Origin of the sequence: Mesorhizobium sp. M0140 (assembly GCF_040322475.1) — a bacterium.
Taxonomy (GTDB): Bacteria; Pseudomonadota; Alphaproteobacteria; order Rhizobiales; family Rhizobiaceae; genus Mesorhizobium.
The window spans coordinates 1-54,715 of sequence record NZ_JAMYTM010000020.1; the positions used below are offsets into that span (position 1 = coordinate 1).

The 54,715-nt window shown below is 62.8% G+C and carries 56 protein-coding genes, 1 tRNA gene, 1 pseudogene and 1 riboswitch; of the genes and pseudogenes, 28 read left to right on the top strand and 30 right to left on the bottom strand.

Annotation, left to right across the window (positions count from 1 at the left end):
- Positions 1-124: 124 nt before the first annotated feature.
- The 3 genes from NKJ37_RS19955 to NKJ37_RS19965 all read right to left on the bottom strand — a co-directional run bounded on the left by NKJ37_RS19955 (position 125) and on the right by NKJ37_RS19965 (position 2,121).
- Positions 125-685, bottom strand: coding sequence for a cytochrome b (locus tag NKJ37_RS19955; RefSeq protein ID WP_352774771.1), 561 nt, complete (start codon positions 683-685; stop codon positions 125-127).
- Between the two features lie 112 nt (positions 686-797).
- Positions 798-874: transfer RNA gene (locus NKJ37_RS19960), tRNA-Arg, on the bottom strand.
- Between the two features lie 83 nt (positions 875-957).
- Positions 958-2,121, bottom strand: a complete 1,164-nt coding sequence (locus NKJ37_RS19965) for a M20 aminoacylase family protein (RefSeq protein ID WP_352441763.1) — start codon at positions 2,119-2,121, stop codon at positions 958-960.
- A gap of 212 nt (positions 2,122-2,333) precedes the next feature.
- Between NKJ37_RS19965 and NKJ37_RS19970 the strand changes: the two genes are divergently transcribed.
- Together NKJ37_RS19970 and NKJ37_RS19975 are read left to right on the top strand one after the other, a co-directional pair.
- Positions 2,334-3,503, top strand: coding sequence for a D-alanyl-D-alanine carboxypeptidase family protein (locus tag NKJ37_RS19970; protein WP_352774773.1), 1,170 nt, complete (start codon positions 2,334-2,336; stop codon positions 3,501-3,503).
- A 3-nt stretch (positions 3,504-3,506) separates the two neighbouring features.
- Entirely contained in the window at positions 3,507-4,631 is a 1,125-nt protein-coding gene (locus NKJ37_RS19975) for a CobW family GTP-binding protein (RefSeq protein WP_352774775.1), read from the top strand.
- A 10-nt stretch (positions 4,632-4,641) separates the two neighbouring features.
- On the opposite strand, the gene NKJ37_RS19980 is transcribed toward NKJ37_RS19975, so the two are convergent.
- From NKJ37_RS19980 to NKJ37_RS20000, 5 genes are all read right to left on the bottom strand, one after another.
- Positions 4,642-4,875, bottom strand: coding sequence for a sulfurtransferase TusA family protein (locus NKJ37_RS19980; RefSeq protein ID WP_352774777.1), 234 nt, complete (start codon positions 4,873-4,875; stop codon positions 4,642-4,644).
- Positions 4,876-4,883: 8 nt separating this feature from the next.
- Positions 4,884-6,182, bottom strand: coding sequence for a L,D-transpeptidase family protein (locus NKJ37_RS19985; RefSeq protein ID WP_127295953.1), 1,299 nt, complete (start codon positions 6,180-6,182; stop codon positions 4,884-4,886).
- A 217-nt stretch (positions 6,183-6,399) separates the two neighbouring features.
- Positions 6,400-7,350, bottom strand: coding sequence for an acetyl-CoA carboxylase carboxyltransferase subunit alpha (locus NKJ37_RS19990; protein ID WP_023811063.1), 951 nt, complete (start codon positions 7,348-7,350; stop codon positions 6,400-6,402).
- Between the two features lie 99 nt (positions 7,351-7,449).
- Entirely contained in the window at positions 7,450-8,367 is a 918-nt protein-coding gene (locus tag NKJ37_RS19995) for a site-specific tyrosine recombinase XerD (RefSeq protein WP_352723211.1), read from the bottom strand.
- A 16-nt stretch (positions 8,368-8,383) separates the two neighbouring features.
- Positions 8,384-8,536, bottom strand: coding sequence for a hypothetical protein (locus tag NKJ37_RS20000; protein WP_013529356.1), 153 nt, complete (start codon positions 8,534-8,536; stop codon positions 8,384-8,386).
- A gap of 210 nt (positions 8,537-8,746) precedes the next feature.
- Between NKJ37_RS20000 and NKJ37_RS20005 the strand changes: the two genes are divergently transcribed.
- Genes NKJ37_RS20005 through NKJ37_RS20015 form a run of 3 tightly spaced genes read left to right on the top strand, consistent with a single transcriptional unit; the run spans position 8,747 to position 11,387 of the window.
- The gene (locus tag NKJ37_RS20005) at positions 8,747-9,358 is read left to right on the top strand and encodes a shikimate kinase (RefSeq protein WP_352554450.1); all 612 of its coding nucleotides are present in this window, start codon (positions 8,747-8,749) and stop codon (positions 9,356-9,358) included.
- A complete protein-coding gene (gene aroB / locus NKJ37_RS20010) occupies positions 9,355-10,494 on the top strand; it encodes a 3-dehydroquinate synthase (protein ID WP_352774779.1) in 1,140 nt (379 codons plus the stop codon). The genes NKJ37_RS20005 and aroB overlap by 4 nt, the downstream gene beginning before the upstream one ends.
- Positions 10,491-11,387, top strand: coding sequence for an HlyC/CorC family transporter (locus tag NKJ37_RS20015; protein ID WP_128304682.1), 897 nt, complete (start codon positions 10,491-10,493; stop codon positions 11,385-11,387). Before aroB ends, NKJ37_RS20015 begins: the two co-directional genes overlap by 4 nt.
- 24 nt (positions 11,388-11,411) lie before the next feature.
- On the opposite strand, the gene NKJ37_RS20020 is transcribed toward NKJ37_RS20015, so the two are convergent.
- The 3 genes from NKJ37_RS20020 to NKJ37_RS20030 are packed head-to-tail and all read right to left on the bottom strand — an operon-like array spanning position 11,412 to position 16,240.
- Complete coding sequence (locus NKJ37_RS20020; RefSeq protein WP_023811068.1) at positions 11,412-12,953, bottom strand: SpoVR family protein; 1,542 nt, start codon at positions 12,951-12,953, stop codon at positions 11,412-11,414.
- Between the two features lie 9 nt (positions 12,954-12,962).
- Positions 12,963-14,273 carry a YeaH/YhbH family protein gene (locus tag NKJ37_RS20025; protein WP_352441756.1) on the bottom strand — a complete coding sequence of 437 codons (1,311 nt, stop codon included), beginning with the start codon at positions 14,271-14,273 and terminating at the stop codon, positions 12,963-12,965.
- A 17-nt stretch (positions 14,274-14,290) separates the two neighbouring features.
- On the bottom strand, positions 14,291-16,240 hold the full coding sequence (locus NKJ37_RS20030) for a PrkA family serine protein kinase (RefSeq protein ID WP_352774781.1): 1,950 nt from the start codon (positions 16,238-16,240) through the stop codon (positions 14,291-14,293).
- Between the two features lie 241 nt (positions 16,241-16,481).
- Between NKJ37_RS20030 and NKJ37_RS20035 the strand changes: the two genes are divergently transcribed.
- On the top strand, positions 16,482-17,288 hold the full coding sequence (locus tag NKJ37_RS20035) for an alpha/beta hydrolase (protein WP_128304680.1): 807 nt from the start codon (positions 16,482-16,484) through the stop codon (positions 17,286-17,288).
- Between the two features lie 100 nt (positions 17,289-17,388).
- A complete protein-coding gene (locus tag NKJ37_RS20040; RefSeq protein ID WP_352774783.1) occupies positions 17,389-18,942 on the top strand; it encodes an acetolactate synthase large subunit in 1,554 nt (517 codons plus the stop codon).
- A 30-nt stretch (positions 18,943-18,972) separates the two neighbouring features.
- Here the strand turns inward: NKJ37_RS20040 and NKJ37_RS20045 are convergent, their stop codons facing one another.
- The gene (locus tag NKJ37_RS20045) at positions 18,973-19,275 is read right to left on the bottom strand and encodes a BolA family protein (protein ID WP_013529365.1); all 303 of its coding nucleotides are present in this window, start codon (positions 19,273-19,275) and stop codon (positions 18,973-18,975) included.
- A gap of 181 nt (positions 19,276-19,456) precedes the next feature.
- Here NKJ37_RS20045 and NKJ37_RS20050 point away from each other — a divergent pair, with 181 nt between their 5' ends.
- The 4 genes from NKJ37_RS20050 (at position 19,457) to NKJ37_RS20065 (ending at position 24,170) form a co-directional block, all read left to right on the top strand.
- Positions 19,457-20,086, top strand: coding sequence for a J domain-containing protein (locus NKJ37_RS20050; RefSeq protein ID WP_032909134.1), 630 nt, complete (start codon positions 19,457-19,459; stop codon positions 20,084-20,086).
- A gap of 123 nt (positions 20,087-20,209) precedes the next feature.
- Positions 20,210-21,196 carry a cobaltochelatase subunit CobS gene (gene cobS / locus NKJ37_RS20055; RefSeq protein ID WP_023811073.1) on the top strand — a complete coding sequence of 329 codons (987 nt, stop codon included), beginning with the start codon at positions 20,210-20,212 and terminating at the stop codon, positions 21,194-21,196.
- Positions 21,197-21,207: 11 nt separating this feature from the next.
- The gene (gene cobT, locus NKJ37_RS20060; protein ID WP_352441752.1) at positions 21,208-23,109 is read left to right on the top strand and encodes a cobaltochelatase subunit CobT; all 1,902 of its coding nucleotides are present in this window, start codon (positions 21,208-21,210) and stop codon (positions 23,107-23,109) included.
- Positions 23,106-24,170, top strand: coding sequence for an esterase-like activity of phytase family protein (locus tag NKJ37_RS20065; protein WP_352441751.1), 1,065 nt, complete (start codon positions 23,106-23,108; stop codon positions 24,168-24,170). The genes cobT and NKJ37_RS20065 overlap by 4 nt, the downstream gene beginning before the upstream one ends.
- Here the strand turns inward: NKJ37_RS20065 and NKJ37_RS20070 are convergent.
- The 3 genes from NKJ37_RS20070 to rpmB all read right to left on the bottom strand — a co-directional run bounded on the left by NKJ37_RS20070 (position 24,145) and on the right by rpmB (position 26,036).
- Positions 24,145-24,816, bottom strand: coding sequence for a spermidine synthase family protein (locus NKJ37_RS20070; protein WP_352441750.1), 672 nt, complete (start codon positions 24,814-24,816; stop codon positions 24,145-24,147). The two genes, NKJ37_RS20065 and NKJ37_RS20070, sit on opposite strands and share 26 nt — an antisense overlap.
- A gap of 59 nt (positions 24,817-24,875) precedes the next feature.
- Positions 24,876-25,556, bottom strand: a complete 681-nt coding sequence (locus NKJ37_RS20075; protein ID WP_352441749.1) for a queuosine precursor transporter — start codon at positions 25,554-25,556, stop codon at positions 24,876-24,878.
- A 183-nt stretch (positions 25,557-25,739) separates the two neighbouring features.
- A complete protein-coding gene (gene rpmB, locus NKJ37_RS20080; RefSeq protein ID WP_013529373.1) occupies positions 25,740-26,036 on the bottom strand; it encodes a 50S ribosomal protein L28 in 297 nt (98 codons plus the stop codon).
- A 272-nt stretch (positions 26,037-26,308) separates the two neighbouring features.
- Here rpmB and NKJ37_RS20085 point away from each other — a divergent pair, with 272 nt between their 5' ends.
- From NKJ37_RS20085 to NKJ37_RS20095, 3 genes are read left to right on the top strand one after another with little or no spacing between them, the layout of a single operon-like run.
- Positions 26,309-27,097, top strand: a complete 789-nt coding sequence (locus NKJ37_RS20085) for a DUF3108 domain-containing protein (protein ID WP_023811078.1) — start codon at positions 26,309-26,311, stop codon at positions 27,095-27,097.
- Positions 27,098-27,131: 34 nt separating this feature from the next.
- The gene (gene yddG, locus NKJ37_RS20090; RefSeq protein ID WP_352774785.1) at positions 27,132-28,067 is read left to right on the top strand and encodes an aromatic amino acid exporter YddG; all 936 of its coding nucleotides are present in this window, start codon (positions 27,132-27,134) and stop codon (positions 28,065-28,067) included.
- Positions 28,064-28,750, top strand: coding sequence for a lysoplasmalogenase family protein (locus tag NKJ37_RS20095; protein WP_352774787.1), 687 nt, complete (start codon positions 28,064-28,066; stop codon positions 28,748-28,750). Before yddG ends, NKJ37_RS20095 begins: the two co-directional genes overlap by 4 nt.
- Position 28,751: 1 nt before the next feature.
- Here the strand turns inward: NKJ37_RS20095 and NKJ37_RS20100 are convergent, their stop codons facing one another.
- The gene (locus NKJ37_RS20100; RefSeq protein ID WP_023811081.1) at positions 28,752-29,180 is read right to left on the bottom strand and encodes a cupin domain-containing protein; all 429 of its coding nucleotides are present in this window, start codon (positions 29,178-29,180) and stop codon (positions 28,752-28,754) included.
- Positions 29,181-29,199: 19 nt separating this feature from the next.
- The gene (gene gloB, locus NKJ37_RS20105; RefSeq protein WP_352774789.1) at positions 29,200-29,967 is read right to left on the bottom strand and encodes a hydroxyacylglutathione hydrolase; all 768 of its coding nucleotides are present in this window, start codon (positions 29,965-29,967) and stop codon (positions 29,200-29,202) included.
- Between the two features lie 195 nt (positions 29,968-30,162).
- On the opposite strand from gloB, the gene NKJ37_RS20110 reads away from it, so the two are divergent.
- The 3 genes from NKJ37_RS20110 (at position 30,163) to NKJ37_RS20120 (ending at position 33,794) form a co-directional block, all read left to right on the top strand.
- A complete protein-coding gene (locus NKJ37_RS20110; RefSeq protein WP_352441747.1) occupies positions 30,163-30,945 on the top strand; it encodes a class I SAM-dependent methyltransferase in 783 nt (260 codons plus the stop codon).
- 132 nt (positions 30,946-31,077) lie between these two features.
- Positions 31,078-32,904, top strand: coding sequence for an ABC transporter ATP-binding protein/permease (locus NKJ37_RS20115; protein WP_352774791.1), 1,827 nt, complete (start codon positions 31,078-31,080; stop codon positions 32,902-32,904).
- A gap of 86 nt (positions 32,905-32,990) precedes the next feature.
- Positions 32,991-33,794, top strand: coding sequence for a DUF1194 domain-containing protein (locus tag NKJ37_RS20120; RefSeq protein WP_352774793.1), 804 nt, complete (start codon positions 32,991-32,993; stop codon positions 33,792-33,794).
- 70 nt (positions 33,795-33,864) lie between these two features.
- Here NKJ37_RS20120 and NKJ37_RS20125 read toward each other — a convergent pair whose 3' ends face one another.
- Positions 33,865-34,797: a glycosyltransferase family 2 protein gene (locus NKJ37_RS20125; RefSeq protein ID WP_352774794.1), complete on the bottom strand. Its 933-nt coding sequence runs from the start codon at positions 34,795-34,797 to the stop codon at positions 33,865-33,867.
- A 407-nt stretch (positions 34,798-35,204) separates the two neighbouring features.
- Here NKJ37_RS20125 and NKJ37_RS20130 point away from each other — a divergent pair.
- Positions 35,205-35,515: pseudogene (locus tag NKJ37_RS20130) on the top strand (DUF1330 domain-containing protein).
- A gap of 30 nt (positions 35,516-35,545) precedes the next feature.
- Here the strand turns inward: NKJ37_RS20130 and NKJ37_RS20135 are convergent.
- The 4 genes from NKJ37_RS20135 to metX form a co-directional block, all read right to left on the bottom strand.
- The gene (locus NKJ37_RS20135; protein WP_352774796.1) at positions 35,546-36,553 is read right to left on the bottom strand and encodes a glycosyltransferase family 2 protein; all 1,008 of its coding nucleotides are present in this window, start codon (positions 36,551-36,553) and stop codon (positions 35,546-35,548) included.
- A gap of 163 nt (positions 36,554-36,716) precedes the next feature.
- Entirely contained in the window at positions 36,717-37,571 is an 855-nt protein-coding gene (locus tag NKJ37_RS20140; RefSeq protein WP_352774798.1) for a Stf0 family sulfotransferase, read from the bottom strand.
- Entirely contained in the window at positions 37,520-38,134 is a 615-nt protein-coding gene (gene metW, locus NKJ37_RS20145) for a methionine biosynthesis protein MetW (RefSeq protein WP_023811089.1), read from the bottom strand. The genes NKJ37_RS20140 and metW overlap by 52 nt, the downstream gene beginning before the upstream one ends.
- Positions 38,135-38,192: 58 nt before the next feature.
- The gene (gene metX, locus NKJ37_RS20150) at positions 38,193-39,362 is read right to left on the bottom strand and encodes a homoserine O-acetyltransferase MetX (protein ID WP_023811090.1); all 1,170 of its coding nucleotides are present in this window, start codon (positions 39,360-39,362) and stop codon (positions 38,193-38,195) included.
- A gap of 114 nt (positions 39,363-39,476) precedes the next feature.
- Positions 39,477-39,554: riboswitch (SAM riboswitch) on the bottom strand.
- Positions 39,555-39,690: 136 nt separating this feature from the next.
- Here metX and hisC point away from each other — a divergent pair.
- Together hisC and NKJ37_RS20160 are read left to right on the top strand one after the other, a co-directional pair.
- Positions 39,691-40,800 (top strand): histidinol-phosphate transaminase, encoded by a 1,110-nt coding sequence (gene hisC / locus NKJ37_RS20155; protein WP_023811091.1) that lies wholly within the window; start codon positions 39,691-39,693, stop codon positions 40,798-40,800.
- 6 nt (positions 40,801-40,806) lie between these two features.
- Entirely contained in the window at positions 40,807-41,742 is a 936-nt protein-coding gene (locus NKJ37_RS20160; protein ID WP_023811092.1) for a prephenate/arogenate dehydrogenase family protein, read from the top strand.
- 7 nt (positions 41,743-41,749) lie between these two features.
- Here NKJ37_RS20160 and NKJ37_RS20165 read toward each other — a convergent pair whose 3' ends face one another.
- Both NKJ37_RS20165 and NKJ37_RS20170 read right to left on the bottom strand, forming a co-directional pair.
- Positions 41,750-42,673 (bottom strand): sugar kinase, encoded by a 924-nt coding sequence (locus NKJ37_RS20165; RefSeq protein ID WP_023811093.1) that lies wholly within the window; start codon positions 42,671-42,673, stop codon positions 41,750-41,752.
- Positions 42,674-42,680: 7 nt separating this feature from the next.
- Positions 42,681-43,679 carry a DUF2125 domain-containing protein gene (locus NKJ37_RS20170; protein WP_352774800.1) on the bottom strand — a complete coding sequence of 333 codons (999 nt, stop codon included), beginning with the start codon at positions 43,677-43,679 and terminating at the stop codon, positions 42,681-42,683.
- Between the two features lie 141 nt (positions 43,680-43,820).
- On the opposite strand from NKJ37_RS20170, the gene NKJ37_RS20175 reads away from it, so the two are divergent.
- The 3 genes from NKJ37_RS20175 (at position 43,821) to NKJ37_RS20185 (ending at position 46,128) form a co-directional block, all read left to right on the top strand.
- The gene (locus NKJ37_RS20175; protein WP_127295979.1) at positions 43,821-44,342 is read left to right on the top strand and encodes a gamma-glutamylcyclotransferase; all 522 of its coding nucleotides are present in this window, start codon (positions 43,821-43,823) and stop codon (positions 44,340-44,342) included.
- 121 nt (positions 44,343-44,463) lie between these two features.
- A complete protein-coding gene (locus tag NKJ37_RS20180) occupies positions 44,464-45,411 on the top strand; it encodes an aldo/keto reductase (RefSeq protein ID WP_352723186.1) in 948 nt (315 codons plus the stop codon).
- Between the two features lie 90 nt (positions 45,412-45,501).
- Complete coding sequence (locus tag NKJ37_RS20185) at positions 45,502-46,128, top strand: LysE family translocator (RefSeq protein ID WP_128304661.1); 627 nt, start codon at positions 45,502-45,504, stop codon at positions 46,126-46,128.
- A 25-nt stretch (positions 46,129-46,153) separates the two neighbouring features.
- Here the strand turns inward: NKJ37_RS20185 and NKJ37_RS20190 are convergent, their stop codons facing one another.
- Positions 46,154-46,954: a lysophospholipid acyltransferase family protein gene (locus NKJ37_RS20190; protein ID WP_023811098.1), complete on the bottom strand. Its 801-nt coding sequence runs from the start codon at positions 46,952-46,954 to the stop codon at positions 46,154-46,156.
- A gap of 119 nt (positions 46,955-47,073) precedes the next feature.
- Positions 47,074-47,976, bottom strand: coding sequence for a LysR family transcriptional regulator (locus NKJ37_RS20195; protein WP_352723182.1), 903 nt, complete (start codon positions 47,974-47,976; stop codon positions 47,074-47,076).
- A gap of 110 nt (positions 47,977-48,086) precedes the next feature.
- On the opposite strand from NKJ37_RS20195, the gene NKJ37_RS20200 reads away from it, so the two are divergent.
- On the top strand, positions 48,087-48,557 hold the full coding sequence (locus tag NKJ37_RS20200) for a nuclear transport factor 2 family protein (RefSeq protein WP_352631955.1): 471 nt from the start codon (positions 48,087-48,089) through the stop codon (positions 48,555-48,557).
- A 21-nt stretch (positions 48,558-48,578) separates the two neighbouring features.
- Positions 48,579-49,211, top strand: a complete 633-nt coding sequence (locus NKJ37_RS20205; protein ID WP_352612748.1) for a pyridoxamine 5'-phosphate oxidase family protein — start codon at positions 48,579-48,581, stop codon at positions 49,209-49,211.
- On the opposite strand, the gene NKJ37_RS20210 is transcribed toward NKJ37_RS20205, so the two are convergent.
- The 3 genes from NKJ37_RS20210 to ftsE all read right to left on the bottom strand — a co-directional run bounded on the left by NKJ37_RS20210 (position 49,212) and on the right by ftsE (position 51,718).
- Positions 49,212-49,937 carry a YdcF family protein gene (locus NKJ37_RS20210; protein ID WP_128304658.1) on the bottom strand — a complete coding sequence of 242 codons (726 nt, stop codon included), beginning with the start codon at positions 49,935-49,937 and terminating at the stop codon, positions 49,212-49,214.
- A 133-nt stretch (positions 49,938-50,070) separates the two neighbouring features.
- On the bottom strand, positions 50,071-51,066 hold the full coding sequence (locus tag NKJ37_RS20215; RefSeq protein ID WP_027038121.1) for a cell division protein FtsX: 996 nt from the start codon (positions 51,064-51,066) through the stop codon (positions 50,071-50,073).
- Positions 51,059-51,718, bottom strand: a complete 660-nt coding sequence (ftsE, locus tag NKJ37_RS20220; protein WP_010911739.1) for a cell division ATP-binding protein FtsE — start codon at positions 51,716-51,718, stop codon at positions 51,059-51,061. The genes NKJ37_RS20215 and ftsE overlap by 8 nt, the downstream gene beginning before the upstream one ends.
- 192 nt (positions 51,719-51,910) lie before the next feature.
- Here ftsE and NKJ37_RS20225 point away from each other — a divergent pair, with 192 nt between their 5' ends.
- The 3 genes from NKJ37_RS20225 to NKJ37_RS20235 all read left to right on the top strand — a co-directional run bounded on the left by NKJ37_RS20225 (position 51,911) and on the right by NKJ37_RS20235 (position 53,691).
- Positions 51,911-52,555, top strand: coding sequence for a hypothetical protein (locus tag NKJ37_RS20225; RefSeq protein WP_352612750.1), 645 nt, complete (start codon positions 51,911-51,913; stop codon positions 52,553-52,555).
- A gap of 23 nt (positions 52,556-52,578) precedes the next feature.
- Positions 52,579-53,121: a hypoxanthine phosphoribosyltransferase gene (hpt, locus tag NKJ37_RS20230; RefSeq protein WP_352441732.1), complete on the top strand. Its 543-nt coding sequence runs from the start codon at positions 52,579-52,581 to the stop codon at positions 53,119-53,121.
- Between the two features lie 198 nt (positions 53,122-53,319).
- Positions 53,320-53,691: a response regulator gene (locus NKJ37_RS20235; protein WP_352441731.1), complete on the top strand. Its 372-nt coding sequence runs from the start codon at positions 53,320-53,322 to the stop codon at positions 53,689-53,691.
- Here NKJ37_RS20235 and NKJ37_RS20240 read toward each other — a convergent pair whose 3' ends face one another.
- Entirely contained in the window at positions 53,692-54,639 is a 948-nt protein-coding gene (locus NKJ37_RS20240) for a DMT family transporter (RefSeq protein ID WP_352441784.1), read from the bottom strand. It lies immediately after the preceding gene.
- Positions 54,640-54,715 lie beyond the last annotated feature (76 nt).

Here is a 54,715-nt window from a genome sequence, read left to right on the forward strand (position 1 = left end):
CTCGTCGAAACCATCGAGGCAGCCGAATGCAAGAACTACTTCGAAAACGCAGGCTACGCTTCCGTCAAAATATGAAACGCTCTAGGCGGCATGAGCAGCCGTCCTCATGCGCAAGCGGCATTTTCTATTCCCGCGATGCGGTGTTCGACCGGCTGAAGAAAATGCTTCGCATGACGCCATCGCGCAGCAGCACGAAATGCACCAGGGCAGCCAGGATGTGAACACCGGCAAGTCCAAGCAATACCCAGACCAGCTTTGCATGGATGAGTGCGAATCCCCTTGCCGAAAGCGCGCTGACGGACGGCGCCAACGGCACAGGCAAGTTTCCGAAAAGCCGCGCGGGAGGCATGAAAGGCATTGGCCGGTAGCCCAGCCATCCCGTTATCAGGACGGCGAGAATCGCAACGTAGAGAAACATATGGAAGAAAGCCGTCGCAAACCGCATGGGCCGTGAGGCTTGCCTGACAGGGGCGCGGGTAAAGATGCGCCAGCAAAGTCTGAGGACGATGATGGCAAGGATCGTCACGCCGATCGACATGTGAAGCGGAAGCCAGTTCATCGTCGCCATACCCGGCCCGTCCATCGGCCCAAAGGCAATGGCGATTTGCGCCGCGAGCGCGATCACGGTCAGCCAATGCAACAGACGAATGCCGAAATGCCAGTGCAGGCGAGGGTTCTCCTTCACATCCGAAGCTCGATTGTTGTCAAATGCAAGAAGGAGGGCGTGATCGTTTCATCCGCTCCAGCGGGCCAATTTCGCGAAGAAGTATGGCGGCTCACCAAGTCGTTGAAAAGCATGGTGATCCCGACAGGAATCGAACCTGTGACCTACAGATTAGGAATCTGCCGCTCTATCCTACTGAGCTACGGGACCACGCGGCCAGACACATAGCCGCTTCGGATCGTTTCGCCAAGAGGCCGGCCGAAGGCAATTCGGCCGGCTTTGCGCTGCCGCCGTCAGGCGGCCAGCGCGGTTTCCGCCAGTTTCACCCAGTAGCTCATGCCGTGCGGGATGACCTCGTCGTTGAAGTCGTAGGCCGGGTTGTGGAGGCCGGCGGTGTCGCCATTGCCGATGAAGATGAAGGCGCCGGGGCGGGCTTCGAGCATATAGGAGAAATCCTCGCCGCCCATCACGGGCTGGATGCCGCGGTGGACATGGGCGTCGCCGGCGACACTCATCGCGACATCACCGGCAAACACCGTCTCTTCCGCGTGGTTGAAGGTCACGGGGTAATTTGCCTGGTAGTCGACCTCGATCTTTGCCCCGAACGCGGTCGCCAGCCCGTCGCAGATGCTGCGGATGCGCTCTTCGGACTTCTTGGCGATCTCCTTGCGCAAGGTGCGCACGGTGCCGGCGATTTCAGCGGTTTCGGGGATGATGTTGTAGGCGTCACCGGCGTGGAACTTGGTCACCGACACCACCACGGCCTCGACCGGGTCGGTGCTGCGCGAGGCGATCGTCTGCAAGGCGCCGACCAGCTGGCTGGTGATGACGATCGGGTCGATCGTGCCGTGCGGCATCGCCGCGTGGCCGCCCTTTCCCCTAACGGTAATGGTAAACTCGGCGGTCGCCGCCATGATCGGACCCGGGCGAATGGCGAACTGCCCGACAGGCAGGCCCGGCATGTTGTGCATGCCGAACACCCTGGAGATGTCGAAACGCTCCATCATGCCGTCCTTGACCATCTCGTTGCCGCCGCCGCCGCCCTCTTCGGCCGGCTGGAAGATCACCGCCACGGAACCGGTGAAGTTGCGCGTCTCGGCGAGGTATTTGGCCGCGCCCAGCAGCATCGCCGTGTGGCCGTCATGGCCGCAGGCGTGCATCTTGCCGGGGATGGTCGAGGCGTAGGGCTTGCCTGATATCTCGTTGAGCGGCAGCGCGTCCATGTCGGCGCGCAGGCCGATTGTGGGGCCTTCGCCCTGGCGGCCGCGGATGATGCCGACCACGCCGGTCTTGCCGAGGCCGGTGACCACATCGTCGCAACCGAAGGCCTTCAGCTTCTCGGTGACGAAGGCGGCGGTCTTGAAGACGTCGAAGTTCAGTTCTGGCGTCTGGTGCAGATGCTGGCGCCAGCCGGCAACTTCGTCCTGCATTTCGGCGGCACGGTTCAGGATTGGCATGATGGTTCCATCTCGCTGTTGGGACGGCGGGTGTTGGCCGCTGCCTTGCAATTGTGATCGCCAGGCACTTTGCCATCTTGGCGTCACATAGAGTAAATAGCACCGCAACAATGGGTCCGGTTTTTGAGGGTCGGACCATATGCTGGCGATCGCGTAACGAAATCTTACGGAGCCAGGGGCGACTACGGCAAGAGGCGATTTCGGATTTGATCATGCGGTACAGGCATTTCCTCAAACTATTCTCGGCTGGCACAATCGCGCTGTCGGTCCTGGCCGGGCCGGCGCTGGCCAATCCGGTGGTCGTGTTCGATCTCGGCAGCGGCAAGATCCTGCAGCATCAGGACGCGTTCAAGCGCTGGTATCCGGCGTCGCTGAGCAAGCTGATGACCGCTTATGTCACCTTTCGGGCGATCACCGCCGGCGAGGTTCAGCTTGATTCGCCGATCAAGGTGACCAAGCACTCCGCCGGGGAGCCGCCAAGCAAGATGGGCTTCAAGCCGGGCTCGGTGATGCGGCTCGACAACGCACTGAAGATGATGCTGGTCAAATCGGCCAACGACATCGCCATGGCGGTGGGCGAAAATGTCGGCGGTTCGCAGGCGGCCTTTGCCGAACGGATGAATGCGGAGGCCGCCCGGCTCGGCATGAACGGCACGCATTTCGTCAATCCGAATGGGCTTTTTTCGCCTGACCAGTACACGACGGCGCGCGACCTCGCCGTGCTGGTGATGGCGATCCGCCGCGAATTTCCGCAATATGTGCCGTGGTTCTCGATCGAAGGCCTTGCCGTCGGCAAGAAGGCCATTCCCAACTACAATCTCTTGATTGGCCGTTATCCCGGCGCCGATGGCATGAAGACAGGCTTTGTTTGCCCCTCCGGCTTCAACATGATCGGTTCGGCGACCCGCAACGGGCGCACGCTGGTCGCGGTGGTGCTTGGCGAGAAATCGGCCGTCACACGTGCCGAGACCGCGGCAAAACTGCTCGATCAAGGTTTTGACGCGCCTGCCGCCGGCTCGGCCACCGTCACCACGCTGGCGCCCTATGGCGACACCGTCTCGCCCAACGACATGCAGGACGAGGTCTGCAAGAAGAAGAAGAAGACGCCGCAGGAGCAGTCCGAGGCGCCGCCGGTTGCCGCCAAGGACGTGCCGAAATCGCCCTATCAGGAAAAGCTCGACCATGTGCCGACACTGGTTGCCGTCGGCCTTGGCGGCGCCACCGGTCCGGCGCCGAAGGCCATCCTCGACCAGGGCGGCCAGGAATATGCCGACGTGCCGATCCCGAGCTGGCGGCCCGACAGGCCGGCACCGGCCGGCACCGGCCCGAAGATTGCCGGCTCCGCCGCACAGGGCGACCAGCCGGCCAAGGTTGCGAACTAGCCAATGGCGAGCGGCTTCCCGATCCCCGTCTCGGTGCTGACCGGTTTCCTCGGCGCCGGCAAGACGACGCTGCTCAACCGGCTGCTCAAGGATCCGGCGCTGGCCGACACGGCGGTGATCATCAACGAGTTCGGCGAGGTGGCGATCGACCATTTGCTGGTCGAGCAGTCTTCCGACGGCATCATCCAGCTGTCGGACGGCTGCCTGTGCTGCACGGTGCGCGGCGAACTGGTCGATACGCTGGCCGATCTGGTCGACCGGCTGCAGACCGGCCGCATTACCCGGCTTGCCCGCGTCATCGTCGAAACCACCGGCCTTGCCGACCCGGCGCCGGTGCTGCAGTCGATCATGGCGCATCCGGCGCTGATCCAGGCCTTCCGGCTCGACGGCGTCATCACTCTGGTCGATGCCGTCAACGGCAATGCCACGCTCGATGCCCATGTCGAGGCGGTGAAGCAGGCTGCCGTCGCCGATCGCATCGTGCTCAGCAAAGCCGATCTGGTCGCCGATCCCAATGAGTTGGAAATGCTCCGGGCGCGCCTGCGGCAGATCAATCCGGGCGCCGAACTGCTCGATGCCGGCGACACGGAGACAGGCGTGGCGGCGCTGTTCGACTGCGGCCTCTACAACCCTGCAACCAAATCCGCCGATGTGCGGCGCTGGCTTGGCGAGGAAGCCGCGCATGATCACCATCATCATGATCATGATCACCATGATGGGCATGATCACGAACATGGCCGTGACCATGGGCATCGCCACGATTCGCGCGTGCGTTCCTATTCGCTGGTGCATGACGGCCCGGTGCCGTTTTCGGCGATCGAGATGTTCCTCGACCTGCTGCGCTCGACGCATGGCGAGCGCCTGCTGCGCATGAAGGGAATTATCGAGCTCAGGGAAGACCCGTCGCGGCCGCTGGTGATCCATGGCGTGCAGAAGATACTGCATCCGCCGGTGCAATTGCCGTCCTGGCCCGATGGCCAGCGCGGCACGCGGCTGGTGCTGATCACGCTCGATATGCCCGAAGATTATATCCGCAGGCTGTTCGCCGCCTTCACCAACCGGCCGTCGATCGACACGCCCGACCGCGCCGCGCTGGAAAACAACCCGCTGGCGATTGCCGGGCGGTAGCCCCCCACGATTACGGCGCGCCGCGCTCGACCAGGAAGCGATGGCCGCCGGAGACCGCCGCCGTTTCAATCAACTGGTGGCCACTCTCGGAGCAGAATGCCGGAATATCTATGACGGCGAGCGGGTCGGTGGTTTCGAGCCAGAGCCGGCTGCCCGGTTGCATCCCGGCGAAGCGCTTCTTGGCCTTGAGCACGGGCAAGGGGCAGTTCAGCCCCTTGAGGTCATAAATGGCGGCGCGATCCACGGGCGAAATCAACCGCCGAACATGCCGAGCAGCTTGTTCTTCAGCTTCGTCACGCGGCTCTCGTCGGCACTCGCCGCTTGCGTCTCAGCCATCGGTGCCGCTTCCGAAGGGGCCGCGATGGTCGCGGTGGCGACAGGGGCTTCCTTGGCGGCCTTTTCGGCCTCCTTTTCGGCCAGAGCCTGAGCCTTGGCGGCTTCCTTGGCTTGCTTGGCCGCCTCTATGGCAGCGAGCCTCTGCTCCTCGGCCTTCTGCTTGGCCGCCTTTTCGGCGTCGAGGGCCGCCATCTTGCGGCCAGCGGGCGAATCGATGCGGCCCATGCGTGCCGTCTCGGTGACCGAGCCGTCATTGTTGAGCGACGGCGGATCGATCGGCACGCGTTCGCCGCGTGCGCGGCGCTTGGACCAGTCGGAGACGATGCTGGCTTCCTTGATACCGGCGATGGTCGGCTTGGGCGCCGGCACGCTGGCCTTGACCGCGCCGCTGAATGCCGCGTCGTAGGTGCTCATGTAGGAATTGTAGGCGCTCTTCAGCGAATCAGGCTGCGTCGTCGCCGGGCAAGCGCCGGTCGGGTCGAATGTCTGACCGTCGGCGGCAACCTGGTTGAAGACATAACGCTTCTCGCAGACATCGACCTTCGGCGGCACCTTGGTGATCTCGAAATTGTCGTAGCCGACCTTCAGCATCTTCCAGAAGTCGTAATTGGGGTCGTTGCGGTAGCGCGCCATGTTGGCGGCAGTCATGCGGAACGGAAACGCCTGGATCTGGAACTCGGTCTGGCCGCCCTGGAAAGCATCGCGGCCGAAGGCATAGATCTGCTCGATCTGCGCATCGGTCATCGAATAGCAGCCCGACGACGAACAGGCGCCGTGCACCATCAAATTGGAGCCGGTACGGCCATTGGCGCGGTCATAGGCGTTGGGATAGCCGATGTTGAAGGACAAATGGTAGTTCGAGCGCGGATTCATCTGCGCCGGGCGCACCGTGTAGAAGCCTTCCGGCGCCTGGCGGTCGCCTTCTGTGTATTTCGGCCCGAGCTTGCCCGACCATTTGCAGATGTCGTAGCTGGCGACCATGTCGTAGCGGCCGTTGGTCTTGGCCTTCCAGATCTCGAGCTTGCCTTCTTCCTTGAAGATACGAGCCATCACCGACGAGGTGCGGACCATGCCCTTGGCTCTCATGTCGGCGAGGATCTTGTCGGGCAGCGGCTTGTTGGCCTCCGGCGCGAAATCCTTCATCGACGAATTGTTGCAGCCGGCAACGCCGAGGGCGGCGATCAGGATTCCGGTGCGGGCAAGCTTGATAAACATGGCTGCGGATATCGTCTTTTCTCTGGCGCCAGGACGTTTCCTGCCCCGGCTGCTGCACTGCGCATCGACGGACCCTAAGCCCGTTAACCCTAACAAATTCCTTACCGCAAGTGCCGACGCATCCCCCTGCGGCAGTCTCATTGAGCCGAATGCAGCGGCATTTTTGTGGCAAAAATGCTCCGCTCCGCCACATTGTGGCCGCCAAGGCTGCATGCGGTCAGAGACTGCGGCCCATGGCCAGGTATTTTTCGCGGCGCTGCTCGCGGAAATCGGTGTTGGCGCCGGCAAAGTCCTTCATCGTCCTGGCGATGAGGTCTCCGGTCGCGCCGATCACGGTTTCGGCGCCGCGATGCGCGCCGCCGAGCGGCTCGGGGATAATGGCGTCGATGATCTTCAGCTCCAGAAGGTCCTGCGCGGTGATCTTCATGTTGGTTGCCGCATCCTTCGATCGCGTCGTGTCGCGCCACAGGATAGAGGCGGCGCCTTCCGGCGAAATCACCGAATAGATGGCGTGTTCGAGCATGTAGACGCGGTTGGCGGTGGCGATGGCAATGGCTCCGCCCGAACCACCTTCGCCGATAACCACCGAGATCGACGGTACTTTCAGGCCGAGGCAGGTCGAGGTTGAACGGGCGATAGCCTCCGCCTGGCCGCGCTCTTCAGCGTTGACACCGGGATAGGCGCCAGCCGTGTCGACCAGCGTCAGCAGCGGGATCTTGAAGCGGTCGGCCAGTTCCATCAGCCGTACCGCCTTGCGGTAGCCCTCCGGGCGAACCGATCCGAAATTGTGCTTCAGGCGGCTGGCTGTGTCGGAACCTTTTTCCTGGCCGATGATGGCAATGGGTTCGCCGCGGAAACGGGCGAAACCGCCGACGATCGCCTGGTCCTCACCGAAATTGCGGTCGCCGGCCAGCGGCGTGAAATCGGTGAACAGGCCCTTGATATAGTCGACGCAATGCGGCCTGTCGGGATGGCGCGCCACCTGCACCTTCTGCCACGGCGTCAGCGCCTTGTAGGCGTCGCGCAGCGCGTCGCGGGAGCGCTTCTCGAGACGGCTGATCTCGTCGCCGACATCGACCGCCTCGCCGTTCTCGGCAAGCTTCTTCAGCTCGAGGATCTTGCCCTCGAGGTCCTGCACCGGCTTTTCGAAATCGAGGTAGTTGTACATGCGTGAGCGGACCGATACGTCGGAAGGCAATGGCTGACGGAACCCTTGAATCCAAGGCTCCGGGCGGTGAAATGTCGTCCTCACATAGCGATATGAGGCCTAGTCGGCAAGCGGATGATGATCGTTGACCAGCCGCACCAGCCGCTCTTCCAGCACATGGGTGTAAATCTGTGTCGTCGATATGTCGGCATGGCCAAGCAATTGCTGCACGACCCTGAGATCGGCGCCGTTCTGCAGGAGATGGCTGGCGAAAGCATGACGCAGTACATGCGGCGAGATCTTCGCCGAGGCGATGCCGGCCCTTGCCGCCAGCCCCTTCAGGTCACGCGCGAAGACCTGGCGCGAGAGATAGCCGCTGTCGGAGGCGGCCGGAAACAGGAACGGACTGTCGGCAAAGGCGGGCACCCTGGCGCGGGCGGCAAGCCAGGTCTTCATCGCCGTGCGCGCCTTGGCGGAGAGCGGCACCATGCGCTCCTTGTCGCCCTTGCCGCGCACCATGAAGAAACGGTCGTCGCGCTGCGCCACCGTCACCGGCAGGCCGACCAGCTCCGAAACGCGCAGGCCGGTGGCGTAAAGCACCTCGACCAGCGCATGCAGGCGCAGTGACGCCAGACTGTCCCCATCGCCCGACGAGACACCGCCGGCCTCAAGCGCCGCACGGTCGATCAGCCGGCCGGTGTCGGCCTCGCTCATCGTCTTGGGCAGCGGGCGGCCCTTTCTCGGACTGTCCAGCGTGCCGGTCGGGTCATCGCCGCGCAGGCCTTCGGCGTAGAGGAATTTGAAGAACTGGCGGATCGCCGACAGTTTGCGCGCCTGCGAGGTGGCTGCAAAGCCGCGGGCGGCAATGTCGTCGAGATAGGCGCGGATATCGGCGGCGGCGGCACCGGCCAGCCCGCCATCGATCGCGCCAGAAGCGTCCTCGAGGTCGCGGCGGTAGGAGGAAAGCGTGTTTTCGGCCGCGCCCCGCTCGGCGCTCATCATTTCCAGAAAGGCTTCGATGCGGGCGGCGCTGTTCATTCAATTTTCTTCGGGTTCAGCTTTTCTTGGGGTTCAGCTTTTCCGGAGGGATGCGCACGCTCATTTCCCCCTTCTTTGGCTCGACGAACATCACCAGTGCGAACATCGTACCATAGGCAATGCCAGCCAGAATCGCTGTTACCACGACAAAGCGAAACAGTGTCGGCATCAATTTTCGCCCGTCTTCTTGTTCTGCGTTTCCAAACCCTGTCCCCTTATGGGACGCCAATCCGGCCAATTCAAGGAAGAAGCTGGGGCCTGTTAGCAACTTCTGATGCAGACCCTGCCGGTCCATATCGGGTTCAAGGCACTTGCCACGCTTGACGCAAACGGGCTTTTCATGTCGATACGCCGGCAAAGAGGGCCTTCGAAACATCCGATGAACGCGCTGCCAGCAAATCCTCCAGACGAGACCCACGCCGCGTTGCTTGGCCGGCTGGGCAGCCGTTCCGTCGTCTTCGTCGGACTGATGGGCGCCGGCAAGACGGCGATCGGCCGCAAGGTGGCGACGATGCTGGCGCTGCCCTTCATCGACAGCGACCAGGAGATCGAAAGCGTCTCGCGCATGACCGTTCCGGAACTTTTCGAGCGCTATGGCGAGACCGAATTCCGGGCGCTGGAGCAACGCGTCATCCTGCGCGTGCTGGAAAACGGCCCGCAGGTGCTGTCGACCGGCGGCGGCGCCTTCATGAACGCGCAGACGCGCGAGGCGATTGCAGCGCACGGCGTGTCGGTATGGCTGAAGGCCGAGCTCGACCTTCTGATGGACCGCGTCTCCAAGAAGCAGAACCGGCCGCTCCTGAAAAGCGCCGACCCGCGCGCCGTGCTGGAGCGACTGATGGGCGAGCGCTATCCGATCTACGCGACATCGGACGTCACCGTGCCGACCCGCGACGACCGCAAGGAAGTCATCGCGACCGAGGTGGTGGACGCGCTGTGCCGGCATTTCGGCATCGATGAGACGACGGCGGCGGGCGAGGTGGAATCGTGAGCATCGCACCCGTTGTCGTCGAAGTAGGCCTTGGCGATCGGACCTATGACATTCTGATCGGCTCGGGGTTGTTGGCCCGCGCGGGCGCGGAGATTGCGCGCCGGCTGCCGGGCACGCGCGCCGCGGTCGTCACCGACGCCAATGTCGCGGCAGCGCATCTCGCTGCCCTTCAGGCCAGCCTCGAAACGGGCGGCATCCAGGCCGCCGTGATCACGTTGCCGCCCGGCGAGAAGACCAAGAGTTTTGCCCGTCTCGAAGAGGTGGTCGACGGTGTGCTGGCTGCGAAACTGGAGCGCGGCGACATCGTCATCGCCTTCGGCGGCGGCGTTATTGGCGACCTTGCCGGCTTTGCCGCCGGCATCGTGCGGCGCGGCATGAATTTCGTGCAGATCCCGACCTCGCTGCTGGCTCAGGTCGATTCCTCGGTCGGCGGCAAGACCGGCATCAACAGCCCACGCGGCAAGAACCTTGTCGGCGTCTTCCATCAGCCGAAACTGGTGCTGGCCGACACCGGCGTGCTCGACACGCTGCCGATCCGCGAATTCCGCGCCGGCTATGCCGAACTCGCCAAATACGGGCTCATTGACCGGCCGGAATTTTTCGCCTGGCTGGAAAAGAATTGGGTCCAGGTTTTTGCCGGCGGGCCGGAGAGGGCGCAGGCTATTGCCGAAGCCTGCCGCGCCAAGGCCGATGTGGTTGCGCGCGACGAATTCGAGACCGGCGACCGCGCGTTGCTCAATCTCGGCCACACATTCGGCCACGCGCTGGAAGCCGCCACCCAATATGACGGAAGCCGCCTCGTCCATGGCGAAGGCGTCGCAATCGGCATGGCGCTGGCCTACCGGTTCTCGTCACGGCTCAATCTGGCCAGCCCCGACGATGCCGCGCGCGTCGAGTCGCATCTGCGCGCCGTCGGCCTGCCTTGGCGGATAGCCGACATCCCGGGCGAATTGCCTGACGCCGAGGCTCTGCTTGCCTTCATCGCCCAGGACAAGAAGGTGTCACGCGGCGCGCTGACCTTCATCCTGACGCGCGGCATCGGCCAGGCTTTCATTGCCAAAGATGTTCCGGCATCGGAAGTGCTGTCGTTTCTGACAGAAAACCATCCTGACCAGCAGAAGATGCGGCCGAGATGACCAACGAGCCCGGCTGGATCGTCGTCGCCGTCCTCGCCATCCTCATCGTGCTGCTCGTTGCCGTGCGCACGCGCCTGCTTGCCATGTTCGGATACGAGCTTTCGCGCATCGAGCCGCAGCGTTCCAGCCAGGACGAATTGCGCGGTGCGGTCGACGATTTCCGCCGCGACGGCCAGGTGGTGCGCGAGGATCGCGACCGCGTCGGCGGGCTGTTCGATCTCGCCGAGCTGGAAGTCTCCGACGTCATGGTCCACCGCACCAACATGCGCTCGGTCAATGCGGACAATGCGCCGGAAGCGGTGGTGCGCGAGATTTTGCAAAGCCCGCACACCCGCATGCCGCTGTGGAAAGGCTCGCTCGACAACATCGTCGGCGTGCTGCATGCAAAGGATCTGCTGCGCGCCTTGAACGAAGTCGGCAACGATTTCTCCCGGATCGACGTGATGAAGATCGCCTCGAAACCCTGGTTCGTGCCCGACACCACGACCTTGCAGGAACAGCTCAACGCCTTCCTTCGCCGCAAGGCGCATTTCGCCGTCGTGGTCGACGAATATGGCGAGGTCGAAGGGCTGGTGACGCTGGAGGACATTATCGAGGAGATCGTCGGCGAGATCGCCGACGAGCATGATGTCGACATACAGGGCGTCAAGCAGGAGGCCGACGGCTCCGTCGTCGTCGACGGCACGGTGCCCATCCGTGACCTCAACCGGGCTCTCGACTGGAACCTGCCGGATGAGGAGGCCACCACCATTGCCGGCCTCGTCATCCACGAGACGCAATCGATCCCCGAGGAGAAGCAGGCTTTTACGTTCCACGGCAAGCGCTTCGTCGTGATGAAACGCGACAAGAACCGGATCGCAAGGCTGAGGATCAGGCCAGCCGGCGACACCTGATACGCGCAGGGAGGCCGGGGCACGTCATCCGGCGATCTGGCTGGTCGAGCGTTCGTGGATCGTCGCGCCGGTCTCGGCATCTATGGCGGCCAGGCTGACTTCATAGCCCCAAAGCCTGCGAATGTGACGAAGCGTGGCGTCGCGGCTGGCATCCTCGAGAAGGATGCCGTCATTGACCTTGTGCTGCAGCCGCAAATGGCGGTCGCCGAGCAGATCGACATCCACCACCTGAATGTCCGGCCGGTTCGCGCCGAGATCGTAACTGTTGGCGAGCGCGTCGCGTATCTTGCGGTAGCCGCGCTCGTCGTGGATCGAGGTGACCTGACAATGCGGTTGGTCGGCAGCGTCGCCGAGCACAAAAAACCGCCATTTCCGGATCATGGCCGGACTGAGGTACTGGCGGATAAACGATTCGTCGCGATGATCGGCCCATGCGTCAAGCAGGACCTCGCGCCAGTTGCCCTGGCCGGCGATGTCGGGAAACCAATCGCGGTCCTCGGCCGTGGGTTTGGTCGAGATGCGCTGAATGTCCTGCATCATGTCGAGGCCGAGAGCATAGGGGTTGATGCCTGAAAAGCGCGGATCGTCGAAGGCCGGCTGAAAGACCACGTTGGAATGATTGCGCAGGATTTCGAGCATGGCGCCTTCGCTGATCTGGCCGCGGTCGAACAGCATGTTCATCAGCGTATAGTGCACGAAAGTGGCACAGCCTTCGTTCATCACCTGTGTTTGCCGTTGCGGGTAAAAATATTGCGCGATGACGCGGACGATCCTGATGATCTCACGCTGCCAGGGCTCCAGGACCGGGCTGTTCTTTTCCAGGAAATAGAGCAGGTTTTCCTCAGGCAGGTTGAGCGATTTCTTCCGCTCCGGGTCCTGGCCCTTTTCGTTGGTCGCTTGCTGGGAAGGCGGCAGCGTACGCCACAAGTCGTTGTAGGAGCGCTCCTCGTATTCGAGACGCTCGCGAATTCCTTCGCGTTGCCGTTCGGACGACAGCCTCGGCGGCCGGTGATAGCGAAACACGCCCTGATCCATCAGCGCGTGAGCGGAATCGAGAACAGCCTCGACGGCGGCGAGGCCGTGCCGCTCCTCGCAACGGACTATGTAGCCCTTGGCGAAGTCCAGGTAGCCGAGGATCGCACCCGCATCCGTCCACTGTTTGAACAGCTGATTGTTCTTGAAGAAATGATTGTGCCCGAGCGCTGCATGGGCCGTCACCAAGGCCTGCAGGGCCATGGTGTTTTCCTCCATCAGATAGACGATGCAGGGATTGGAATTGATGACCAGTTCATAGGCAAGCCCTCGCCCGCCTTTGCGATAGAGCAGATCCTGGTGGAGGAAATGTTTGCCGAAAGACCAGTGACGGTACATCAATGGCATGCCGATGGACGAATAGGCGTCGAGCATTTGTTGCGACGAGATGATCTCCATCTGAACGGGATAGGTGTCCAGATGAAGCTCTTCGACCGCAAGTGCCTCGATCGCGTCATAGGCCCGCGACAATGTTTTGAAATCCCAGTCTGACCCTGAGAAAAGCAGACTGGATTTGCTCGCTTGTCTGGCCATCGGGAACCCTCACGCTCTCTTGAGGGAGGCCGGCTGCCTGCCGAAGAGCTGGCGAAAGACCGGGTAGATATCGGCGGGTGTGGCGATGCGGCTCATCTGGAAGTTCGGCCACTTCTGGTCGATGGCGTTATAGGCACGCCACAGCGACGTCCCGTTTTCGGTCGAGCCGAAAATATGGGCTTCACGCTCGTCGATGATCTCGACATAGGCAAAATATTGGCACAGCCGCATGAGTTCGCCGTTGAGCAGCGAAATGCATCGCTCTGAATCGCCGGCGAAATTGTCGCCGTCCGAGGCCTGGGCGGCATAGATGTTCCAGTCGTGGGCCGGGTAACGGCTGGCGATAATACGGTGCATTTCCTCCAGCGCGGTGGAAACGACGGTGCCGCCGCTTTGGGTGTTGTAGAAAAATGTCTCCTCGTCGACCTCCTGAGCCAGGTGCGTGTGGCGGATGAAGACAATCTCGATGCGGTCGTAGCGTCGTTTCAAGAACAGGTGCAGCAGCACGAAGAAACGCTTGGCCAGATCCTTCTCGCGCTCGCCCATGGACCCGGACACGTCCATCAGACAGAACATGACGGCATTGGCGTTCGGCACCGGCCGGGAATCGAAGCGGTTGAAGCGGATGTCGACCGGATCGACATAGGCAATCCGGCGGCGGCGTCGTTCCAGCCGGTCAAGCTCTTCGCGCAATGCCGCGATACGCTGGCGCGCGTCGACGCTGGATGGCGCCGACTCGAGCGAGGCGATTTCCTCGAGGAGGACATCCAGTTCGACCTGCTTGGGGCGCCTCAGCGCAATGCGGCGGCCGTGGCTGTTGCGCATCGTGCGGCCGACATTGATGTTGGTCGGCGAACCGGTGGCGGCGAAGCCGGCTCTGCGCGGCTTGAAGGCAAGGATCTCCTTGAGGTTGAGCTTGACCATGTCCGGGAGCTCGAGATCCTCGAAGAACAGATCGAGCACTTCCTCGCGCGACAGTACGAAACGAAAGTCGTCCTCTGATGCCTTGTTTCCCGGGGACGATGCTCCCCCGCCGCCTCCGCCGGGCTTGGGGATCAGGTCTCCGGCGGAGAAATGCCTGTTGCCCGGCAAGATGTGCTGACGCCTGCCGGTGTCGCCGGCGTTGTTGAAGCTCGGCTCGCTTGTGCCTCTTTCGGGCATGCGCACGGCGTGCTCGGAATCCGCGTCGGCAATCCTGCCGGTGCGGATCTGGTCGCGTATGCTCCGCTTCAATTCCTCGCGCGCGCGTCGGAGGAAGCGCTGGCGATTGCCGAGACTCTTGTCTTTCGGGTTCAGGCGGCGGTCGATGAAGATCGGCATGGAACCATCCGGGTTCTCTAACCCGCCCTGTTCACCCGCATGTACCAGTCCACAAGGCGACGAACCTGCCGCTCGGTGTAGCCGCGCTCGACCATCCGCTGCACGAATTCATTGTGCCGCTTTTCCGTGACGCTGTCCTGCTTGGAGCCGAAACTGATCACCGGCAGGAGGTCCTCGACCTGGCCGAACATGCGTTTCTCGATGACTTCCCGCAGCTTTTCGTAACTTGTCCACGCCGGGTTGCGGCCATGGTTTCTTGCACGGGCGCGCAGCGTGAATTTCACCACCTCGTTGCGGAAGTCCTTGGGATTGGCGATGCCGGCCGGTTTTTCGACCTGCGAAAGCTCGTTGTCCAAAACCTCGCGGTTGAGGATCTGGCCGGTGTCGGGATCCTTGTAGTCCTGGTCTTCGATCCAGGCGTCGGCATAGGCGATGTAGCGGTCGAAAAGATTCTGGCCGTACTCGCTGTACGATTCCAGATAGGCTTTCTGGATCTCATGGCCGATGAATTCGGCATACCGCGCGGCCAGCTCGGACTTGATGAACTCCAGATAGGCGGCTTCCGTCTCCTTCGGAAACTGTTCGCGCTTGATTGCCTCCTCCAGGATGTACATGAGATGCACGGGGTCGGCGGCCACCTCTTCGGTGTCATAGTTGAAGGTCTGCGACAGGATCTTGAAGGCAAAGCGCGTGCTGACGCCGGCCATGCCCTCGTCGACGCCCGCGGCGTCCCGATATTCCTGAACCGACTTGGCCTTGGGGTCGACTTCCTTGAGGTTCTCGCCATCATAGGCGCGCATCTTGGTGTAGAGCGGCGAATTGTCGTGCTCGGCCAACCGGGTCGAGACGGTAAACCGGCTGAGGATGTCCAGCACCTCTGGAGCGCAGGGACTGGCGGCCAATTCGCTCTCCCGCAGCAGTTTCTCGTAGATCTGCCGCTCTTCGGTTATCCGCAGGCAATACGGCACCTTGACCACGAGGATGCGATCGAGAAAAGCCTCATTGTTCTTGTTGTTCTTGAACTGCAGCCATTCCGACTCGTTGGAATGAGCCACGATGATCCCCTGATAGGGAAAGGCGCCGAAATTTTCGGTGCCGTTGTAGCTGCCTTCCTGGGTGGCGGTCAGCAGCGGATGCAGGACCTTGATAGGCGCCTTGAACATTTCGACGAATTCAAGCAGGCCCTGGGTGGTCCGGTTCAGTCCGCCACTATAGGAATAGGCGTCCGGATCGGATTGGCTGAAATTTTCCAATTGCCGGATATCTACCTTGCCAACCAGGGCCGAAACGTCCTGATTGTTCTCGTCGCCGGGCTCGGTCTTGGCGATGCCGATCTGGCGCAGTCGCGAAGGCATCAGCTTGACGACGCTGAACTTGGAAATGTCGCCGGAGAGTTCATCGAGGCGCTTGGCCGCCCATGGCGAAATGAGCCCATTCAACCGGCGTCGGGCAATGCCGTATTTATCCTCCAGCAGGTCGCCCATGCGATCGGGATGGAAAAGGCCCAGCGGCGATTCGAAAACCGGGCTGACCTGGTTGCCGACCTTCAGCGTGTAGATCGGGCGCTGCTCCATCAACTTCTTCAGCCGCTCGGCAAGGGACGATTTGCCGCCGCCGACCGGGCCGAGCAAATAGAGGATTTGCTTGCGTTCCTCGAGCCCCTGCGACGCGTAGCGAAAATAGCCGGCGATGCGCTCGATTGTGTCCTCCATGCCATAGAAATCGGCAAAGGAGGGGTACACTTTCAGGGTTCGATTGGAGAATATGCGGCCGAGCCGCTCATCCTTGCTGGTGTCGACCAGGTTCGGCTCGCCGATCGCCTCGACCATCCGTTCAGGCGCTGAGGCATACATCGACTTGTCCTCGCGGCAGGCAAGGAGATATTGCTGGATGCTGATCTCTTCCTGTGCCGCGTTGGTGTAAATTTCCGAAAACAGAACGAAGACGTCAGACTGGTTCTCTCGCATGATGCTTTTGCCCTCGGAGCCGCTGTGGCTTCCATTCGGCTCACCTCGCATTCAACTGTCGGGGGGTACCGTTTGTTCCCTTCATGTGAAGAGGTGGCTACGATCATGAGGTTTTGAGGCCACTCCGGGATCAAGGCGCTCGGTGCGGAGCGGTATTCAGCGCGGGTAGCGGGTGTGTGGCGAATCCCTGACTGGACGGCTGGGGCCGCCGCGTGCAGTCTTGCCTCGTCAGGAGACAGTGATGATCGATCGACGAAGCCTGATCATGGCCTCGGTGGCGGCGATGCTGCCATTGGAAGCATCGGCCGCGTCGGAAACACGCCGACCCACGCCAAAAACCTTAGACTACGGGCCGGCCAAGCTCGACATCTATGCGCCCGATGGTGCAATGGGCCTGCCGGTCGTGTTTTTCGTTCATGGCGGCACCTGGCAGTTTGGCAAACGCAGTCAGGTCGACGCCAAACCGGCCTTCCTGCTCGCCAACGGCTTCTGCTTCGTCTCCATCGATTACCGCATGTTGCCGCAGGCCGATGTCGCCACCCAGGCCGGTGACGTCGAAAAGGCCTACGCCTACATCAGAGCCAACATAGCCCGGCATGGCGGCGATCCCAACCGCATCGTCGGCATGGGCCATTCGGCCGGCTGCCATCTGATTGCGCTGACCGGCATGCGCGGCGGGTTGCCCGGCATAGCTGCGCTCATTCTCGACGATACCAGGGCCTATGATCTTGCAGCACTTGCCAAGAAGGGCGGCATGGTGCGGGCCTATGCCCGCGTCTTTTCCGATCCCGCGCAATGGGCGGCACTGTCGCCGGCCAGCCATGTCGACGGCCGCAGGCACCCGCCGACTTTCATTGCCTATTCGCGCGCCCCTGGCCGCGGCGAGGACTCCAAGGCCTTTGCCGAGCGCCTGCGCGCGACGGGCACCAAGGTCACGCTGTTCGACGGCAGCGCCTACACGCATATGTCGATCAATCGGGATTTCGGCGAGGATGGCGACGCGCTGACCGCGGCCGCTCTGGCATTCCTGAAATCGACGGTTGGCTGATCTTTACGGCACTGGATCAGATCAAAAGTGGCGGCGGGACATTGCTGTGCGGGCGCGCCAGGGTGCAAGTGCTCTTCGATCGTGAGCGGGAGGGAATTGCATGAACGGCGCCGATGTCCTGTGTGACGTGCTTCTGGCCAACGATGTGACGGTCTGCTTCGCCAATCCCGGCACCTCCGAAATGCACTTCGTTGCAGCACTTGACCGCAAGCCGAAAATGCGTTGCGTGCTCGGGCTGTTCGAGGGGGTGGTGACCGGGGCCGCCGATGGCTATGCGCGGATGACCGATCGGCCGGCCGCGACGCTGCTGCATACCGGTCCCGGCCTGGCCAACGGACTCGCCAACATGCACAATGCCCGGCGTGCCTTCAGCCCGATGATCAACATCGTCGGCGACCACGCCTCTTACCATCTGCCGCTCGATGCCCCGCTCACCAGCGATATCGAAAGCCTTGCGGCGCCGATGTCCAACTGGGTCGGCCGCGTCAAGGGCCCGGCCGATATCGCGCCGGCAGCTGAAGCAGCCTTTCGCGCCTCGCTGACACCACCCGGCGTCGCGACGATGATCCTGCCGGCGGATGCCGCCTGGGGCGAAGTCGAAGCGGTTTCGGTCGGCAAGGTGAAGCTGGTGCCAGCGCCGGCCGTCGATATGGACGCCGTGCGCAAGGTCGCCGCGGCGATCCGTGCCGCTCCGGGCCGGGCAGGCATGATCGTTCGCGGAAAGGCCGCACGCGCCGATGCGCTCGCCATCGCCGGGCAAATCTCGACGGGCAGCGACGTCCGGCTGTTCGGCGATGTTCTGATCGCACGGATGCAACGCGGGCGCGGGCGTGTCGCGCCGGCCCGCATCCCCTATCCGGTCGACGCGGCGATGGCTGTGCTCAGGGATGTCGATGTTCTGATCCTGGTCGGCGCGAAGGAGCCGGTTGCCTTCTTCGCCTATCCGGGAAAACCGGGACGGCTCGTTCGGGAAGGCTGCGAGGTGCTGACACTGGCCGCCCATGGCGAAGATCTGCATGCGGCGCTGGAGGCGCTTCGCGACGAACTTGGCATCAAGCCGCCGAAACGACAGGTCGTCGCGGCCGCTTTTCCCGACGAGGCAACGCCGAGCGGCAAGCTGACGGAAGATGCGATCGCGCTGTCGGTGGCGCGCAAACTGCCGGCCGATGCAATCATTTGCGATGAAGCGGTCACCTCGGCCAGGCGTTTCTTCGCGCTGTCGGCCTTTGCAGCGCCGCACGACTACATGATGGGCACGGGCGGATCGATCGGCGGCGGCATCCCGATGGCGACCGGGGCGGCAATCGCCTGTCCGGACCGCAAGGTGATCAATCTCGAGGCCGATGGCAGCGGGATGTACACGGTGCAGGGATTGTGGACGCAGGCGCGGGAAAAGCTCGACGTGGTGACGATCGTGTTTTCCAACCGAACCTATGCGATCCTGCATGGCGAGATGAAGAATGTCGGCGTCGGCGCCATCGGCGAGAACGCCAGGCGCATGCTCGACCTCGACTATCCCTCGCTCGACTGGGTGTCGCTGGCCAAAGGCATGGGCGTGGAGGCGGCCCGCGCCGATACGTGCGAGCGCTTCGAGGCGCTGCTGGACAGCGCGCTGTCACGGCGCGGGCCGTTCCTCATCGAAGCGGTGCTCTGAGCGCGGCGAAAAACGATAGGCGGAACCGAGCTACCAGCGGGTCTTTTCGCCGGGAGCCGCCGGTTCGATCGCCAGCGCGTGCACGCCGGCCTTCAATTCATCGGCAAGCAGTTCATTGACGGCGCGGTGACGGTCGATGCGGCTCATGCCGGCAAAGGCGGAAGCGACGACGCGGACGCGAAAATGCGTCTCGCCGGTGCCGTCGTAAGTGCCGTGATGGTCGGAGCCGTGATGGTGGTGGCCGGCATGGAGATGGCTCTCGTTGATGATGACCAGCCTGTCCGGCGAAAATGCCTTATTGAGCTTGTCTTCCATGGTCGCCTGTATGGACATCGCCATCTCCCTTCACCAAATATCGCTGGCATCTCAGCCTGGAAACCGAAAATCGGTTTCGCGAGGGGCCGCCGCCGTGCAACAAAATCCGCCATTCGCCTGCTTTATGCCGCGATTCAGCGGTTAGGGCGATGATCGCGAAAATGTCAATTCTTGTTTCGCATCTGCGAACGCCCCATAAATGGGTAAGATGAAGCCGTACCCCAAATATTTCGAGAAGATTCGCGTCCGCCCCGACAAGGACGCGGAGCTGAAGTCGCACTCGCCGATCTGCCAGTGGGACGGCTGCAAGGAAGCGGGCACCCATCGTGCGCCGGTCGGGCGCATGAAGGAGGGCGAGTATTTCCATTTCTGCTTCGATCATGTGCGCGAGTACAACAAGGGCTTCAACTACTTTTCCGGCGTGCCGGACACCGAGGTCGCGCGCTTCCAGAAGGAAGCCATGACCGGGCACCGGCCGACCTGGAAGATGGGCGCCAACGGGGCCTCGACGCGGTCGTCGCCCGATATGGCCCAGATGCGTTCCGGCCGGGCCGGCTACTATAACCGCATGCGCGACCCGTTCGACCTGTTCAAGGGACCGAAGGATCCGCGCGAGGCGCGCGAGCGCAAGGCCAAGCCGCTTGAGGCCAAGGCGCTGGAAACGCTTGGCCTTGATACAAAGGCGACTGGCAAGGAGATCAAGGCGCGCTATAAGGAACTGGTGAAACAGCACCATCCGGATGCGAATGGTGGCGACAGAGGTTCGGAAGACCGGTTCCGCGATGTGCTGCAGGCCTATCGCGTGCTCAAACAGGCGGGCCTGTGCTGAGCGGCCATACGGTTCGTGTCGTTTTCCAACTTTCATAAGGTTGGAAAAGGCTCTAAGACCGCCCCCGGACAAAATCGATTGCCGGCGAAATCAGACGTTTCGCCCGTGGAGACGTTGAGAGATATGAACAAGGTCGATCGTGACATCGCCAACCTGCCCGACACGACGGTGTCGGTGAAGGAGAAATTCGGCTTCGAGTCCAAGATGGTGGTACCGGCCTATTCGGTGACATCGGAGCATGTGCCCGACATCGACCCGGACTATCTCTTCGACAAGAACACGACGATGGCGATCCTTGCGGGCTTTGCCTACAACCGCCGCGTCATGGTGTCGGGCTATCACGGCACCGGCAAGTCGACCCATATCGAACAGGTTGCCGCCCGGCTTAACTGGCCTTGTGTGCGCGTCAACCTCGACAGTCATGTCAGCCGTATCGATCTCGTCGGCAAGGACGCGATCGTCGTCAAGGATGGCCTGCAGATCACCGAATTCCGCGACGGCATCCTGCCCTGGGCCTACCAGCACAATGTCGCTCTGTGCTTCGACGAGTACGATGCCGGCCGTCCGGATGTGATGTTCGTCATCCAGCGCGTGCTGGAATCGTCGGGCCGGCTGACGCTGCTCGACCAGAGCCGGGTCATCCGCCCGCATCCGGCCTTCCGGTTGTTCTCGACCGCCAACACGGTCGGCCTCGGCGACACCACTGGCCTCTATCACGGCACCCAGCAGATCAACCAGGCGCAGATGGACCGCTGGTCGATCGTCACCACGCTGAACTATTTGCCGCACGACAATGAAGTCGCCATCGTGCTGGCCAAGGCCAAGCACTATCGCGACAGCAAGGGCAAGGACATCGTCAACAAGATGGTGCGCGTCGCCGACATGACGCGTTCGGCCTTCATCAACGGCGATCTGTCGACCGTGATGAGCCCGCGCACCGTGATCACCTGGGCCGAGAATGCCGAGATATTCGGCAATATCGGCATGGCGTTCCGGCTGACCTTCCTCAACAAGTGCGATGAACTGGAACGCTCGGTGGTGGCCGAGTTCTACCAGCGCGCCTTTGGCGAGGATCTGCCCGAGAGCGCCGCCAACGTGGTGCTGGGCTAAGCAGAGTCTCGATGGCGGGTCCGGGCGACAACACGCGCAACAAGTCGAAGACGGGTTCTGAAGCCGACAGCTTCAAGCGCGCCGTCACCGTCTGCATGCGCGCCATCGCCGGCGACAAGGAGCTGGAGGTCGGCTTCGCCAAGGACCGGCCGGCGCTCGCCGGCAGCCGTGCGCGTCTGCCAGAATTGCCGAAGAAGGCGTCGAAGACCGATATCGCGATCACCCGCGGCCTCGGCGATTCCATGGCGCTGAAGCGCGCCTGCCACGATGTGCGCATCCACACCAAGCTGGCGCCGGAAGGCAAGGCGGCCCGCGCCATCTATGACGCGGTCGAACAGGCTCGCGTCGAGGCGATAGGCTCACGCGCCATGCAAGGCGTCGCCGACAATATCGGCTCGATGCTGGAGGACAAATACGCCAAGGCCAACCTCGTCGACGTCAAGGACAAAGCCGACGCGCCGATCGAGGAAGCACTCGCCCTGATGGTGCGCGAGAAGCTCACCGGCCGTCCGATCCCGAAAAGCGGCGAGCGGCTGGTCGAACTCTGGCGCCCTTGGGTCGAGGAAAAGGCCAAGGCCGATCTCGACGGGTTGTCGGCCAAGCTCGGCGACCAGCAGGCGTTCGCCCGGGTCGTGCGCGAGATGCTCGCCTCCATGGAAATGGCCGAGGAGCTCGGCGACGACCAGGAGACGGAAGATTCCGAGGACAATGACGACAACCAGCCGCAAGGCGAGGAGCAGAGCGAGGAGGGCGGCGAAGAGGATTCCGGCTCCGAGCAGTCGCAGTCCGAGGACGCCGAAGCTTCGGCCGATGACGAACAGTCGGCCGAGACCGAAGCCTCCGACGCCACCGCGGACGACCTGTCCGACGATGACGACGCCGATGCCGAAACGCCCGGCGAGGCGCGCCGCAACGACAATCCCTTCACCAATCTGCCGAAGGAGATCGACTACAAGGTCTTCACCACGGCTTTCGACGAGACGGTCGGGGCCGAGGAGCTGTGCGAAGAAGAAGAGCTCGACCGGCTGCGCGCCTTCCTCGACAAGCAGCTGGCCAATCTGTCCGGCGTCGTCGGGCGGTTGGCCAACCGGCTGCAGCGTCGCCTGATGGCACAACAGAACCGCTCCTGGGATTTCGACCTGGAAGAAGGTTACCTCGACCCGGCAAGGCTGGTGCGGGTCGTCATCGACCCGATGCAGCCGCTGTCGTTCAAGCAGGAGCGCGACACCAAATTTCGCGACACGGTGGTGACGCTGGTGCTCGACAATTCCGGCTCGATGCGCGGCCGGCCGATCACGGTCGCGGCAACCTGCGCCGACATATTGGCCCGCACGCTGGAGCGTTGCGGCGTCTCGGTCGAGATCCTCGGTTTCACCACGCGGGCCTGGAAGGGCGGGCAGGCGCGCGAGAAATGGCTGAAGGACGGCAAGCCGCCGAATCCTGGCCGGCTCAACGATCTGCGCCACATCATCTACAAGTCCGCCGACCATCCGTGGCGGCGGGCACGGCGCAATCTCGGCCTGATGATGCGCGAAGGCCTGCTCAAGGAAAATATCGACGGCGAGGCGCTGCTGTGGGCGCACAACCGGCTGATCGCCCGGCCCGAGCAGCGCAAGATCCTGATGATGATCTCGGACGGGGCGCCGGTCGACGATTCGACGCTGTCGGTCAATCCGGGCAATTATCTCGAGCGCCATCTGCGCGCTGTCATCGAGCTGATCGAGACGCGTTCGCCGGTGGAACTGCTGGCCATCGGCATCGGCCACGACGTCACGCGCTACTACCGCCGGGCTGTCACCATCGTCGATGCCGAGGAACTGGCCGGCGCCATGACCGAGCAGTTGGCTTCGCTGTTCGCCGAGGAAAGCGCGAAGGATACGCGACGCGGCGGTGGTATGCGGCGCGCCGGATGATTTCCAGGCGCTGCGGCTTTCAGCAGACGCTTTTCGCCGCCGTCGCCCTGCTTTCCGGCGTGGCTTCGGCGGCAGCCGGTTCGGCCGACTCTAGTTCTGTCGAACCGGTCGAAATCTCGGCCCGCCCGATCACCGAATTCCACATTGGCCGTGCCGGCAAGCAGTTCGGCCCGTTCGAATTCGTCGGCGGGCTGGAGATGACCTCGCCGACACGCGATTTCGGCGCGCTGTCGGCCTTCCGCTTCCTGAAAGCCGGCGGTGACTTCATCGGCGTTGCCGACACCGGCTTCTGGTTCTTCGGCACGGTGGTCCGCGACGCGGAAAAGCGACCCTCCGGCATCCAGAATTTCCGCATGCAGCAGATGGTCGACCAGACCGGCCGGCCGATCGACAGGAAATGGGAGGTCGATGCGGAAGGTCTCGCGGTCAAGGACGGCATCGCCACCGTCGGCTTCGAGCGCAGCCACCGCGTCGCCCAGTTCAAGATCGACTCCAACGACATGAAGGCACCCTTCAAGCCGCTGGATTTCGCCGTTCCGGCCCGCGAGCTGCGTCAGAATCGCGGCTTCGAGACCGTCACCCACGCCAATGCCAACGGCCAGCATGAGGGCGGCCTAGTCGTGGTCTCCGAGAAGAGCCTGGACAAGGCCGGCAACATCTATGCCGCCATCATCGAAGGACCGCACAAGGGCGTCTTTACCGTCAAGCGCAATGGCGATTTCGACATTACCGACGGGGCCTTCCTGCCGGATGGCGACCTATTGCTTCTGGAGCGCAGTTTCTCGATGGCCAGCGGCGTCAAGATGCGGCTGCGGCGCATCTATGGCGAAAGCGTCGAGAAGGGCGCGGTCGCCGACGGGCCGGTGCTGCTGGAGGCCGACATGGGCTACCAGATCGACAATATGGAAGGGCTCGACGTCTGGACCCGCGGCGACGGCGCGCTGATGGTGTCGCTGATCTCCGACGACAACCACTCGATCCTGCAGCGCAACCTCTATCTGGAATTCATTCTCCACCAGGATGAGCCCGCCGGCTTTACGTCCTGGTGGCGATCCAGATGACATGGCGGGCGCCACGCTTGCCGTTGGCGCGCGTACTGACCTCTTCGACCCCGAAGCCTGCCTGCTTCAGCCGCCGCGTGAAGCCGATGTCGGGGCCTTGCGACCACACTGCCAGCACGCCGCCGGGTTTCAGGGCGCTGCGTGCGGCTGCGAGGCCGTGCACGCTGTAAAGTGCGTCGTTGGATTTGTGGACGATGCCTTCCGGGCCGTTGTCGACATCGAGCAGAATGGCGTCCCAGGCCGCGGGCCGCGACCGGATCAACTGCCCGACATCGGTTTCCTGGATGGTGACGCGAGGATCGTCGAGACAGCCGTCAAAGATTTCGGCCATCGGGCCACGTGCCCAGGCGACGACGGCGGGCACCAGTTCGGCGACGACTATTCCGGCATCATTGGCCAATTCTGTGAGTGCGGCGCGCAAGGTAAAACCCATGCCAAGCCCACCGATCAGGATTGTGGGCCGGCTCTGGCCGGCAATCCGCTCGCAGGACAGTTTTGCCAGCGCTTCCTCGGAACCGCTGAGGCGGCTGTTCATCAGTTCGTTGGTGCCCAGCATGATCGAGAATTCGGTGCCGCGCCGCTTGAGGCGAAGTTCTTGTGCGCCATCCGGGATCTTGGCCGAATCGAGCTGGACCCACGGGATCATGATCTTTGTCCGACCATGATCTTTTCCGAAAACCGGGTCCCACTTTTCGGGATCATGGTTTAAGCCGCTACCGCCGGCTGGCTCCAACGGGCCGCGAGCAGACGGTAGGGGATCAACGCCACCACGGCGATGATCAGCTTCACGCTGAGGTCGCCCAGCGCCCAGGAGATCCAACGCATCGCGTCGACATGGAAGATGCCCATCAAGGGTGCGTTTTCCAACGCAAAGCCGTCGTTGGGACCAGCGAAGGCGAAGGCGGCCGAGAACGCGACGGTGAAAAACACGGCGGTGTCGAACACCGACCCGACCAGCGTGCCGATGATCGGCGCGCGCCACCAGCTCTGCCGGCGCAGCCGGTTGAAGACGGTGACATCGAGCAGTTGCGCGCTGAGGAACGCCGCTCCGGACGCGGCCGCGATACGCACCAGCCGGTCGGCGGCGGTCTCGAGTTCGATCAGGCCGTGGCGGAACAGGAAGGGCGGGACAAGGATCGAGCAGATCACCGCCGTCATGAAGCCGACAAAGACGATCCGGCGCGCCGCAGTGGGTCCGTAGCGGCGGTTGGCGAGGTCGGTGACCAGGAACGAGAAGGGATAGGTGAAGGCCCCCCAGGTCAGAAGATCGGCCAGCGAGAGGCCGCCGATCTGACCCTGCATCGGGAATTGCACGAGAATGTTCGATGCCACGACGACAAGCGCCATGGCGGCCACGAATGGCAAATACCGCGAGAAGGAAGTCATTTTTTTATCCTGGGTAATGGAACCAGCCAAGCACCATGCCCATGCGGGCGATGCTTGCCTTCGTATGTGGGCACCGGATTGCCAAAACCTTGCGGCTTCGATCCGATGCTCAGGCCAACAAGATGTTGGCCAGAGGCCAACAAGAGGTCGGCCAGGGCGGTCGTCCCCCGCCTTTGAACTGTTTTAAGCGGCAGCCTGCTCGGCGGTCTTCTTGGCGATCTGCTTTTTCAGCAAACGGGCGCGCTGCGACAATTCCTTGACGTCTGCCTTGGCCAGGAAGGCGTCGAGGCCGCCGCGATGTTCGACCGAACGCAGCGCGTTGGCCGAAATGCGCAGGCGCACGTTCTGGTTCAGCGCTTCCGAAATCAGCGTCACATTGACGAGGTTCGGCAGGAAGCGACGCTTGGTCTTGTTGTTGGCGTGGCTCACATTGTTGCCGGACATGACTGCCTTGGCAGTGAGTTCGCAGGTGCGGGACATTGTTCTAACCTTCAGTTCTCGGGTCTGCCAAACACTCAAGCCCACGCCGGGTGGCGCGCGGTTCTGGTCAGGCGGCCTTATGGAAAAAGTTGGCGTTCCATAGTTGCATTTCGCCGAGGCGTCAAGCTCCGGCTTGCCCAGCCCCTGCATTGCCCACGGCGCGCCCGGCATTTTCATATTAAGGCCGGAATTCATCCTATAAGCGGTTCCATAGGGACATGCCAGACCGGAGTTGCCCGCCTCCGGCCCAAAATCAAGGACCCGATCCCGCCATGCTTCGTTCGCCACATGCCCTTGTTGCCATGCTTGCCATAGCTTTGCCGTCCGCCGCGTCTGCTGCCTCGCCGCAGTCGTTCAAGGGCGAGTACACGGTGTCGTTTCTTGGTCTTTCGATAGCGAAATCAACGTTTTCCAGCCGCTATGAGAACGGCGCCTACGCGATCCAAGGCAGTGTCACCGCGGCCGGTCTCGCCAAGCTGTTCGACGACACGCGCGGCACGATCTCGTCCAAAGGCACGATTGCGGGCAAAAAGATGGTGCCGCAGGCATTCCGCGCCGACTACACCTCCGGCAAGAAGGCATCGGTGGTCGATATCCGCTTTGCCAATGGCAGGGTCACTTCGACGAAGGTCGTACCGGCACCAGGCAAACGCGACCCCAAGAACTGGGTACCGCTCGGTGCCGGCGACCTGGCATCGGTGCTCGATCCCATGGCCGCCACCGTCATTCATGCCGACAGTCTCGACCAGGTCTGCGGCCGCACGGTGAAGTTCTATGACGGCGAGATGCGTGCCGACCTGACGTTGACCTACGCGTCGAAAGGCACGATCTCGGTCCCGGGCTACAAGGGCGACACCGTCACCTGCCAGATGGGCTTCGAGCCGGTGGCGGGTTATCGCAAGGGCCGCAAGGCGCTCAACTATCTCAAGAACAAAAGCCGCATGATGGTGACGTTTGCACCGCTCGGCCAAACCGGCGTATATGCGCCGATCCGTGCCACGGTTGGCACGCAGATCGGCACCTTGACCATCAGCGCCGGGCGTTTCGAAGCCGTACAATAGCCAGGCGCGGAATTGGCGCGCCACTGGAGACAGAATGGGGCGCGCAACACTGATCGGCTTTTCGGCGGTCGCCATGTGGGCGTTGCTCGCACTGCTCACCGATGCGTCGGGCCAGGTGCCGCCGTTCTTGCTGTCGGCGATCACCTTCTCGATCGGCACCGGCGTCGGGCTGGTCGCGCGGCTGTTCATGCCGGCACCCGACAAGAGCCAGAAGATACCGCCGCAGGTGTGGCTGATCGGCATTGCCGGCCTGTTCGGCTACCACTTTTTCTATTTCACCGCACTGCGCAATGCGCCGGCGGTGGAGGCGAGCCTGATCGCCTATCTGTGGCCGCTGCTGATAGTGCTCGGCTCGGCGTTGATGCCGGGCGAAAAACTTGCCTGGAACCATATCGTCGGCGCGCTGCTCGGCCTTGCCGGCACCGTGCTGATCGTCACCAAGGGTGGCGGGCTGGCCTTCGACGCCCGCTATTCCTTCGGCTATGCCATGGCTGCCGTCTGCGCCGTCTTGTGGTCGTCCTATTCGTTGTTGTCGCGGCGCTTCCCATCGGTGCCGACCAGCATCGTCACCTGGTTCTGTGCTGCCACCGCGGTGCTGTCGCTCGCCTGCCACCTGGCGCTGGAACAGACGATTCTGCCCGTCGGCGCCGGCCAGTGGCTGGCGGTGCTTGGTCTTGGCCTGATGCCGGTGGGCGCTGCCTTCTACGCCTGGGACATCGGCGTCAAGCGCGGCAACATCCAGGTGTTGGGTGCCGCAAGCTATGCCGCACCGCTGTTGTCGACGCTGGTGTTGATCGCGGCCGGCGTCGCCGAGCCGTCGCTGCGCATCCTCGCCGCCTGCGTGCTCATCACCAGCGGTGCGGTGCTCGCCGCAAAATCCCTGTTCCTGCGCAAGCCGGCTGCGGTCGAGAGCGGAGCCGCGGCATCCGAAAGCAGAGCCGGGGCATCCGAAGGCGGAGCCCAGGCATGACGATGCCGTTTGCGGGCGGCATCGACGCCAATGCCAATGCGACACTGATTTTTTCGCTGGCGGCGGCGGTGATCTATGCCTTCACGCTTGGCATGCCGCCAACGCTGGCCCGCTCGGCCGCAAAGACGCTCGCCGTGGCGATGCTCGCCGTGCTGGCGGCGCTGCAAGGCGGCCCGCTGCTGCTGGTCGCCGCGCTCGCACTCAGCGCCGTTGGCGACGCCTTCCTGTCACGCGACGGCGAAAAGGCCTTTCTCGGCGGGCTGGCCAGTTTTCTTGTCGCTCACATCGTCTATGTCGCGCTGTTCCTGCGCAGCGGTGGCGGGTTGGGAGTGCTTGGCGCCGAGCCGTGGCGCGGAGCGATCGCGCTCGCCATGGCGGTGTTCGTGGTCATCGTGCTGGCGGCGCTGTGGCGTCGTGTCGGTCCCAGCCTGCGTATCCCGATCACCGTCTATATCGCGGCGATCCTGGCAATGGGCATCTCGGCGCTGACAACAAGCAATATGTGGGTGATTGGGGGCGCCGTGCTGTTCATGGCGTCGGACGGGCTGCTCGCCACGGAGAAATTCCTTGTGGCCGCCATCTCGCCGCATCGTGCCTGGATGCGTTTCGCCGTCTGGGCGCTGTACTACGCCGTCCAACTCGCGATCACGCTAGGCTTCCTGCTAAATCAGGCTTCTTATTGAGTTAGGACTGTCCAGGCTGCCAGCCGGGTGCCGCCAGCTCAAAAGCTGCAAACTCGAAGCCCGGCGCGACGGTGCAGCCGACCAGTGTCCATTCGCCCAGGCTGCGCGCCGATTGCCACCATTCCGCCGGCACGACGATCTGCGGCCGCTCACCGGCTGCGAGATCGATGCCGAGCACCTGTTCCACAACGGTGCTGCCTTCTTCCCACATCGACAGCGCCAGCGGGGCGCCGGCATGGAAATGCCAGACCTCGGCGGCGTCCTTGACCCGGTGCCAGGCCGAAACCTGATGCTCCTCAAGCAGGAAATAAATGGCGGTCGAATGGCCACGCGCGCCGCCGGTGCCATCGCGAAAGGTCTCGGCATACCAGCCGCCTTCCGGATGCGGCTTCAGCCCGAGCGTCGCGATAATTTCTGCGGAGCTGGTCATGGCGACGATACCACCGGGCCTAGAAATTGTCCTTGCACTTGCGGATTTCGGCAAAGATCTCGGCGTCCGAAGCTTTCTCCAGCCCCAGATGCTTGCGGATCGCCGGATCGTGCCAGCGCAGGAAGGGATTGGTCGACAGCTCCTCGCCGATCGTCGTCGGCAGCGTCGGCTTATTGTCGGCGCGCAGCTTTTCGATCTTGGCGGCGCGTTCCTTCAATGCCGAATTCGTCGGGTCGACGGTCAGCGCGAAACGGGCGTTGGCGAGCGTGTATTCATGACCGCAATAAATAATCGTTTCGGCCGGAAGCGCGGCCAGCTTCTTCAGCGAATCGTACATCACCGGCGGCTTGCATTCGAACAGCCGTCCGCAACCCAGCGCAAACAGCGTGTCGGCGGTGAACGCCACACCCGAAGCCGGCAAATAGTAGGAAACGTGGCCGGCGGTGTGGCCGGGCGTGGCGATGACTTCGATCTTTTCATCGCCAAGATGGAGGACCGAGCCGTCTTCGACGGTTTCGTCGATGCCGGGGATATTGGCCTTTTCCGCTTCCGGGCCGACGATGCGCAGCTTGAAGCGCTCCTTCAACGCAAGATTGGCCTCGACGTGATCCATGTGATGATGCGTGGTCAGGATCATCGTCGGCGTCCAGCCGGTGCGCTTTATCGCGGCCAGGATAGGCGCTTCCTCGGGCGCGTCGATGATCGCGGTCTGGCCGCTTTTGGGATCATGCACCAGCACGCCGAAATTGTCGCTGCGGCACATGAACTGTTCGATTTCGACCGGCATCGCATCTCTCCGTTTATGGCCGCAGACATAGGGCGCCGGCGCGTGGATGTCATCCTGGATGTTGAAGACATCCTGGATGTGAGCAACATTCCGGGACGTTGAACAACATCCCGCAATGTCTAGTGACATTCCCGGAATGCCAGGTCGTCGCGGCCTGTTGTTGAAACCCGCCGATATCGCGGCTACATCCCTGCCATGCATTCCGACATCGTCGATCTTCGCTCCTTCTATTCGACAACACTCGGCCGTTTCGCCGAGCGTTCGATCACCATGGCGTTGTCGTCGATATGGGCGGTCGTGCCCAACGAGCGGCTGGTTGGTCTGGGCTACACCTTGCCGTGGTTGGAGCGGTTCGGCACCGACGCCGAGCGGGTCTTCGCCTTCATGCCGGCGACGCAGGGCGCGGTGGTGTGGCCGGCGACAGGGCCGACGGCGACGGCACTGGTCTTCGACGAGGAACTGCCGCTGGTCGATTCCTGCATCGACCGCATGCTGCTCGTCCATTCGCTCGAACATGTCGAGAACCCACGTGAGACGCTGAACGAGATCTGGCGCGTGCTGTCGCCGGCTGGCCGGGTCGTCATCGTCGTGCCCAACCGGCGCGGTGTCTGGGCGCGCTTCGAGCACACCCCATTCGGCAATGGCCGGCCCTTTTCGCGCGGCCAGCTAACCGAATTGCTGCGCGAGGCGAATTTTACGCCCGCCGCCTGGTCCGATGCGCTGTTCTTTCCGCCGTCGAGGCGCCGTTTCATGATGCGCTTCCACAATGTGCTGGAGCGCGCCGGCCGGCGGCTGTGGCCGATCTTTTCCGGCGTCATCGTCGTCGAGGCGCAGAAACGGCTCTATCAAGGCGTGCCCGTCGTCCAGCGCGCCTCGCGCCGCGTCTTCGTGCCGGTGCTGTCGCCGCATGGCGCCACCCGGCTTGGCCGTCACAAAGCCGGTGCCGAGCCCTCGGCTGCGCGGGTGACGGCTTCGTGATCACGGCAAGCGTGCCTGACGTCGTTTCCCTGCCTATCTGTCGCAAGCGGACCGACAGCCCATCCGGCAGCCCATACGAACGCCTGTCAAGTTTCTCCATCCGGTTTCAGCACTGACGCAAGGACCTCGGCCATGGCTGATCAACCGGACAATGCCGCCGCCGTTCAGCCGGTTGCCGTGGCGGTCGAAGCCAGCAGCCTGCGCGATCAGGTGATGACGATCCGGCGGGCGCTGGCGGGATCGCCGGTTCGCAAATGGTTGCAGTGGACATCGGTCGGCATCATGGCCGTGATCATTGCAACGTCGATCGGCCAGGTTCTGCTCAACCGCTGGAACCAGCCTTTCTACGATGCGCTTGCGCGCCGCGACATGGCGGCCTTCCTGCACCAGCTCCTCGTCTTCGCGATGATCGCCGGCGGGCTGCTGGTGCTCAATATCGGCCAGACCTGGCTCAACCAGATGATCAGGCTCAAACTGCGCGAGGCGCTGACGCTGGATCTGATCGATCAGTGGATGCGGCCGGCGCGCGCCTTCCGGTTGGCCAATGCCGGCGCCATCGGCGTCAATCCCGACCAGCGCATGCAGCAGGACGCCGCGCATCTGTCCGACCTGTCAACCGATCTCGGCGTCGGCCTGCTGCAGTCGTGCATCCTGCTGGTGTCCTTCGTCGGGGTGCTGTGGGAGCTGTCCTCGGGCTTCGTGTTCCACATCGGCGGGACCTCGCTGGCCATACCGGGCTACATGGTCTGGGCCGCCATCCTTTACGCCGGCATCGCCTCCTGGCTGAGCTGGCTGGTCGGGCGCCCGCTCATCCGCCTGAACAGCGACCGCTATACACGCGAAGCCGAGCTGCGCTCCTCGATGGTGCGCGTCAACGAGAATGTCGATGCCATTGCGTTGTATCATGGCGAGGCCGACGCCAGGCGGCGGCTCGAACTCGATCTCGGCACGGTGCTGGGCGCCATGCGGCGCATCTACACCGCCCAGATCAACCTGTCCTGGGTGACCGATACCTATGGCTGGATCACCGTCGTGGCGCCCATACTGGTCGCTTCGCCGGTCTATTTCTCAGGTGATATCAGCTTTGGCGGGCTGATGATGGCGGTCGGCGCCTTCAACCAGGCCCACTCCTCCTTGCGCTGGTTCATCAACAACATCGGCAGTATCGCCGATTGGCGCGCCACGCTGATGCGCGTGGCCGATTTCCGCATCGCGCTCGATGAAACCGATGCGCTGCACGACACCGAAAAGCGCATCGCCTTCGGCCAAAACGTCAATGGCAGCCTGACTTTCGAGAAGCTCGAAGTGACCTCGCCGGAGGGTTGCACCAGACTCGCCGACCCGCATGTCGAAATCCGCCCCGGCGAGCGCGTCATGATCACCGGCGACCCCGGTGCGGGCAAGACGCTGTTCTTTCGTGCCATTGCCGGCCTGTGGCCATGGGGAAGCGGCCGGATCGGCCTGCCGGCGGGAGAAACCCCCATATTCGTGCCGCGCGTGCCTTATTTTCCGGTCGGCACGTTGCGCGAAGTCCTCGATCACCCGAACGGGCCCGCGCCGGCGAACGATGCCGACATTTCGGCGGTGCTGGCCGAGGTCGGCCTGGGACGGCTATCCTCGTCGCTCGACCGCGCCGGGCGTTGGGACCATGAGTTGGGCGATGACGAACAACGCTCGCTGGCCTTCGCCAGGCTCGCGTTGCGGCAGCCGAAATGGGTGATCATCGATGAGGCGCTGGATGCGTTCGACGGCCCATCGCTAAGACGCGTGCTGTCGATGCTCGAGAAGCGTTTGCCGGGGACAGCGATCCTCAACATCGGGCGCGGCCAGCACAACAACCACTTCTTCCCCCGCGCGTTGACGATCGTCAAGGATTCCGGTGCGCCAGCCCTGAAGCCCGCCCGCGTCAGGGCCGGCGCGATCGAACCGCCGCCAGCCGCCGCTCGTCGCAAGAAATGAGCTGATTTCCGGGCGAGGGAAGCAGAGCTTTATTTTGCCGCGATCGCGAGGGAAGCTCCTCGGGAGAAACAATCTTGGCGACGGCCATGCTTGATGCTCTGCGCCTGCTTGCCTGTCTTGCCTGCGCCCAGGCTGCCCCGGCCGCCTCGCCGCCGGATGCGCTCGCCGTCGACGTCGAGCTGGTGCTGGCGGTCGACATCTCGCTGTCGATGGACGAGAAGGAGTTCGCCCTGCAGCGGGCCGGTTATGTCGAGGCGCTGCGGCATCCCGACTTCATCAAGGCTGTCCGCGCCGGCGCCAAGGGCCGCATAGCGCTGACCTATTTCGAATGGGCCGGCACGGTGCGCGACGACGCGGTTATCGGCTGGCAGATTATCGATAGTGCCGAGAGCGCGAACAGCTTTGCCGACAAGGTCGCGGCTCGTCCGTTCCGCAGCTTTCGCGGCACTTCGATTTCCGGCGCGCTGGCCTTCGGCACCGAGCTTTTCGACCGCACGTCTTTCCAGGGCGAACGCAGCGTCATCGACATTTCGGGCGACGGACCGAACAATATCGGGCCGCCGGTCACCGCGACGCGTGATGCGGCGACTGCCAAAGGCATCATCGTCAACGGCCTGCCGATCCTGATCAGCCCGTCGCCCGCCTTCAGCCATCTCGACCAGTATTATGCGCAGTGCGTGATCGGCGGACCCGGTTCCTTCGTGCTGCCTATCTATGCCGCCGCCGAGTTTTCGACAGCCATCCGGCGGAAGCTGCTCCTGGAAGTGAGCGGCATTCAGGACGAGGTGAGAAGTGTCCCCGTCGACGCGGCGACGCCGATAGACTGCCTGCAAGGCGAACGGGACAGGCGGTTTCTATCGGATCCGTATTTTCCCGAACTTGACCGTTGAGCTCTCGACAGAGGGGTTAACGCGATCCGGAGGAAAAACCATTCCACAATTTCCCGGAATCCCTATCGGTTTAAGCGGGCCGGGCACCAAATTGATTGCGAAACTCGTTGGAGAGATCGCGGCGCCAGCGCCGGCCATGGACATAGCCTTGCATCAATTCCGGCAGCGAATAGCCAAGCGTTTTGGATGAACGGTTGGCCATGTAGCCCTGAAATGCCTCCGGTATCCTGCCTCGCAGGATGTCGGCGATGAGCTGCCGCGAGATCATGTAAGGCGGAATGTGCGGGTAGGCATGGGCAATATGCGGATGTTTGCCCATCAGGTTCGCATAGGCCTCGACATAGCCGTCACGGCGGCCGGAAATCGAGTTCTCCGAATTGTATTTCGTCCAGTCCAGATCCCTGGACAACTGCGCACCGAAGCGCCGGGCAAGGCGCAGCAGCAATTCGCGATCCTGCATGCGGGTGATGTCGCTGTCGTAGCCGCCGATGGCCAGCAAGGGTTCGCGGCGAGCGGTGATCGCGGAGCCGGCAATGAAGATGGTCTGCCCAACCAGCGTCCGCTCCAGCATTGCGGGGCTCACGAACGCCTCGGGGTTGACGCAGTTTGTGATGCGATTGCCTTTCAGGGACACGAACGAACTGATCAGCACTTGCAGTGCAGGATTCTCATCGAACCAGGTCAGGGTTCGTTCAAGCCGGTGCGGCATGTAGATGTCGTCGGAATCGAGGAACGTCACCAACGGTGCCCGCGCGCGCTCGATGCCGGCATTCCTGGCAGCGTTGGCGCCTCGCCATTTCGCCCCGACATAGATCAGCCGCGGGTCCTGGATACGGGCCAGCGCCGCTTCGGTTCCATCAGCCGAACCATCGTCGACGACAATGTGCTCAAGCCTCGACATGCTCTGGGAGAGTACGCTTTCCACGGCGCGCAACACCGTTTCGCGTCGGTTGTGGGTCGGCGTAATGACCGTGATGAGAGGTGTTGGTTGGATCCCGGCCATGTCTGTCAGCTGTTTCCTGCGCAGGGTTGCGCGTCTGTCCAGGACTTTTCGATTTTCAGAACGGTCGAATGGATTGGACTTCCCTTCCTCTACACCGCATCACAGTCGGCGCGACGCTACAAAAAACGACTGCCCCTGTCACCCACCGTGCCGGTACTCAATCCGCGCGAGACAACGAATCCCCGCTGCTAGCGTTCCAATTGCAACAGCACCGCCGCACATAGCATTGCGAATCACCATGGAAGCAACCCATCATGACAGGTAGCATACATCTCATTACCTCAGACGTAATCGCTTAGCGCTCGGCGTTTGGTCAGATTGCCCATGCGAGGCCGGCAACTCGGCTTCGATGACAAGGGAGTCCAGTCATGGCCGCTTACGCCGTCGCCCATATGCGCCAAGCCGCAATGGGTCCGCAGATCGTCGAATATCTGCACAAGATCGATGCCACGCTGGAACCTTTCGGCGGCCGTTTTCTGGTTCATGGCGGCGATGTGGAGGTGATCGAGAACGACTGGCCTGGCCATCTGATCATCATAGAATTCCCGACAGGCAGCATGTGCGTGGCTGGTACAATTCGCCCGCCTACCGGGCGATACTGGCGCTGCGCACGGACAATTCGGAGGCGGATGTCGTGTTCGTCGACGGCGTCGAACATCCGCACAAGGCCACGGATGTTCTGGAACAATCGACGGGTCAAGGATCAATTGGACGCTGAACCGCGGTTCAAGGAAGGGCGGTAAAGCGTCTAGCTGTGCCCAACATAGTCGGGCACAGTTTCAATTTTGTCACGAACCATGCCAGTCGCAAAACTGAACTGGCCCCAAAACGCCAAACCATAAAATGCCTGACCGACAATCAGAGAAAAGGGAACCTGCCAAAGCGGCATCCCCGTTTCCCGGGCATGGCCTACGATCCGTCGTGTCGTGCGCCATGACATGGTGAGCCACCGGCTGAAAGACTTGACTATCCGTCGCGCGCGGCTCGGCGAATTGAGCGCAACGAACTTCCGGTCGGCGTCGCGACCTGTAACCAGGGCGCGCCAGTAAAAGAACCGCCAGCCCCGCGGCGAATAGTGATAAACGCGTGCGTCGACATTATGAATTTTGTGGCCCTCCCGCAGCAGTTCGCGCATCAGCAAAGTGCAGGAAACCTTGAAGCCGTTATGTTTTGGAAAAGGATGGCTGACGATCCACTCGCGTCGAAACGCTACATTGTTAGCGTTGATCGCTCGCTTCGAGGCAAATCGCCCGTCTCCACGGGCCATCGGGAAAAACCAGATCAACGCAAACGTTCTTGAAAAGAAATCGTCGTATGAGAGGTATGTATATCCGTTTGCGCAGATAACTTCAGAGTTTTCAAAGGGCTCAAGCAGTCCTGGTAGCCATCCTGGTTCCGCGACCACGTCGGAATCCATAAAGATGACGATATCTCCGTCCGATGCCAGCATGCCGTTGTTCTTCAGGTCGTAATATCGGCCGCCAGGGAAAGCCGTGAAGACGAATTCGGCAACCTGACCGAGCTGCGGGGCCTCATTCGAAATCTCACGACGCAACGCATCCTCGTCCGACTCTGCTCCCCCGTGAGAAATAACGATCCTTGGTCGCACTAAACCGGTTGCTGAAACCGATGTGATTTCCCGAGCCAAGGCCTTCATCCCAACGCCGATCTCGTCCCAGTCGATCGATTTTGCATTCTCCATTTCGACGACGAGTGAATACGTTGGACGCTCTTGAGCCATATCTGAACCGATCAAGTTATTAGTGCCGATGTGGCTATAACGCTCTCGGCGGGCTGTCAAACCAGCGTGCAATAAGAATTTGTGCTCGTGATCGCCATGGACGGCGATGCGCTTTGATCAATAACATCGCATCTCTGGCGCCCCTGGATGCTTCGTGTTCTCGTACAATGCCGTTCGATCAGATCGAGAACCTTGAGCTCCTCTTTTTAAGAAAACCGCGACGGCAATTGTTGGCATGGAAGTTCGACGTGTCAGAATATTCCGCCAAGAACCGCTCTCTCCACTCCTCATTGATGGTGTCTCGTTGAATATCGAGGCCCGAATCGAGATCAGACCCGGGTTTCAAGACAAGCTTGGCGTCGACCAGAGATGCAGCCCTTTCAAGGCAGGTCCGTGGATGTTCAAGGAGTTCTTCGTATGTCAGTGATAGGAAGGACAATCCGTTTTTTGCAAACCAGACATCCCAGGCCAGATTTTCCAGGATGATTTTTTCAAGCGAGTCCGCGATTGCTTTGCCGTCGTAGCATGGTCTCTTCTGATCGGCCTCGGTAGAGCGGAACCGACCACTCTGACGAGCGCGGGTCCACGAAACTGCTTGACCAACGAGGTCCCCACGCGTCAACCGCATATAGCGCAGCTTTGGAAGGCTTGCGGGGAGATCCACGGTTTTGGCAACCTGTGAAAACTGGCTGGCAAACAGTTTGACCGCGTAAATCCCGGAGGGAGACCGCCCGTCCTTCAGTGCATGCAAAACCTGGGCACGGGGGTCGCGGGGATAGTTCGGCATTTCTAGAACACGACGGCCCCCGAACCACTCGAGTGGGTTGCCAAGCCCGGTGGCTGCCATCAATCCGGCTAGGTGGTTGCTGCCACTGCGCGGTGAGGTGCAGATGAGAATTCCGGCTTTCAACCCAGCCCGCATGTCCGGTGGGATTTCAACTGGCAGAGGGCGCCTACGAAAGAGATACATGGCGATCAATATTACCGTTTCAGCAAGAACACTGCCTGCTGGCCGAAGAAGTTCCAGAACCACCACGGCATCGACAGGCCGATCTTCTGGCCGGCGGCGTCGAGAGCGGTTGCCTTCTCGACGGTCGCGCCGAGCTCGTCGCACAGATTGACGAAGTCGCGGATGGTGCAGAAATGGATGTTGGGCGTGTCGTACCAGGAATAGGGCAGGTCCTTGGTCACCGGCATGCGGCCCTGGATGAACAGCGACAGGCGCACCCGCCAGTGGCCGAAATTGGGGAAGGACACGATGGCGCGGTTGCCGATCCTGAGCAGTTCGTCGAGCACCAGCTTCGGGTTGCGGGTGGCCTGCAGGGTCTGCGACAGGACGACGAAGTCAAAGCCCTTGTCGGGATAGAATTCGAGATCCTTGTCGGCATCGCCCTGGATGACCGAGAGGCCTCGCGCTACGCATTCATTGACGCCGCGCTGCGACAGCTCAAGTCCACGGCCGTCGACCTGCTTGGTGTCCTGCAGCAATTCGAGCAGCGAGCCGTCGCCCGAACCGACATCGAGCACGCGCGACTGTGGCGGGATGAGGTTGGCGACGACTTCTAGGTCGACGCGCTGGTCGCGGTTGACGCTCATGGCTTCGCCTCCTGCCTGGCGCATGATCTCGATCCGAAAAGCCTGCAATTTTTCGGGGTCATGCGCTGAGCCCTCTCGCCCGGGCCGCCGAGCCGATGAAGCCGTTTATGGCGGCAAACAGTTCCGGCTCGTCGAGCAGGAATGCGTCGTGGCCGCGGTCGGTTTCGATCTCGACGAAGGATACCGATGCGCCGGCGGCGTTGAGCGCATGCACGATCGAGCGGCTCTCCTCGGTCGGAAACAGCCAGTCCGAGGTGAAAGACACCAGGCAGAAGCGGGTTTTCGTTCCGGCGAAGGCATCGGCCAACCGGCCGCCATGGTCGGCGGCAAGGTCGAAATAGTCCATCGACCGCGTCATGTAGAGGTAGGAGTTGGCGTCGAAGCGATCGACGAAGGTCATGCCCTGATGGCGCAGATAGCTTTCGATCTGGAAGTCGGCGTCGAAGCCGAAGGTCAGCGCTTCGCGATCCTGCAAATTGCGGCCGAATTTCCGGTGCAGCGCGGCTTCCGACAGATAGGTGATGTGGGCGGCCATGCGTGCCACCGCCAAGCCCTTTTCCGGGCGTTTGCCGTGCTCGAAATATTTGCCGCCATGCCAGTCCGGATCGGCCATGACAGCCTGCCGGCCGACCTCATGAAAGGCGATGTTCTGCGAGGAATGGCGCGCGCCGGTGGCGATCGGCAGCGCCGAGAAGACGCGCTCCGGATAGCTCGATGCCCATTCCAGCACCTGCATGCCGCCCATAGAGCCGCCGAGCACGCAGAACAGCTTTTCGATGCCGAAATGGTCAATCAGCATCTGCTGCGCCCGCACCATGTCGCGGATGGTGATAATGGGCAGGTCAAGCCCATAGGGCTTGTCGGTGGCGGGATTGGTCGAGGCCGGACCGGTGGACCCAAGGCAACCACCGATGACGTTGGAGCAGATGACGAAGAAGCGATTGGTGTCGATGATCTTGCCGGGGCCGATCAACACTTCCCACCAGCCAGGCTTGCCGGTCACCGGATTGGTGCTGGCGACGTGCTGGTCTCCGGTCAGTGCATGGCAGACGAGGATGGCGTTGGAGCGGGCATCGTTCAGCGTGCCGTAGGTCTGGTAGGCGATCTGGAACGGTGACAGCAGCGTGCCGGCGTCCAGCTTGAGCGGCTTGTCGGATCCAAAACGCAAAACCGGGCTCGACGGTTGGTCGACCTCGTTGTTGGTTTTGCGGGCACGCAGAACGGCCATGACATCCATCTCACACTTTGAGCCCACGCATCGCGCTTGTCGAAAGTCGATGCCGATCCGGGTGTCCGGCCGGCGCGGACAACAAAAAACCGGCATTGCGGTTGCAAAGCCGGTTACAGGATGCAAACGGCCCTTTAGCAAGTTGTTTAACGTGGCTGCAAGCCGACCGGCCAAATCACCACGGAAGTCCGCTCCCCTTCTAGGGCTGTGGCGCGCCGGCGTCAACGGCCAGCCTTGGGCGGTGGCTGTCGCCTCTCGACATTGCAGGCCACGGCTTGTATTTCCGCTGCGGCTTCCCTCAGGAAGCGTTCTCGACGGATTTTGCGACATGAGCCAGACACCGGACCAGGCACGTCCAACCCCGCGCGCGGGCATCATGGACATAGACGCCTATGTGCCGGGCAAGAGCACGGCGCCCGCGGGCGTCGCCAAGGTTCACAAGCTGTCCTCGAACGAGAATCCGCTAGGGCCCTCGCCGAAAGCGATCGAAGCCGCGCGCGAGATTGCCGGAAAGCTCGACGTCTATCCAGATGGCACCGCCAGGCGGCTGCGCGAAGCGATCGCCGAGGTGCATGGTCTCAACCCGCAGAACATCATTTGCTCCAACGGCTCCGACGAGATCCTCGGCCTGCTGGCGCAGACTTATCTGGCGCCCGGCGACGAGGCTGTCATCACCGAACACGCCTTCATGGTCTACAAGATCTACATCCAGTCGGCAGGTGCCGTTCCGGTGACGATCAAGGAAAGAGACGAGCGCGCCGATATCGACGCCATCCTCGCAGCCGTCACGCCGCGCACCAAGATCGTGTTCCTGGCCAATCCCAACAATCCGACCGGCACCTATGTGCCTTTCCAGGAGGTGCGCCGCCTGCATGCCGGCCTGCCCAGGCACGTGCTTCTGGTGCTAGACGCGGCCTATGCCGAATATGTCCGCCGCAACGACTATGAGGCCGGCATCGAGCTGGTCGGTGCTGCCCAGAACGTGGTGATGACCCGTACCTTCTCCAAGATCGGCCTCGGCGGAGCGCGGATCGGCTGGATGTATGCGCCGATGCATATCGTCGACGCCATCAACCGCGTGCGGGGTCCCTTCAACGTCAATGCGACGGCGATCGAGGCCGGTATCGCAGCCATCCGCGACCGCGCCCATGTCGAGCGCAGCGTGGCGCACAACGAGACCTGGCTGGCCTGGCTGAGCGAGGAATTCACAAAGCTCGGGCTGCGGGTAACGCCGAGCGTCGGCAATTTCGTCCTCGTTCATTTTCCTGACGATCAGAAGCATTCGGCGGCGGCGGCGGACGACTATCTGACGGCGCGCGGCTATATATTGCGGCGCGTTTCGGGCTATGGCTTTCCCAACGCGTTGCGCATGACCGTCGGCACCGAAGAAGCCAATCGCGGCGTTGTCGCCGCTCTCACGACATTTCTGAAAAGCTAGAACGCCATGACATCACCGATGTTTGAAAAGATCGCGCTGGTCGGCATCGGCCTGATCGGCTCGTCGCTGGCCCGCGTCATCCGCCGCGAGGGGCTGGCCCGTCACGTGGCCATATCAACGCGCAGTGCGGCGACGCTGGCGCGAGCCGAGGAACTCGGGCTCGGCGATAGCTATACCACCGATGCGAAAGAGGCGGTCCGCGATGCCGACCTAGTCGTCATTTCGGTGCCGGTCGGCTCATCCGGCGCGGTGGCCGAGGAAATCGCGCCGGCGCTGAAGAAGGGCGCGATCCTCACCGATGTCGGCTCGACCAAGGCGTCTGTCATCGCGCAGATGCAGCCTTATGTCCCTGAAGGCGTCCATTTCATTCCCGGCCACCCGCTGGCGGGCACGGAAAAATCCGGCCCCGACGCCGGCTTCGCCGACCTGTTCGACAATCGCTGGTGCATCTTCACGCCGCTGCCCGATACCGACGCGGACGCGCTGGAGCGGCTGTCGGAGTTCTGGCGCCGCTGCGGCGCCAACATCGATACCATGGACCCGCAGCATCACGACATGACGCTGGCCATCGTCTCGCACCTGCCGCACATCATCGCCTACAACATCGTCGGCACCGCCGACGATCTGCAGTCGGTGACCAAGTCCGAAGTGATCAAATATTCGGCTTCCGGCTTCCGCGACTTCACGCGTCTTGCCGCTTCCGATCCGACCATGTGGCGGGATGTGTGCCTGCACAACAAGGACGCCATCCTCGAAATGCTGGCGCGGTTCTCGGAAGATCTGGCGTCCCTGCAACGCGCGATCCGCTGGGGGGACGGCGAAAAACTCTTCGACCTGTTCACCCGCACCCGCGCTGTGCGCCGCTCGATCATCGAGGCCGGCCAGGACATCGACGTGCCCGATTTCGGTCGCCAGGCCGTCGAGCATCCCGCGAAGGGCTAAGTCAGTTTCAGGCTGGCCAGGTCTGCGCAACCATGGCCAGCGTCTCGGCCCGGTTCGGCGCACCAAGCCTGCCGCCGAAGCGCAGGCATTTGAGCGCGGCGGCCGCACTGGCAAAGCGCAAAGCCTGCTCGACCGGCATGGCTTCCGCCAGCCCGACGGCGAAGGCGCCGTGAAAGACATCGCCGGCGGCCAATGTGTCGATCGCCTTGATCTTCGGTGCCGCGACATGGCGCACGCAGCCTGCGCGACGGTCGTGCCACCAACTGCCCGCCGCGCCGCCTGTCACTGCGACAAAAGCGTCGGTGCGGCTGGCGAGATCGGCGCAAGCCGTTTCCGGATCGAGCGCCTGGCCGCAGACAATGCGCGCCGCCGTTTCCGAAGCGACGATGTGCGTGGCGAGCGGCAACAGCTGTTCCAGGATCTGCAACGGTGCGGTATCGGCATCGAGGATTGCCGGCCGGCCGAGGGCGCGCGCCGCTCTCAGGGCAAGGGCTGCCGCACCTGGCCAGCGGACATCGACCAGTACGGCGTCGAATGCCGTGAGGTCGGCGACCGGCAAGGCTTCGGGATCGGCCTGGGCAAGCCCGTCATAGAACGGCACGATGATGCGCTCGCCATACGCGTCGACCAGGATCGAGGCCAGCGCCGAGCGGGCGCCTCTGACGCGGCGCACAAAGGTGCAATCGACGCCTTCGGCCTCGATGCCGGCGATGAGCTGGTCGGCGACGGCATCGTCACCCGCGCTCGCCCACAGCGATACCTCGGCCCCCAGGCGATGCGCGGCGCAGGCAGCACTCGTGGCCATGCCCGAGGCGATCTGGACGCCGTCGGAGGCAATGAACTTGCCTTGATGCACGGGCAGCGTCTCGACGCGCAGGATGGTGTCCAGCGTCAAAGCGCCAACGCTCAGCAGCTTCACGGGTCTTGCCATCGCAGCGCTATTCCACCGGCTTGATCTTGCCCAGCGGAATGAAGCCGAGCGAGGCCTTGCCCCTGACCACCTTCAGCGGCATCGACGGTTCGTTGCCGAGCACCGCCAGGGAAGCAAAGCCCTGCTCGATCTGGCTTTTCTGCTCGGGTATGGCGGCGCCGAGAATGGCCGCCACCGCCTTCGGGTCCTTCAGCCTGATCATCAGATCGGCGTTGATCAGGCCCTCGGCATCGACCGAGAGCGGTCCCGAAACGGTGACGCGCGCCGTCCCCGACGACAGGTCGAGGTTGCGGATTTCGATCGCCTGGCCACGAAGGCTCTTCACCTGCGTGCCGATCAACGCGACACCGTTCTTCAGCGTGACGTCGCCACTGGCATCGAGCGCCGGAAGCACGCGCCCGCCAATTGCGTCGGGGTCGATCTCGAGATCGCCGAAACTGCCGAGATAGTCGATATCCTCACCGTTGGGCTGCAACTGACCCGATGCCTTGCCGGCGCTGAACAGTTGCACCGGATCGGTGTCGTCGGCCGGGTCGGTCTGGCCGGAAAGGCCCTCTGCCTCCAGCGAAATCCGCTGCGGCAGCGGCCACCACAATTTGAAATTGGCCTGCAGATTGTCCCAGTCTATCCACAGCGGCACCATGTCCGGAACGGAGGTCCTGAGCGGGCCGCGCAGATTGGCAACCGGCGACAGAGGCTGGATGATCTGGGCGGCTGCGTTGAAACTGCCGGCTGAAGCCGCAATGTTCTTGGCATCGTCCTCATAGGCGAGGTTGTCGCAGGAGACGGTAAAGCTCAAGGGATAGCCGCTGACCTGGAGATTGCCGCAGCCGGCCTCGACGCCATTCTTGTTGAGCGTGGCAACCGCCTTGTCGGCTTCGCTCCTGACGCGGTCAGCCAGATAGAACCAGCCGCCGCTGTAGAGGGCGAACAGCACGACGATGAATGCTGCAAGCCAGACCACACGGCGACGTTTGTTCGGCTGGCGTTCGTCACTTGACGTCATGCTTTGGCTCTCGTTAACGCATGGGTGTTGCGGACGGGTAGGCGATTCCGCCAGGTAGACAGACGAATAGTTAGACGGGACGGGCGGAAAAAACACCGGTCCGGTTCGGTGTTGGCATCTTTTGCAATCAGGCGCGGCGATATGGGCGATTTTTGGGTGTTTGGCTATGGCTCGCTGATCTGGCGGCCGGGATTCGCGCATGTCGAAACACAGCGTGCCCGCCTGCATGGCTACCGGCGCTCGCTCTGCGTCTATTCCTTCGTGCATCGCGGAACGCGCGAGCGGCCGGGGCTGGTGCTCGGCCTCGACCGTGGCGGGTCCTGCGTCGGCCTCGCATTCCGCGTTCCCGGCGACTTGCACGACGAGGTCATGGCCTATCTTCGCGAGCGCGAACTGGTCACCAATGTCTATCTGGAGCGCATGCTCAAGATTCGCCTCGACGGGGGCGGTACGGTCGACGCGGTGGTCTACATTGTCGACCGCCACCACGAGCAATATGCCGGAGCGCTCGACGCGGCGGATGCGGCGGCCGTGGTGCGCGGCGCGGTCGGCCAGTCCGGCAACAACGAGGACTATGTGCTGAGCACGCTTGAGCATCTCGAGGCGTTGGGCATCCGCGACCACTGGCTGGAGGATGTCGCCAGGCAGGTCGCGCCTTTGTGAAGCTGGCTCTGCGGAAAAAGGCGGCCAGGCCTTTGACCTCGTTCAGGCAAGACCTAGGTTAGGCTCCGACTCTCAGCCCGCGGGCGCCATTTGCCCGCCCCAATCATCCCGGAGATACGCCTTGCAGAAACGTCGTCTCGGTCGCACCGACCTGTCCATCGCGCCGCTGGTTCTGGGCGGCAACGTCTTCGGCTGGACCGCCGACGAGAAAACCTCGTTCGACCTGCTCGACCGCTTCGTCGGCGCCGGCCTCAACGCCATCGATACGGCGGATGCCTATTCGCGCTGGGTTCCCGGCCACAAAGGCGGTGAATCGGAAAACATCATCGGCAAATGGATGAAAGACCGTGGCAATCGCGACAAGGTCGTGGTGATCACCAAGGTCGGTTCGGATATGGGGCAGGGGCACAAGGACCTGTCCGCCGCATACATCGAAAAGGCCGTCGATGCATCGCTGAAGCGGCTGCAGACCGAGTTTATCGATCTCTATCTGTCGCATTGGCCGGACCCTGCAACGCCCTATGAAGAAACGCTTGGCGCCTACGAGAAGCTGCTCGCCAAGGGCAAAATCCGCTATGCCGGCTGTTCGAATCTCGACGCCGGCCAGTTGCGTGCCGCACTCGATGTGGCGAGCTTGCGCAGCCTGCCGCGCTACGAGGTGCTGCAGCCGGAATACAATCTTTACGATCGCTCGTCCTTCGATGGGCCGTTGCGCGATCTATCCGTGGCCGAGGACATCGGCGTCATCACCTATTTCAGCCTGGCCAAGGGTTTCCTCAGCGGCAAATACCGCAGCGAAGCCGATCTCGGTCAAAGCCCGCGTGGCGGCGGGGTGAAGGACTATCTCAATGCGCGCGGCATGCGCATCCTTGCGGCACTCGACGCGGTTTCATCAAGGCATTCGGCCAAGCAGGCGGAAGTGGCGCTTGCCTGGGTTATCGCTCGGCCGGGCGTCACCGCGCCGATCGCCAGCGCCACCAAGCCTGAACAGATGGACAGCCTGATCAGGGCAGCGTCGCTGAAACTGACCGCCGACGACATGGCCGAACTCGACAGAGCGAGCGGCTGAAGCTCAGTCGCGACGCCTCGCACGAACGTCCAAGACGCCCCTCTGGTCCTGCCATACCGTCTCTTCGCGCAAGGCAGGACAGAGGATAAAATGGCTGAGCCGCTTCTTTCGCAGCCGGATTTTTGGGGACAACTTCTCGCGCTGATGCTTGCCGCCCTGGTGATCATGGGCAGCCCGGGACCGGCGACGATAAGCGTTACCGCCGTTGGCGCTGCCTTCGGTTTGCGCCGCTCGCTGGGTTATGCCTGGGGAATCATACTGGGCACGATCGCCGTGCTTCTGGTTGTCGCGACCGGGGTCGTGGCGGTGCTCACCGCGATGCCGAGGCTGGCGCCGTTGCTGGCTTTCGCTTCCGCGGCCTACATCCTCTATCTCGCCTTCAAGATCGCCACGGCGCCGCCCATGGCAGCACGCGGCGCCGAGGCTTCGTGTCCAACATGGCTGGCTGGATTCCTTCTCGCGGTCGCCAATCCAAAGGCCTATGTGGCGATCGCCGCCGTGTTCGCCGGTGCTTCGTCCAAACAGGGCGCCACTGAGCTTGGTCCATGGCTGAAGCTGACGGCTCTCGCCCTGATGATCGTTGCCATCCATGCTCTGTGGCTTGTCGTGGGAGCATCGTTCGCGCGCTTCCTGCGCCGGCCGGCGGCCTCGCGGATCATCAATCTGGTCTTTGCCGCGACGCTGGTGTTGACCACCACGCCGGCCGTGTTCGGTTGAGAACTGTCGGCCGGAGACTTCCGATTCAGGCTTTGGTTCTTTCAGCCGCGTCCAGCTCTTGCAGCCTTTTCACCGCTGTCGGAGGCAAGGCAGGCGGGCTCGGACCGCGCGCCACATCAATCAGGAATTGGTCGCAGGCAGCCTCGGTCTCGCCGATCAGCCGGGCCATGAATTCGTCCTTGCTCAAGCCGGGCGGGATCGGCGGCAGGAAGCGTGCCTTGATGGTGCCGGGGTAGCGCAGGAATTTCCGGCGCGGCCAGTACAGGCCGGCGACATGGGCAACCGGCACCACCGGAACGCCAAGCTGCGCATAGATTTCGACGATGCCGTATTTGTAGGCCGGTTCGTCGCCCGGTGCCCGGCGTGTGCCCTCGGGATAGATGATCAGCTGGCGAGGGTTGCGCGCCATCTCCTCCTTGGTCGCGGCGACCACGGCCTTCAGCGCCTTCGAGCGGCTGCCGCGGTGAACCGGGATCATCCGCATCTTCATGATGTACCAGCCGAAGAACGGGATCCAGGTCAGCTCTCGTTTCAAGATGTAGAGCGGGTCCTGGAGGAAGGGGAAGAAGGCGATCGCGTCCCAGAACGACTGGTGCTTGGGCGCCAGGATGAACGAGCCTGCTGGCAGGTTTTCCTGGCCAGTGATGTCGCTCTTCGTTCCAGCGATCTTGTCGAAGAGCCACATCGAGGTGCGCGACCAGAATTTCGGCACGAACCAGGCGCGGTGACGGGGCGACAGGAAATAATAGGGGGTCCAGAGGATCATCTGGACGATCAGGTTGACGTAGAAGACGAAATTGAACGTCAGCGATCTGGCATAGAGCATGGGGGAGGCCCGGTGAGGAGGTGAGCGTTGGTTACACCAAGCGCGGGGAAAAAGGAAATGGCCGCAGGGCGCCTTGACCGACGAAGAAAGCGGTCGCCGATTGGGGAGACCCGGTTCCGCTACTTCAGCCGCGCCAGCCGCTCCTTCAGGCGCGGGCCGGCAAAATCGAGGAAGGCACGCAGCTTCACCGGCAGCAGGCCATGGCCCGCATGCACCAGGCTTACCGGCCATGGATTTGGCTCGAACTCCTCCAGCAGGACGCGCAGCATGCCGGACCGCAGCGCGGCCTCGATCTGGTAGGAGAGCACTTTTGTGAGCCCGACGCCGGCAATCGCCGCATCGATGGCCGCTTCGGCGGTGTTGACCTGAAGCCGTGAATGGACCTGAACCGGGATTTCTGCCTTGCCCTTGATGAAGCTCCAGGTGGCGGCGGAAGCAAGTCCCTCAAAGGTGATGCAATCGTGTGTTTCCAGATCTTCCGGGGTGATCGGCGTGCCGTGTTCAGCCAGATAGGCGGGGCTGGCGCAAACGACGCGGCGGATCGCGCCGACGCCCATGGCGACCAGGCTCGAATCGGGCAACCGGCCGATGCGGATGGCGAGGTCGAAATGGTCCTCGACCAGCTGGGTTATGCGGTCTGCCAATATCAGGCGGATGTCCACGTCGGGATAGGCTGCGAGAAAGCCGGTGACGACCGGCAGCACGTGCAGGCGGCCAAAGACGACCGGCGCGGTGATGGCCAGTTCGCCGGTCGGAGCACTGTATTCGCCGGCTGCCGTGCGTTCGGCCTCGCCGACGTCGTCGAGGATGCGGCGGCAGGCGGCAAGATAGGTCTGGCCGGCATCGGTCGGTGTCAGCCGTCGCGTCGAGCGATTCAGGAGACGTGTGTTCAGATGGCGCTCGAGATCGGAAATCTTGCGGCTGACCGTCGCCAGCGGAATGCCGAAACGGCGGCTGGCCGCGGAAAGGCTGCCGGCCTCCACCGCGGCGACAAAGAGCGACATGGCTTCGAGACGATCCATAACTTCTTCCGGAAAATGGAAGGATGAGTTGCAAATATGCCATCTGAAGGATGGAAGGCTTTATATTGGGTATCGGCCTGCCTGCAGCATGGCCTCGCAAAGGAGTTGCCATGTCCGAAGCCCGGCCGCCACTGCCGCCCTTCACCGCAGAGACATCAGCGCAAAAGGCGCGCATGGCCGAGGACGCCTGGAACTCCCGTGATCCGGCACGGGTCGCGCTTGCCTACACAATGGACAGTCGCTGGCGCAACCGGGCCGAATTCCTGCAAGGGCGCGATGCCATCCAGGCGTTCCTGACACGCAAATGGAGCCGCGAGCTTGACTATCGTCTGATCAAGGAGGTCTGGGCCTTCCACGGCAACCGCATCGCCGTGCGCTTCGCCTATGAATGGCACGACGACAGCGGTTCATGGTTCCGCAGCTACGGCAACGAGAACTGGGAATTCGACGAACATGGACTGATGCGCCTGCGCATCGCCAGCATCAACGACCTGCCGATCGGCGAGGCTGACCGCAAATATCACTGGCCGCTCGGCCGGCGGCCGGACGATCACCCAACACTGTCGGAACTCGGGCTTTAGAGCAATTCCAGGAGGCTTTCGATGAACGCGCATGCTTTCACCAGCGACGTCGCCTTCACGCCGACCGTCAAGGCGATCCAGGCACGCAAGGGCTCGCGTCAGTCCTATGCCCGCGTCGAGGAGCGTGGCGGCTGGCAAGCTGTCATCACCCCTGACCTTGCCGCCTTCATCGAGATGCAGACCAGCGTTTTCCTGTCGACGGCCAATGGCGATGGCCAGCCCTACATCCAGCATCGCGGCGGACCCGCCGGCTTCCTCAAGGTGCTGGATGAACACACGATCGGCTTCGCGGATTTTGCCGGCAACCGGCAGTTCATCACGCAGGGCAATCTGGCCGACAATCCAAGGGCGTTCCTGTTCCTGATCGACTATATGCACCGCCAGCGCATCAAGATCTGGGGCACGGCGCGGGTCGTCGAGAGTGACGCCGAGTTGATGGCGAAACTGATGCCGCAAGACTACAAGGCGCGCCCCGAGCAGGTCATCCTGTTCACGGTCTCGGCCTGGGATGCCAATTGCCCGCAGCATATCCCGCAACGGTTCGAGGCGGCCGACGTGGCGGCGGCACTCGAAGAGCGGGACAAGCGTATCGAACGCCTTGAGCAGGAGATCGCACGGCTCAGGGGAAATTCGGGCGCGGCCGCAGGGGAATAATCAGCCGCCGGCCGCGGTTTCGGCCAGTGCGATGCCGTTAGGCGTCGGCTTGACCGGCACGATGCCGCGCGCCAGCGCCAGCAGATATTTGTTGTATTCGGTGAACAGCACGCGCAATGCCCGCGGCTTGGTCAGCCAGCCGCCATTGTCGAGGTTGGAATTGACCACCGGATAGGGCTCGAGCTTGGCGCCATGCAGCAGCCTGCCCATTTCCAGCAGGCTGCGGGGCATGTGATAATTGTTGGTGACGAGGATCACCGTGCCATAGGCGTGGCTCTCGACCCATTTGGCGCTTTCCTCCGCATTGCCGATCGTATCGAGCGCGGCGCGGTCGATGTCGACGCAACAGGAAAACAGCTTCTTGTCGCCGCCGGTCGCTGCCTGCAGCTGGCGACGGCTGGCCGAAGGGTGCACGCCGCTGATCAGCAGCCGTTCGCCCTTGCCGGACGCCAGCAGATCCATCGCCGCATCGAGGCGGGATTGGCCGCCGGTCAAGACAATGATCGCGTCCGCCCTGGCCGGATTGGCGGGCGTCGTCAGATGGCTTACCTTGTTGGCGAACCAGCCGAAACCGCCGGCAAACAACGTAGCGAGGATGAGCAGAGACAGAGCCGAGAGGCGCAACGCGGCTCTTAGACGGCTCACAGCGCGGCGGTCATGCGAACGGGCAACCACCACTGGCATCTGCCCAGCCGTACCGGTCGAATCCCGCGCGTCCATCGCCATATGGTTAATCCTGAAATGCGGCTTTGGGTAGGTAAAAGACGCACTTTGCGTTACGTGAATTCTCCATCCGTGATCACCCTGTTTTATCCATGGCGTTGTCCCAAAACCGGTTCCCACTTTTGGGCGACATGAATTAGCCTGCATCCGGTTGGCGGACATCGATGTCGCTGAGATAGGCAACCACGGTGGCGTGGGACGTGGCAGCCGTCAGTCCGCCGATCACCAGCACCATCAACACGACACCGAGATAGCCTGCCGAACCGATGGCGAAATTGCCGAACAGGGCGGTCGCCTGGTCGGCCTGCGGCGTCGCCATATTGCGCGACGACCACCAGGAAAAGACGATGAACACGAGCACTGCGGCGGCACCGCCAGCCGCTGCTCCCTTCATGCCGGTGACCAGGAAATGCCGGCGGAATTCGCGCGCGATGAAGCGTGCCTCGGCGCCGACGAAATGCAGCACCTCGATGATGTGACCGTTGCCGGCCATGGCTCCGCGCGTCGCGAACACCACGGTCAGCACGGTCGCCGACAGCATCAGCGCCAGCACGGCAATGCCGATGGTCACCGTCGTGCGGGCCATCGCCACCAGCCGGTCGACCCAGGTGCGGTGATCGTCGAGCGATGCGCTCGGCAGTTTCGGCGTGATCGCGGCGCGCATGGCGGCGAAATCGGGCGGGCTGTTCTCGTCGATGGTGACGATAATCAGGCGCGGCACGGGTAATTCGTCGATGTTGAGCCCCGAGCCCAGCCAGGGCTCAAGGAGCCTCGCGGTCGCCTCGCGGTCGATGATCCGGGTCGTCTTGACGCCAGGGAATTCACCGGCGATCTGGGAGGCCTGGGTAAGGGCTGCTTCCATGTCGAGCCCGTCGACCGGCTTGATCTGGATGGTCGCCTCGCGCGAAATCTGGTTCTCCCAGACGGACGCTGTGTCGCGCACCAGCGTCACCGCGCCGAAAGTCAGGCAGGACAGGAAGGTCATGATGGCGATGACCAGGACCAGTGCCCGGCCAGCGATGTTCTGCGCCGGCACGATCGGCGCCATCCTGCGCTGGGCGCGGGGCTTTGCCTCGGTCGCCTCGGCGTCCTGCTCCCGTTCCACAAAATGTTCGGCGGACAGTTCAGTCATAGATGTCCAGCCTTCCGCCGGCCAGGATCATGCGGCGCGCGTCGACCTGTTCCATCAGGCCAAGGTCGTGGGTGGCGATCACCACCGCGGTGCCGAGCCGGTTGAGCTCGATGAACAGCCGCAGCAGGCGTCGCGCCAGCGGCGGATCGACATTGCCGGTCGGTTCGTCGGCGAGCAGGATTTCCGGCTGCTCGATCAGCGCCCGCGCGATCGCCGCGCGCTGCTTCTCGCCGCCGGACAGAACCGGCGGCAGCACGTGCATGCGCTCGCCCAGCCCGACCCACTTCAACAACTCGGTGACATCGGTGCGGTAGCTCGCCTCCTCGCGCCCGCGCACGCGCAGCGGCAGCGCGACGTTCTCGTAGGTGGTCATGTGGTCGAGCAGGCGAAAATCCTGGAACACCACGCCGATGCGGCGGCGCAGATGCGGCAATTCGGTGCGCGAGATGCGCGAACGGTCCTTGCCAAAGATGGTGATCAGCCCGCGCGTCGGCTTCAGCGACATGAACAGCAGGCGCAGCAAGGTCGTCTTGCCGGCGCCCGAAGGCCCGCTCAGGAACTGGAAGGAGCGCTCCGGTATGTGCAGGGAGATGTCGCGGAGGATTTCCGGACCCATGCCATAGCGGAGGCCGACATTTTCGAAACGAATCAATTTCGACGACCTGAATTTCGGCACGGCGGCGAGCCGGCCTGTTCTAGATAAAGACCATCGGCCGGCATGGTTAACCGGCGGTTAATTTCTGGGCTGTTTCGGCTCGTCACGAGGGCTCCGGTGGGGAAGCGTTAACCATTTGTGTTTACGCAAAAGAAACGAAAAGCGAACACGTGCTGCAATGCTGGGGCCATGATGGCTGACGATCGAACCGCGCGCCCGGTTTCCGGCGAAATCATGACCGATCCGGCGGCAATTGCCGCAGCGGACAGGTTCATGCGTGGTTCGGCCGCCGACATCGTCGATGCCGACTACGTAGTGATGCCGCGCCTTGCGCCTGCGGTGGAAAGCGTTTCGCCGCTGCCGCGCGCGATCGTCACGCCGCCCATCGAAGGCATGGACATGCTGCGCAAGCCCGAAGCCTCACCGGAGCGGCTACCGGCCTCGCGCGGCGGACCGATCTTCTGGGTCGCTGGTATCGGCGCTGCCTTGGCCGCGTTCTGGGTCTCCGGCGGGCACGCGCTGGTGCGCCAGGCGCCGTTCCTGTCCAGCGCGCAGGCGTCGGCGCTCAGCATTTCGGGCGTCACGTCACGCGTCGACGCTACCGGGCCGAACGCCGCACTGTTCGTCGATGGCGAGGCCGTCAATGACGGTGCGAAACCGACGCAGTTGCCGCCGCTTGAAATCCGGGTGACTGGCAATGACGGGCAGACCACCCGCTATACGTTGGGGACATCCGGCCGCTCGCTGGCCTCTGGCGAAAGATTCGGCTTTGCCAGCCGGCTCGACGTGCCTAGAAACGGTGTGAAGACCGTGTCGGTCACTTTCGCCGAATAGGCGATCACCGGGGAAGACCATCAATGCCCATCGTACGCGGCAAGGACATCGAGGTTCTGTTTTCAGCATCGGCGATCGCGCGGCGCAATCTGGAACTCGCCAAGGAGATTGCCGGCCACGACTATCACGATCTGCTGGTGATCTCGGTCCTGAAGGGCTCGTTCATCTTCGCCGCAGATCTCATCCGCGCCATGCATGATGTCGGCCTGTCGCCGGAGGTCGAATTCATCTTCATCTCCAGCTATGGCGCCGGCACCAGCAGCGGCGAGGTGAGGGTGCTGCGCGAAATCGACAATGAGGTCGCCGGCCGCGACGTGCTGCTGATCGACGACATTCTCGAATCGGGGAAGACGCTGAGCTTTACCCGCGAGCTGATGTTGTCGCGGGGCGCCAAGAGCTGTTCGATCGCCGTGCTGCTCGACAAGCGCATGCGCCGCCAGACCGAGCTCAATGCCGACTATGTCGGCTTCGACTGCCCCGACTATTTCGTTGTCGGCTACGGCATGGATGTCGCGCATGCTTTTCGCGAGTTGCCGTTTGTCGGTGTCGTCAAAGGGGATGTCTGAGCGGCATCAAAAAGGTTTGCTGATGCTTAGAGCGGTTCGCCGCTTCACGAAAACGCCGAACCGCTCTAGTTTTTTGTTTTGACGCAATTCCCAAGGGAAAGCGCTATGCGCTTTTCCCGGAAAACCGTCTCACACTTTTCCTGAATTGCTCGGGGGCTTTCAGGAAAAGTCAACTTTTCGCGGCCAAATATGCCGGCCATGGCAAAGCTTCTGATCGTCGAGGACGATGAGTCCGTCCGCACCCTGGCCGCCCGCGCGCTTGAACGCGCCGGGCACACAATCGATATCGCGGCGGACGGCGCGCAGGGGCTTGCGCAGATCAAGGCAGCGCGTGGCGGCTACGATCTGGTCGTCTCCGATATCCGCATGCCGGAGATGGACGGCATCGAGATGGCGATCGCGGCGGCAGCATTGTTTCCGGCGATGAAGATCGTGCTGATGACCGGCTATGCCGACCAGCGCGAGCGCGCCGAGGAGTTGAACGGCATCATCCTCGATGTCGTGCAGAAGCCCTTCACGCTGGCCGAAATCCGCTCGCGCGTCGAACGGGCGCTGATCTGCTTCGCCTGATCAGGCTGGATCGGTGGCAGCGAGCACGGGTGGGGGGCTTTTACGCCGTTCGGTGTTGAGCGCCAGCAGGCCGGCGCCGATGATCAAGGCGGCACCGATGACGGTCGTCGACCGCGGCACCTCGGCGAAGAACAGGAAACCCCACAGCGGCGACCACAGGATGCCGGTGTATTCGAAAGTGGCAACGCGGTTGGCCTGCGCCATCCGGTAGGCCTGCGACAGCAGGATCATGCCGGCGGAGGCGACGAAACCGCAGGCCGCCATCTTGAGAAAATCGGGCAGCGTCGGCCACAGCCAGGGCCGTACCAGGAATTCCAGGCTCGGGTGGACGGCGTGGGTGATGCCGGCCAGGTGAAATGCCCCGGCAACCACGGCGGCGCCGACCAGATAGGCGCCGTTCTGATAGAAGGCCATGACGGTGGACGATTCAGTATCGCCGATCTTGCGGGCCATCAGCTGCGAAAAACCATAGAGCGCCGCCGAGCCCAGCGACAGCAGCGCTGCCCAGTCGAACAGCCCTGCGCCGGGACGCAGCATCACGAGGACGCCGAACAAGCCGATCAGCACGGTTGCCAGTGTCTGCCAGGAGACGCGCTCGCCAAGGTACGGCCCGGCCAGCACCATGATGAACAGCGGCGCCATGAAATAGAGCGCCACCGCATCGGCAAGCGGCAAGGCGGCGATGGCCAGGTAGTACATCGTATAGGAGGTGAACTGGATGAAGGCGCGCACCGTCAGCATGCCGAATCGCTTCGACTGGATCGCCCGCAGGCCGACGTCGGCATGGACCAGAACGATCAGGATCGGCAGGGCGACGATCGAGCGGATCGCCATCACCTCGGTCACTGGATAGCCGCTCGACACGGCTTTGACGAGCGGATCCTGCAGCGAAAAGATCAGCACGCCGAGGCACAGGCTCAGGATGCCGCCCACCATCCGATTCTGCATCTGCATCCAGGCTCCTGCGCGTACGGTCCGAAGCTGTCGCCTGCGGCGTAAAAAGAACCCGCCACCGTTTCGGGCA

Bases quoted from the DNA above. Each gene is read 5' to 3' on its own strand.
- NKJ37_RS20235 (WP_352441731.1), top strand. From the start codon at position 53,320: ATGGCAAAGCTTCTGATCGTCGAGGACGATGAGTCCGTCCGCACCCTG.
- metX (WP_023811090.1), bottom strand. From the start codon at position 39,362: ATGGCCGTTCTGCGTGCCCGCAAAACCAACAACGAGGTCGACCAACCG.
- NKJ37_RS19995 (WP_352723211.1), bottom strand. From the start codon at position 8,367: ATGAACAGCGCCGCCCGCATCGAAGCCTTTCTGGAAATGATGAGCGCC.
- NKJ37_RS20050 (WP_032909134.1), top strand. From the start codon at position 19,457: ATGGGTAAGATGAAGCCGTACCCCAAATATTTCGAGAAGATTCGCGTC.
- NKJ37_RS20175 (WP_127295979.1), top strand. From the start codon at position 43,821: ATGGGCGATTTTTGGGTGTTTGGCTATGGCTCGCTGATCTGGCGGCCG.
- NKJ37_RS20065 (WP_352441751.1), top strand. From the start codon at position 23,106: ATGATTTCCAGGCGCTGCGGCTTTCAGCAGACGCTTTTCGCCGCCGTC.
- NKJ37_RS20190 (WP_023811098.1), bottom strand. From the start codon at position 46,954: ATGCTCTATGCCAGATCGCTGACGTTCAATTTCGTCTTCTACGTCAAC.
- NKJ37_RS20170 (WP_352774800.1), bottom strand. From the start codon at position 43,679: ATGACGTCAAGTGACGAACGCCAGCCGAACAAACGTCGCCGTGTGGTC.
- NKJ37_RS20225 (WP_352612750.1), top strand. From the start codon at position 51,911: ATGATGGCTGACGATCGAACCGCGCGCCCGGTTTCCGGCGAAATCATG.
- NKJ37_RS20070 (WP_352441750.1), bottom strand. From the start codon at position 24,816: ATGATCCCGTGGGTCCAGCTCGATTCGGCCAAGATCCCGGATGGCGCA.
- NKJ37_RS20125 (WP_352774794.1), bottom strand. From the start codon at position 34,797: ATGGCCGGGATCCAACCAACACCTCTCATCACGGTCATTACGCCGACC.
- NKJ37_RS20025 (WP_352441756.1), bottom strand. From the start codon at position 14,273: ATGCCGATCTTCATCGACCGCCGCCTGAACCCGAAAGACAAGAGTCTC.
- NKJ37_RS19975 (WP_352774775.1), top strand. From the start codon at position 3,507: ATGGCGAGCGGCTTCCCGATCCCCGTCTCGGTGCTGACCGGTTTCCTC.
- NKJ37_RS20095 (WP_352774787.1), top strand. From the start codon at position 28,064: ATGACGATGCCGTTTGCGGGCGGCATCGACGCCAATGCCAATGCGACA.
- NKJ37_RS19985 (WP_127295953.1), bottom strand. From the start codon at position 6,182: ATGTTTATCAAGCTTGCCCGCACCGGAATCCTGATCGCCGCCCTCGGC.
- NKJ37_RS20205 (WP_352612748.1), top strand. From the start codon at position 48,579: ATGAACGCGCATGCTTTCACCAGCGACGTCGCCTTCACGCCGACCGTC.
- cobS (WP_023811073.1), top strand. From the start codon at position 20,210: ATGAACAAGGTCGATCGTGACATCGCCAACCTGCCCGACACGACGGTG.
- hpt (WP_352441732.1), top strand. From the start codon at position 52,579: ATGCCCATCGTACGCGGCAAGGACATCGAGGTTCTGTTTTCAGCATCG.
- NKJ37_RS20100 (WP_023811081.1), bottom strand. From the start codon at position 29,180: ATGACCAGCTCCGCAGAAATTATCGCGACGCTCGGGCTGAAGCCGCAT.
- NKJ37_RS20030 (WP_352774781.1), bottom strand. From the start codon at position 16,240: ATGCGAGAGAACCAGTCTGACGTCTTCGTTCTGTTTTCGGAAATTTAC.
- NKJ37_RS20215 (WP_027038121.1), bottom strand. From the start codon at position 51,066: ATGACTGAACTGTCCGCCGAACATTTTGTGGAACGGGAGCAGGACGCC.
- NKJ37_RS20165 (WP_023811093.1), bottom strand. From the start codon at position 42,673: ATGGCAAGACCCGTGAAGCTGCTGAGCGTTGGCGCTTTGACGCTGGAC.
- metW (WP_023811089.1), bottom strand. From the start codon at position 38,134: ATGAGCGTCAACCGCGACCAGCGCGTCGACCTAGAAGTCGTCGCCAAC.
- NKJ37_RS20210 (WP_128304658.1), bottom strand. From the start codon at position 49,937: ATGGCGATGGACGCGCGGGATTCGACCGGTACGGCTGGGCAGATGCCA.
- yddG (WP_352774785.1), top strand. From the start codon at position 27,132: ATGGGGCGCGCAACACTGATCGGCTTTTCGGCGGTCGCCATGTGGGCG.
- NKJ37_RS20075 (WP_352441749.1), bottom strand. From the start codon at position 25,556: ATGACTTCCTTCTCGCGGTATTTGCCATTCGTGGCCGCCATGGCGCTT.
- NKJ37_RS19965 (WP_352441763.1), bottom strand. From the start codon at position 2,121: ATGCCAATCCTGAACCGTGCCGCCGAAATGCAGGACGAAGTTGCCGGC.
- NKJ37_RS20240 (WP_352441784.1), bottom strand. From the start codon at position 54,639: ATGCAGAATCGGATGGTGGGCGGCATCCTGAGCCTGTGCCTCGGCGTG.
- NKJ37_RS20120 (WP_352774793.1), top strand. From the start codon at position 32,991: ATGCTTGATGCTCTGCGCCTGCTTGCCTGTCTTGCCTGCGCCCAGGCT.
- hisC (WP_023811091.1), top strand. From the start codon at position 39,691: ATGAGCCAGACACCGGACCAGGCACGTCCAACCCCGCGCGCGGGCATC.
- NKJ37_RS20035 (WP_128304680.1), top strand. From the start codon at position 16,482: ATGATCGATCGACGAAGCCTGATCATGGCCTCGGTGGCGGCGATGCTG.
- NKJ37_RS20020 (WP_023811068.1), bottom strand. From the start codon at position 12,953: ATGGCCAGACAAGCGAGCAAATCCAGTCTGCTTTTCTCAGGGTCAGAC.
- NKJ37_RS19970 (WP_352774773.1), top strand. From the start codon at position 2,334: ATGCGGTACAGGCATTTCCTCAAACTATTCTCGGCTGGCACAATCGCG.
- NKJ37_RS19990 (WP_023811063.1), bottom strand. From the start codon at position 7,350: ATGTACAACTACCTCGATTTCGAAAAGCCGGTGCAGGACCTCGAGGGC.
- NKJ37_RS20040 (WP_352774783.1), top strand. From the start codon at position 17,389: ATGAACGGCGCCGATGTCCTGTGTGACGTGCTTCTGGCCAACGATGTG.
- NKJ37_RS20185 (WP_128304661.1), top strand. From the start codon at position 45,502: ATGGCTGAGCCGCTTCTTTCGCAGCCGGATTTTTGGGGACAACTTCTC.
- NKJ37_RS20110 (WP_352441747.1), top strand. From the start codon at position 30,163: ATGCATTCCGACATCGTCGATCTTCGCTCCTTCTATTCGACAACACTC.
- NKJ37_RS20200 (WP_352631955.1), top strand. From the start codon at position 48,087: ATGTCCGAAGCCCGGCCGCCACTGCCGCCCTTCACCGCAGAGACATCA.
- cobT (WP_352441752.1), top strand. From the start codon at position 21,208: ATGGCGGGTCCGGGCGACAACACGCGCAACAAGTCGAAGACGGGTTCT.
- gloB (WP_352774789.1), bottom strand. From the start codon at position 29,967: ATGCCGGTCGAAATCGAACAGTTCATGTGCCGCAGCGACAATTTCGGC.
- NKJ37_RS20115 (WP_352774791.1), top strand. From the start codon at position 31,078: ATGGCTGATCAACCGGACAATGCCGCCGCCGTTCAGCCGGTTGCCGTG.
- NKJ37_RS20195 (WP_352723182.1), bottom strand. From the start codon at position 47,976: ATGGATCGTCTCGAAGCCATGTCGCTCTTTGTCGCCGCGGTGGAGGCC.
- rpmB (WP_013529373.1), bottom strand. From the start codon at position 26,036: ATGTCCCGCACCTGCGAACTCACTGCCAAGGCAGTCATGTCCGGCAAC.
- NKJ37_RS20005 (WP_352554450.1), top strand. From the start codon at position 8,747: ATGAACGCGCTGCCAGCAAATCCTCCAGACGAGACCCACGCCGCGTTG.
- NKJ37_RS20000 (WP_013529356.1), bottom strand. From the start codon at position 8,536: ATGCCGACACTGTTTCGCTTTGTCGTGGTAACAGCGATTCTGGCTGGC.
- NKJ37_RS20160 (WP_023811092.1), top strand. From the start codon at position 40,807: ATGACATCACCGATGTTTGAAAAGATCGCGCTGGTCGGCATCGGCCTG.
- NKJ37_RS20015 (WP_128304682.1), top strand. From the start codon at position 10,491: ATGACCAACGAGCCCGGCTGGATCGTCGTCGCCGTCCTCGCCATCCTC.
- NKJ37_RS20085 (WP_023811078.1), top strand. From the start codon at position 26,309: ATGCTTCGTTCGCCACATGCCCTTGTTGCCATGCTTGCCATAGCTTTG.
- NKJ37_RS20045 (WP_013529365.1), bottom strand. From the start codon at position 19,275: ATGTCCATACAGGCGACCATGGAAGACAAGCTCAATAAGGCATTTTCG.